This window comes from Thauera aminoaromatica (assembly GCF_000021765.1).
Classification (GTDB): Bacteria; Pseudomonadota; Gammaproteobacteria; order Burkholderiales; family Rhodocyclaceae; genus Thauera; species Thauera aminoaromatica.
In genome coordinates, this window is the sequence record NC_011662.2 from 2,421,276 (window position 1) to 2,478,113 (window position 56,838).

General features: G+C 68.0%; 51 protein-coding genes (2 of these 51 running past the window's edge). 22 read left to right on the forward strand and 29 right to left on the reverse strand.

Annotation, left to right across the window (positions count from 1 at the left end):
• A protein-coding gene (locus TMZ1T_RS10605; protein ID WP_012585399.1) for an ABC transporter permease crosses the window boundary here: on the reverse strand, window positions 1-34 show its start. Its footprint begins 1,193 nt before the window's first position; 34 of the gene's 1,227 nt are visible here — the first part of the coding sequence; the start codon lies at window positions 32-34; the stop codon falls past the left edge of the window.
• Window positions 35-87: 53 nt separating this feature from the next.
• Entirely contained in the window at window positions 88-3,054 is a 2,967-nt protein-coding gene (locus TMZ1T_RS10610) for a Tn3-like element ISPa38 family transposase (protein ID WP_003100881.1), read from the reverse strand.
• 59 nt (window positions 3,055-3,113) lie between these two features.
• Between TMZ1T_RS10610 and TMZ1T_RS10615 the strand changes: the two genes are divergently transcribed.
• From TMZ1T_RS10615 to TMZ1T_RS10650, 9 genes are all read left to right on the forward strand, one after another.
• Window positions 3,114-3,413, forward strand: coding sequence for a type II toxin-antitoxin system YafQ family toxin (locus TMZ1T_RS10615; protein ID WP_196240184.1), 300 nt, complete (start codon window positions 3,114-3,116; stop codon window positions 3,411-3,413).
• A 126-nt stretch (window positions 3,414-3,539) separates the two neighbouring features.
• Window positions 3,540-4,115: a recombinase family protein gene (locus TMZ1T_RS10620; protein ID WP_001173919.1), complete on the forward strand. Its 576-nt coding sequence runs from the start codon at window positions 3,540-3,542 to the stop codon at window positions 4,113-4,115.
• Window positions 4,116-4,292: 177 nt separating this feature from the next.
• Complete coding sequence (locus TMZ1T_RS10625) at window positions 4,293-4,559, forward strand: nucleotidyltransferase family protein (RefSeq protein WP_016487057.1); 267 nt, start codon at window positions 4,293-4,295, stop codon at window positions 4,557-4,559.
• Window positions 4,556-4,942: a HepT-like ribonuclease domain-containing protein gene (locus TMZ1T_RS10630; RefSeq protein ID WP_003100872.1), complete on the forward strand. Its 387-nt coding sequence runs from the start codon at window positions 4,556-4,558 to the stop codon at window positions 4,940-4,942. Before TMZ1T_RS10625 ends, TMZ1T_RS10630 begins: the two co-directional genes overlap by 4 nt.
• A 15-nt stretch (window positions 4,943-4,957) precedes the next feature.
• On the forward strand, window positions 4,958-5,536 hold the full coding sequence (locus TMZ1T_RS21835) for a cupin domain-containing protein (RefSeq protein ID WP_455431904.1): 579 nt from the start codon (window positions 4,958-4,960) through the stop codon (window positions 5,534-5,536).
• Between the two features lie 254 nt (window positions 5,537-5,790).
• Window positions 5,791-6,117: a hypothetical protein gene (locus TMZ1T_RS10635; RefSeq protein ID WP_003100858.1), complete on the forward strand. Its 327-nt coding sequence runs from the start codon at window positions 5,791-5,793 to the stop codon at window positions 6,115-6,117.
• Window positions 6,114-6,614, forward strand: coding sequence for a hypothetical protein (locus TMZ1T_RS10640; protein WP_003100856.1), 501 nt, complete (start codon window positions 6,114-6,116; stop codon window positions 6,612-6,614). Before TMZ1T_RS10635 ends, TMZ1T_RS10640 begins: the two co-directional genes overlap by 4 nt.
• On the forward strand, window positions 6,611-6,982 hold the full coding sequence (locus tag TMZ1T_RS10645) for a hypothetical protein (RefSeq protein ID WP_003100853.1): 372 nt from the start codon (window positions 6,611-6,613) through the stop codon (window positions 6,980-6,982). The genes TMZ1T_RS10640 and TMZ1T_RS10645 overlap by 4 nt, the downstream gene beginning before the upstream one ends.
• On the forward strand, window positions 6,976-7,533 hold the full coding sequence (locus TMZ1T_RS10650; protein ID WP_003100847.1) for a recombinase family protein: 558 nt from the start codon (window positions 6,976-6,978) through the stop codon (window positions 7,531-7,533). The genes TMZ1T_RS10645 and TMZ1T_RS10650 overlap by 7 nt, the downstream gene beginning before the upstream one ends.
• Before the next feature lie 6 nt (window positions 7,534-7,539).
• Here the strand turns inward: TMZ1T_RS10650 and TMZ1T_RS10655 are convergent, their stop codons facing one another.
• Window positions 7,540-8,877, reverse strand: a complete 1,338-nt coding sequence (locus tag TMZ1T_RS10655; RefSeq protein ID WP_012585401.1) for an ABC transporter permease — start codon at window positions 8,875-8,877, stop codon at window positions 7,540-7,542.
• Window positions 8,874-9,551: an ABC transporter ATP-binding protein gene (locus TMZ1T_RS10660; RefSeq protein ID WP_012585402.1), complete on the reverse strand. Its 678-nt coding sequence runs from the start codon at window positions 9,549-9,551 to the stop codon at window positions 8,874-8,876. Before TMZ1T_RS10660 ends, TMZ1T_RS10655 begins: the two co-directional genes overlap by 4 nt.
• 267 nt (window positions 9,552-9,818) lie before the next feature.
• Here TMZ1T_RS10660 and hpnC point away from each other — a divergent pair, with 267 nt between their 5' ends.
• The 3 genes from hpnC (at window position 9,819) to hpnE (ending at window position 12,890) form a co-directional block, all read left to right on the forward strand.
• Window positions 9,819-10,667, forward strand: a complete 849-nt coding sequence (gene hpnC / locus TMZ1T_RS10665) for a squalene synthase HpnC (protein WP_012585403.1) — start codon at window positions 9,819-9,821, stop codon at window positions 10,665-10,667.
• Complete coding sequence (gene hpnD / locus TMZ1T_RS10670) at window positions 10,664-11,497, forward strand: presqualene diphosphate synthase HpnD (RefSeq protein ID WP_004301450.1); 834 nt, start codon at window positions 10,664-10,666, stop codon at window positions 11,495-11,497. Before hpnC ends, hpnD begins: the two co-directional genes overlap by 4 nt.
• A 67-nt stretch (window positions 11,498-11,564) precedes the next feature.
• On the forward strand, window positions 11,565-12,890 hold the full coding sequence (gene hpnE, locus TMZ1T_RS10675) for a hydroxysqualene dehydroxylase HpnE (RefSeq protein ID WP_012585404.1): 1,326 nt from the start codon (window positions 11,565-11,567) through the stop codon (window positions 12,888-12,890).
• Window positions 12,891-12,986: 96 nt separating this feature from the next.
• Here the strand turns inward: hpnE and TMZ1T_RS10680 are convergent, their stop codons facing one another.
• From TMZ1T_RS10680 to rpsB, 19 genes are all read right to left on the reverse strand, one after another.
• Window positions 12,987-14,123 (reverse strand): M14 family metallopeptidase, encoded by a 1,137-nt coding sequence (locus TMZ1T_RS10680; protein WP_041589848.1) that lies wholly within the window; start codon window positions 14,121-14,123, stop codon window positions 12,987-12,989.
• Window positions 14,124-14,128: 5 nt separating this feature from the next.
• A complete protein-coding gene (gene yaaA, locus TMZ1T_RS10685; protein WP_012585406.1) occupies window positions 14,129-14,914 on the reverse strand; it encodes a peroxide stress protein YaaA in 786 nt (261 codons plus the stop codon).
• A 72-nt stretch (window positions 14,915-14,986) separates the two neighbouring features.
• Window positions 14,987-15,499 carry a hypothetical protein gene (locus tag TMZ1T_RS10690; RefSeq protein ID WP_012585407.1) on the reverse strand — a complete coding sequence of 171 codons (513 nt, stop codon included), beginning with the start codon at window positions 15,497-15,499 and terminating at the stop codon, window positions 14,987-14,989.
• A gap of 111 nt (window positions 15,500-15,610) precedes the next feature.
• Window positions 15,611-16,444 (reverse strand): TrmH family RNA methyltransferase, encoded by an 834-nt coding sequence (locus tag TMZ1T_RS10695; RefSeq protein ID WP_012585408.1) that lies wholly within the window; start codon window positions 16,442-16,444, stop codon window positions 15,611-15,613.
• A complete protein-coding gene (rnhB, locus tag TMZ1T_RS10700) occupies window positions 16,437-17,048 on the reverse strand; it encodes a ribonuclease HII (RefSeq protein ID WP_004301438.1) in 612 nt (203 codons plus the stop codon). Before rnhB ends, TMZ1T_RS10695 begins: the two co-directional genes overlap by 8 nt.
• Window positions 17,045-18,202, reverse strand: coding sequence for a lipid-A-disaccharide synthase (gene lpxB / locus TMZ1T_RS10705; RefSeq protein WP_004301437.1), 1,158 nt, complete (start codon window positions 18,200-18,202; stop codon window positions 17,045-17,047). Before lpxB ends, rnhB begins: the two co-directional genes overlap by 4 nt.
• Window positions 18,203-18,242: 40 nt before the next feature.
• The gene (lpxA, locus tag TMZ1T_RS10710) at window positions 18,243-19,013 is read right to left on the reverse strand and encodes an acyl-ACP--UDP-N-acetylglucosamine O-acyltransferase (RefSeq protein WP_004301435.1); all 771 of its coding nucleotides are present in this window, start codon (window positions 19,011-19,013) and stop codon (window positions 18,243-18,245) included.
• Window positions 19,010-19,444, reverse strand: a complete 435-nt coding sequence (fabZ, locus tag TMZ1T_RS10715) for a 3-hydroxyacyl-ACP dehydratase FabZ (RefSeq protein ID WP_004301433.1) — start codon at window positions 19,442-19,444, stop codon at window positions 19,010-19,012. The genes lpxA and fabZ overlap by 4 nt, the downstream gene beginning before the upstream one ends.
• A gap of 6 nt (window positions 19,445-19,450) precedes the next feature.
• Complete coding sequence (gene lpxD / locus TMZ1T_RS10720) at window positions 19,451-20,485, reverse strand: UDP-3-O-(3-hydroxymyristoyl)glucosamine N-acyltransferase (RefSeq protein WP_004301431.1); 1,035 nt, start codon at window positions 20,483-20,485, stop codon at window positions 19,451-19,453.
• 13 nt (window positions 20,486-20,498) lie between these two features.
• Window positions 20,499-20,999: an OmpH family outer membrane protein gene (locus TMZ1T_RS10725; protein ID WP_004301429.1), complete on the reverse strand. Its 501-nt coding sequence runs from the start codon at window positions 20,997-20,999 to the stop codon at window positions 20,499-20,501.
• 34 nt (window positions 21,000-21,033) lie between these two features.
• Window positions 21,034-23,388: an outer membrane protein assembly factor BamA gene (gene bamA, locus TMZ1T_RS10730; protein ID WP_004301427.1), complete on the reverse strand. Its 2,355-nt coding sequence runs from the start codon at window positions 23,386-23,388 to the stop codon at window positions 21,034-21,036.
• A gap of 8 nt (window positions 23,389-23,396) precedes the next feature.
• The gene (gene rseP / locus TMZ1T_RS10735) at window positions 23,397-24,761 is read right to left on the reverse strand and encodes an RIP metalloprotease RseP (RefSeq protein WP_004301425.1); all 1,365 of its coding nucleotides are present in this window, start codon (window positions 24,759-24,761) and stop codon (window positions 23,397-23,399) included.
• Window positions 24,758-25,960 carry a 1-deoxy-D-xylulose-5-phosphate reductoisomerase gene (ispC, locus tag TMZ1T_RS10740; protein WP_004301423.1) on the reverse strand — a complete coding sequence of 401 codons (1,203 nt, stop codon included), beginning with the start codon at window positions 25,958-25,960 and terminating at the stop codon, window positions 24,758-24,760. Before ispC ends, rseP begins: the two co-directional genes overlap by 4 nt.
• A gap of 45 nt (window positions 25,961-26,005) precedes the next feature.
• Window positions 26,006-26,827 carry a phosphatidate cytidylyltransferase gene (locus TMZ1T_RS10745; protein ID WP_004301420.1) on the reverse strand — a complete coding sequence of 274 codons (822 nt, stop codon included), beginning with the start codon at window positions 26,825-26,827 and terminating at the stop codon, window positions 26,006-26,008.
• Window positions 26,828-26,834: 7 nt separating this feature from the next.
• Complete coding sequence (gene uppS / locus TMZ1T_RS10750; protein WP_004301418.1) at window positions 26,835-27,602, reverse strand: polyprenyl diphosphate synthase; 768 nt, start codon at window positions 27,600-27,602, stop codon at window positions 26,835-26,837.
• 52 nt (window positions 27,603-27,654) lie between these two features.
• Window positions 27,655-28,212, reverse strand: coding sequence for a ribosome recycling factor (frr, locus tag TMZ1T_RS10755; protein ID WP_004301417.1), 558 nt, complete (start codon window positions 28,210-28,212; stop codon window positions 27,655-27,657).
• Between the two features lie 18 nt (window positions 28,213-28,230).
• A complete protein-coding gene (pyrH, locus tag TMZ1T_RS10760; RefSeq protein WP_004301415.1) occupies window positions 28,231-28,944 on the reverse strand; it encodes a UMP kinase in 714 nt (237 codons plus the stop codon).
• 10 nt (window positions 28,945-28,954) lie between these two features.
• The gene (gene tsf / locus TMZ1T_RS10765; protein ID WP_012585409.1) at window positions 28,955-29,851 is read right to left on the reverse strand and encodes a translation elongation factor Ts; all 897 of its coding nucleotides are present in this window, start codon (window positions 29,849-29,851) and stop codon (window positions 28,955-28,957) included.
• A gap of 165 nt (window positions 29,852-30,016) precedes the next feature.
• A complete protein-coding gene (gene rpsB, locus TMZ1T_RS10770; RefSeq protein ID WP_004301412.1) occupies window positions 30,017-30,772 on the reverse strand; it encodes a 30S ribosomal protein S2 in 756 nt (251 codons plus the stop codon).
• A 394-nt stretch (window positions 30,773-31,166) separates the two neighbouring features.
• Between rpsB and map the strand changes: the two genes are divergently transcribed.
• Both map and TMZ1T_RS10780 read left to right on the forward strand, forming a co-directional pair.
• Window positions 31,167-31,997 (forward strand): type I methionyl aminopeptidase, encoded by an 831-nt coding sequence (gene map / locus TMZ1T_RS10775; protein ID WP_004301410.1) that lies wholly within the window; start codon window positions 31,167-31,169, stop codon window positions 31,995-31,997.
• 22 nt (window positions 31,998-32,019) lie between these two features.
• Window positions 32,020-34,596, forward strand: a complete 2,577-nt coding sequence (locus tag TMZ1T_RS10780; RefSeq protein ID WP_012585410.1) for a [protein-PII] uridylyltransferase — start codon at window positions 32,020-32,022, stop codon at window positions 34,594-34,596.
• A gap of 17 nt (window positions 34,597-34,613) precedes the next feature.
• Here the strand turns inward: TMZ1T_RS10780 and TMZ1T_RS10785 are convergent, their stop codons facing one another.
• Window positions 34,614-35,120 carry a TIGR00645 family protein gene (locus tag TMZ1T_RS10785; RefSeq protein WP_004301404.1) on the reverse strand — a complete coding sequence of 169 codons (507 nt, stop codon included), beginning with the start codon at window positions 35,118-35,120 and terminating at the stop codon, window positions 34,614-34,616.
• 25 nt (window positions 35,121-35,145) lie between these two features.
• On the reverse strand, window positions 35,146-35,883 hold the full coding sequence (locus TMZ1T_RS10790) for an S-methyl-5'-thioinosine phosphorylase (RefSeq protein ID WP_004301402.1): 738 nt from the start codon (window positions 35,881-35,883) through the stop codon (window positions 35,146-35,148).
• Window positions 35,884-36,004: 121 nt separating this feature from the next.
• On the opposite strand from TMZ1T_RS10790, the gene typA reads away from it, so the two are divergent.
• From typA to TMZ1T_RS10820, 6 genes are all read left to right on the forward strand, one after another.
• A complete protein-coding gene (gene typA, locus TMZ1T_RS10795; protein ID WP_004301400.1) occupies window positions 36,005-37,822 on the forward strand; it encodes a translational GTPase TypA in 1,818 nt (605 codons plus the stop codon).
• A gap of 485 nt (window positions 37,823-38,307) precedes the next feature.
• A complete protein-coding gene (locus TMZ1T_RS10800) occupies window positions 38,308-40,698 on the forward strand; it encodes a cytochrome c (protein WP_144312159.1) in 2,391 nt (796 codons plus the stop codon).
• A gap of 17 nt (window positions 40,699-40,715) precedes the next feature.
• Window positions 40,716-41,639: a hypothetical protein gene (locus TMZ1T_RS10805; protein WP_012585412.1), complete on the forward strand. Its 924-nt coding sequence runs from the start codon at window positions 40,716-40,718 to the stop codon at window positions 41,637-41,639.
• A gap of 71 nt (window positions 41,640-41,710) precedes the next feature.
• Window positions 41,711-43,852: a hypothetical protein gene (locus TMZ1T_RS10810; protein WP_012585413.1), complete on the forward strand. Its 2,142-nt coding sequence runs from the start codon at window positions 41,711-41,713 to the stop codon at window positions 43,850-43,852.
• 48 nt (window positions 43,853-43,900) lie between these two features.
• Window positions 43,901-45,448 carry a c-type cytochrome gene (locus TMZ1T_RS10815; RefSeq protein WP_012585414.1) on the forward strand — a complete coding sequence of 516 codons (1,548 nt, stop codon included), beginning with the start codon at window positions 43,901-43,903 and terminating at the stop codon, window positions 45,446-45,448.
• A 16-nt stretch (window positions 45,449-45,464) separates the two neighbouring features.
• On the forward strand, window positions 45,465-46,976 hold the full coding sequence (locus tag TMZ1T_RS10820; protein ID WP_004301389.1) for a c-type cytochrome: 1,512 nt from the start codon (window positions 45,465-45,467) through the stop codon (window positions 46,974-46,976).
• Window positions 46,977-47,032: 56 nt separating this feature from the next.
• Here the strand turns inward: TMZ1T_RS10820 and galU are convergent, their stop codons facing one another.
• From galU to TMZ1T_RS10840, 4 genes are all read right to left on the reverse strand, one after another.
• Window positions 47,033-47,938, reverse strand: a complete 906-nt coding sequence (galU, locus tag TMZ1T_RS10825) for a UTP--glucose-1-phosphate uridylyltransferase GalU (protein WP_004301387.1) — start codon at window positions 47,936-47,938, stop codon at window positions 47,033-47,035.
• A gap of 79 nt (window positions 47,939-48,017) precedes the next feature.
• Window positions 48,018-50,099: an NAD-dependent DNA ligase LigA gene (gene ligA, locus TMZ1T_RS10830; protein WP_012585415.1), complete on the reverse strand. Its 2,082-nt coding sequence runs from the start codon at window positions 50,097-50,099 to the stop codon at window positions 48,018-48,020.
• Complete coding sequence (locus TMZ1T_RS10835) at window positions 50,099-51,181, reverse strand: cell division protein ZipA (protein WP_004301383.1); 1,083 nt, start codon at window positions 51,179-51,181, stop codon at window positions 50,099-50,101. Before TMZ1T_RS10835 ends, ligA begins: the two co-directional genes overlap by 1 nt.
• A 37-nt stretch (window positions 51,182-51,218) precedes the next feature.
• Window positions 51,219-54,845 (reverse strand): chromosome segregation protein SMC, encoded by a 3,627-nt coding sequence (locus tag TMZ1T_RS10840; protein ID WP_187283001.1) that lies wholly within the window; start codon window positions 54,843-54,845, stop codon window positions 51,219-51,221.
• Between the two features lie 266 nt (window positions 54,846-55,111).
• On the opposite strand from TMZ1T_RS10840, the gene dapC reads away from it, so the two are divergent.
• Window positions 55,112-56,305 (forward strand): succinyldiaminopimelate transaminase, encoded by a 1,194-nt coding sequence (gene dapC / locus TMZ1T_RS10845; protein ID WP_004315097.1) that lies wholly within the window; start codon window positions 55,112-55,114, stop codon window positions 56,303-56,305.
• 14 nt (window positions 56,306-56,319) lie between these two features.
• Window positions 56,320-56,838 carry the 5' portion of a 2,3,4,5-tetrahydropyridine-2,6-dicarboxylate N-succinyltransferase gene (dapD, locus tag TMZ1T_RS10850; protein ID WP_012585417.1) on the forward strand. Its footprint extends 303 nt past the window's final position, so only the first 519 of its 822 coding nucleotides appear in the window; it begins with the start codon at window positions 56,320-56,322; the stop codon falls past the right edge of the window.

The following is a 56,838-nucleotide window of genomic DNA, read 5'->3' on the forward strand; positions in this document are numbered from 1 at the left end:
GCGCCAGGATGGCCGCCGCGAGCACGAACACCACCGCCGCATAGCCGCCTAGCGGGGGTCGTCTCAGAAAACGGAAAATAAAGCACGCTAAGCCGGTTGCAGCGGCCGTAGCGGCCTGAACTTGCCCGCGCCGATCTTGGCGCTGCTGCGCCAGAGGTAATCGCCGGTCAGGTTGATGTGCTCCCAGCCGAGCGGCGACAGGTACTGCAACAGGCCGTCATCGACGGCTTGACCGTGGCCACGCAAGGCGTTCGCGGCCCGCTCCAGATAGACCGTGTTCCATAGCACGATGGCCGCCGTCACCAGGTTGAGGCCGCTGGCCCGGTAGCGCTGCTGCTCGAAGCTGCGGTCGCGGATTTCCCCCAGGCGGTTGAAGAACACGGCGCGGGCCAGCGCGTTGCGCGCCTCGCCTTTGTTCAGCCCGGCATGCACGCGGCGGCGCAGCTCGACGCTTTGCAGCCAGTCCAGGATGAACAGTGTGCGCTCGATGCGTCCCAGCTCACGCAGGGCGACGGCCAGGCCGTTCTGGCGCGGGTAGCTGCCAAGCTTCCTGAGCATCAGCGAGGCCGTCGCCGTGCCCTGCTTGATCGAGGTGGCCATCCGCAGGATTTCATCCCAATGGGCGCGGACGTGCTTGATGTTGAGCGTGCCGCCGATCATCGGTTTCAACGCCTCGTAGGTGGCATCGCCCTTCGGGATGTAGAGCTTGGTGTCGCCCAGGTCACGAATGCGCGGGGCGAAGCGGAAGCCCAGCAGGTGCATCAACGCGAAGACGTGGTCCGTGAACCCTGCCGTGTCGGTGTAGTGCTCCTCGATCCGCAGGTCGGATTCGTGATACAGCAGGCCGTCGAGCACGTAGGTCGAGTCGCGCACGCCGACGTTCACGACCTTGGTGTGGAACGGCGCGTACTGGTCGGAGATATGGGTGTAGAACGTCCGCCCTGGGCTGCTGCCGTATTTCGGATTGATGTGGCCGGTGCTCTCGGCCTTGCTGCCGGTGCGGAAGTTCTGGCCGTCCGACGATGACGTGGTGCCGTCGCCCCAATGCTCGGCGAAGGGATGTCGGAACTGCGCGTTGACCAGCTCGGCCAGTGCCGCCCCGTAGGTTTCGTCGCGGATGTGCCAGGCTTGCAGCCAGGCCAGCTTGGCGTAGGTCGTGCCGGGGCACGATTCCGCCATCTTGGTCAGGCCCAGGTTGATCGCGTCGGCGAGGATCGTGGTCAGCAACAGGTTTTTGTCCTTGGCCAGGTCGCCTGACTTCAGGTGGGCGAAGTGCCGGGTGAAGCCCGTCCATTCGTCTACCTCCAGCAGCAATTCGGTGATCTTGACGTGCGGTAGGATCATCGCCGTCTGGTCGATCAGGGCCTGTGCGGTATCGGGCACCGCCGCATCGAGCGGCGTGATCTTCAGGCCCGACTCCGTGATGATGGCGTCCGGCAGCTCGTTGGCCAGCGCCATGCGGTTGACGGTGGCGAGCTGCGTTTCCAGCAGCGTCAGCCGGTCATGCAGGTACTGGTCGCAATCGGTGGCCACGGCCAGCGGCAATTCGCTGGCCTGCTTGAGGCTGGCGAATTTCGCGGGCGGCACCAGGTAGTCCTCGAAGTCCTTGAACTGGCGCGAGCCTTGCACCCAGATGTCGCCGGAGCGCAGCGCGTTCTTCAGCTCCGACAGCGCGCACAGTTCGTAGTAGCGCCGGTCGATGCCGGTGTCGGTCATCACCAGCTTCTGCCAGCGCGGCTTGATGAACTCGGTCGGCGCGTCGGTGGGCACCTTGCGGGCGTTGTCGCTGTTCATGCTGCGCAGCACCTCGATGGCGTCGAGTACGTCCTTGGCGGCGGGCGCGGCCCGCAACTTGAGCACGTCGAGAAATTCCGGCGCGTAGCGGCGCAGCGTGGCGTAGCTCTCGCCGATGCGGTGCAGGAAATCGAAGTCCTCGGGTTGCGCGAGCCGCTGCGCTTCGGTGACGCTCTCGGCGAAAGCATCCCAGGACATGACGGCCTCGATGGCGGCGAACGGATCGCGGCCCGCTTGCTTGGCCTCGATCAGCGCCTGGCCGATGCGCCCGAACAGCCGCACCTTGGCATTGATCGCCTTGCCGGATGCCTGGAACTGCTGCTGATGCTTGTTCTTGGCGGCATTGAACAGCTTGCCCAGGATGCGGTCATGCAGGTCGATGATTTCGTCGGTGACGGTGGCCATGCCCTCGATGGCGAGCGCCACCAGGGTCGCGTAACGCCGCTGCGGCTCGAACTTCGCCAGGTCGGCGGGCGTCATCTGGCCGCCCTCGCGGGCGATCTTGAGCAGCCGGTTCTGGTGAACCAGCCGCTCGATGCCGGAGGGCAGGTCGAGCGCCTGCCACGCCTTGAGGCGTTCGATGTGTTCCAGCATGTGCCGCGAGTTCGGTTTGACCGGGGATTGCCGCAGCCAGGCCAGCCACGTCGTCTTGCCGTTGTCGCGGCGCTTGAGCAGATCGTCGAGGCGACGGCGATGCACGTCCGTCAGCGGCTCAGCCAAGGCGTCGTAGAGACGCCGGTTGGCGCGGGTAATCGCTTCGGCGCTCGCCCGCTCGACGGCGTTGAGGGCGGGCACAATGACCGACTGCCGCCGCAGGTGCTCGATCAAGGCTCTGGCCAGCACGATGCCCTTGTCGGTTTGCATGGCCAGCTCGGTCAGCAACTGGACAGCCTGCCGGTAGTGGCCAATCGTGAACGGCTGGAAGCCGAACACCGTTTGCAGCTCGACCAGGTGCTCGCGTCGGGTCTGCTCACGCTGCCCGTACTCGTCCCAGCTTTCGATGCCGACCTTGAGCTGGTTGGCGACCAGTCTCAGCAATGGCGGGAACGGTGGCTCATCAGCGCCAAGGATGACGCCGGGAAAGCGCAGGTAGCAGAGCTGCACCGCGAAGCCCAGCCGATTGGCCGGGCCGCGCCGCTGCCGGATGATGGAGAGGTCGCTTTCGCTGAACGTGTAGTGACGGATCAACTCATCCTTGGTGTCCGGCAACGCCAGCAGGCTTTCGCGCTCGGCGGCGGAGAGGATCGAACGGCGGGGCATGCGGTTTCCTTCTTCTTGAAAACGTAGGTTTGTGACAAGCCCGCCAAGGCAACCGGCGCGTGTCATTTTCAGAAGACGACTGCACCAGACAACGCGGTTTGAAGGCTGTTGTGCAGTCGTCTATTGAACGAACAGTATCAGGAGTCCGCTGCACGAATGATGACCTCAAGCCGGTTCTGGTCGCGCTGGCGACCGATCAGCCCCTGGATGTGCGATACCGCGACCACGATCTTTCCGGCGATTGGGCGGGCTACCGCGAATGCCACATCAAGCCCGACCTGCTGCTGATCTACCGCAAGTCCGACGCCGACACCCTGCGACTGGCGCGGCTTGGCTCCCATAGCGAGCTGTTCGGCTGATGCCAGTCGCCTTGTCCGCCAAACGATCATTAGGCGGCCAAACCGGACGCCTGTCCGAAAACATCTTGCGCAACGGGATGACGGACAATAAGATAGGCGGACGGTATAACGGACAAATTGGCGGAAATGGCACTCATCGGCTATGCGCGGGTATCGACGGCGGAACAGGACACCGCCTTGCAGACGGATGCGCTGCGCAATGCAGGCTGCGAACGGGTTTTCGAGGACACGGCATCCGGGGCCAAGGCAGACCGGCCCGGCTTGGCCGATGCGCTGGCTTATCTGCGCGATGGCGATGTGCTGGTCGTCTGGCGGCTGGATCGGCTTGGCCGCTCCCTGCCGCACCTGATTGAGACGGTCGGCAAGCTGGAAGCACGGGGCGTCGGCTTCCGCTCGTTGACTGAAAACATCGACACCACCACGCCGGGCGGACGGCTCATCTTCCATGTGTTCGGTGCGCTGGGCCAGTTCGAGCGCGACCTGATCCGCGAGCGCACCAAGGCCGGGTTGACCGCTGCCGCCGCACGCGGGCGCAAAGGCGGACGCAAGCCGGTTGTCACTGCCGACAAGTTGCAACGAGCGCGGGAGCTTGTCGCCAACGGCTTGAATGTCCGCGAGGCCGCCGCACGCCTCAAGGTAGGAAAAACCGCTCTCTACGCTGCCTTGCAGGCGGCCAGTTCTGGCAGTGCAGCCGACTCCTGATATTTCGTGCAGTCGCCTTCTGAAAACGACATGACTACATCAAGACAACAGCGCGGCACGGGAATCAAGGCATTGCGATTCTCGAAAATAGTTCTTGAAATTCTATTCTTGATTGCATATCATCTCAACGAGTTTCGATAAGAAAGGATGCGCATGCGACCGTCTGTTGTGCTTGACATGAAGCGAAGCGCAGTGCGTGAAGCGGTAGGCCGCTTTCGCGCCGCGAACCCGCGCGTCTTCGGCTCGGTGCTGCATGGCACCGACCGGGATGGCAGCGACCTCGACCTGTTGGTCGATGCGCTGCCCGGTGCCACGTTGTTGGACTTGGGCGATTTGGAAGAAGAACTGAAATCGCTGCTCGGCGTTGACGTCGATCTGCTGACTCCCGGCGACCTGCCGCCGAAGTTCCGGGCCAAGGTGCTCGCGGAGGCGCAACCGATATGAGCGAGAACCGCCTGCCCGATTACCTCGACCACATTCAGCAGGCCGCAACCGATGCGCGCAGCTTCGTGGAAGGGATGGCCAAGGACGACTTCTTGGCCGACAAGCGCACCCAGCAGGCCGTCATCATGAGCCTGATCGTCATCGGCGAGGCGGCCACAAAGGTGATGGATGGCTACGTCGAGTTCACCCAGGCGCATGCCGACGTGCCGTGGCGCAGCATGCGCAATATGCGTAATCGCATGGCTCACGGCTATTTCGACATCAACCTCGATGTGGTGTGGGAGACGGTACAGGAATGGCTGCCGGCGTTGCTCCAGCAATTGCCCGCCGTGCGTCAGGATGCCGACGATGAAGACCGTAACGACAAAGGCATGGAGCCATGACCAATCAAGCCGCCGATGTTCGGCCCCTCTGGCGTGTTCGATCCCGCGACCTATGAGCCGCGCTCGGGCAAGACCTTCTGGATGGCCGCAACGGACGTGAGTTCGCTGGTGGGGCAAGGAGGCAGCAGCCGACACGCTCATCGGCAACTGCACGACCGCACGACCAGCCTCCCGTTCAAATTCGAGTTAGAACTCATATCCAGCCTGTCTGGGGGCACTGTGAAAGAGGGATCTCCGATGACTGTTGAATCGAGAATATTTTCTGTAGCCGAGTATGTTCAGCCGTCCGAAGGCGAGCCTATTCGTTCCGTTGTGCTTGAAACCCGAGACTCAATTATCGTGGTTTGGCATGTCCATCCCGGGCAGGAAATTGCGGCTCACATTCATCCTCACGGCCAAGACACGTGGACTGTTTTGTCGGGAATGGCTGATTACTTTCAGGGCAATGGGATTGTTCGTGCCCTCAGGGAAGGTGAGATAGCCGTGGCAAGACCGGGCCAAGTGCACGGGGCGCGAAATACAGGTACCGAGCCATTTGTGTTCGTCTCGGTTGTGGCATCAGCCAATGCCGGTTTCGTATTGGCTGAGCGATAGAGCCCAATCTCTGGAGTTGGTCCAATGAGCGGTCGGGGAGATAGGTAACAGACATGCAGCGGACACGGCTGCTAAACCAGGTCGCAAACCTCCTTGCGTCGCAGCGTGCCGCAAGCGACGCGATCAATCGAATGGGGTCGGCATGAGACTGAACACCATCCAGTTCCCGACCGCGTAGCCGCCTGTCCTGCCGATCAGGTCTTGACCATCGACGCCTGGGATCAGTCCTGAATGTTCTTGGAGACCACTACGTTATGAGCCGCAGCCGCCGCAAAACACCCATCGTCGGGCACACGACCTGCGGCAGCGAGCGCGAGGACAAGAAGCTCTGGCATCAGCGCTGGCGCACCCGTGAGCGCACGGCGCTGACCAGCGCGTCGCCCGAAGCCCTGAGCGCCCATCTGCCCCTGCTGGAAAACCAGGCCAGCAGCGTCTGGTCGATGGGCAAGGATGGCCGCTCCTACTGGCCCGTCAAGCGCCAGGCCGCCACGGCGGATCGCATCGCCAATCACAAGGGACGCAACCCGCAAGAACGCGCCTCCCTGAAAAAGCGCCTGCTGCGCAAGTGGATGAGCAAATGAAGCTCTCCTTCCATCAGCACATTGCGCTGTTCTGGATGATCGGTGCTCCGGGCGTCTTCGCGCCCGTGATCGAGAACGCCAAGCGGCCCGATGCCGGCGCCGTCATGGCGTGGGGTGTCGCGATCGTGGCGGTGATGATCCTCTTCACCCCTTTGCTGCTGCGCTGTCCACCATTCCGGCGCTGGTATGGCCGGACGGATGCGCTGTCGGAGCGGCAGCGCCAGGCGCTTGCCGAGCGCGGCCTGCGCCGCTACTACCAGACCGCTTTCGATGACGGCTACGTGCCCCGCGTGATGCCCTACGTGTGGCGCATCATCTGGACGGTCGGCGGGTTGATGGCTGTGACCGCCGTACTGCCTACCAACACCGGACGGCCAGCCTTCGATGCCTTGGTGGTCTTCTCGACCTGGTATCCGATAGGCGTGATGCTGCTGGTTTTCGCGTCGAGGCCCCTTGGCCGGTTGATTCGCCAAAGAGCACAGGAGCGGCGGAAATGAGCACGTCAACCATCGAGGCGCTGGCCAGCGCCTGGGCAAGGATTGCCGAGGAAGCGGAATTCCCCGCTGACTACGAGGGGACTGCCACACCACAAGCGCATCGGGCTAGCGAAGCTATTCAGGAGCAGATTCGGGAGCGCATCGTCGCCACCAACGACATGCGGCTGTTCAGCCTGCTGCACCTGCTGGGTCAGGCGTCGCTGCGCATGGAGCAAGCGCTGTGGCCGGAGGATTACGAGCGGATGACGCGCGAGGTTGAGGAAGCCCTGCGGCAAGCCACCGACGCCAACGCCAGATCGTACACCCACGAAGAAGTGATGCAGGCGATGCAGGAACGCATCGACCGGGCGCGAGACAAGCCATGTTGATTGGCTATGCGCGCGTCTCGACGCAGGATCAGAACCTGGAGCTGCAACGCGAAGCCTTGAGCAAGGCCGGATGTAAAAAGGTCTTCGAGGACAAGGTGAGTGGCACGCGGGCAGACCGGCCTGGCTTGGCCAAGACGCTCGAAATGCTGCGCGAAGGCGATACTTTGGTCGTCTGGAAGCTCGACCGGCTGGGCCGGTCGGTCAAGCAACTGGTCGATCTGGTCGGCGATCTGCACAAGCACGGTGTCCAGTTCAGGAGCCTCACCGACTCCATCGACACCGGCACACCATCCGGGCGGTTCTTCTTCCACGTCATGGCGAGCCTTGCCGAAATGGAGCGCGAGCTGACCGTCGAGCGCACCCGCGCCGGGCTGGAAGTCGCCAAGCAGCTCGGCCGCAAAGGCGGCCGCAAGCCGAAGATGACCGACAGCAAGATCGAGTCGGCCAAGAAGCTGCTGGCCAGCGGGGTGCCGCCCAAGGACGTGGCCAAGAACCTCGGCGTGTCCATTCCGACGCTGTACCGCTGGGTGCCAGCCTCCACGCACGCTTAGCGTGCTTTATTTTCCGTTTTCTGAGACGACCCCTAGCGGGATGCCGCCGAACGGCGGCAGCAGGCAGGCCAGCGCAGCGAGCACCAGCATCGCCGCCCCCAGTCGCCCGCGACCGTCGCCTCGCGGCAGGCCGGCGCGCTCGCCCTCCCCCGCGCGCAAGGCACGCGCTGGCGCCACCGCGGCTGCTGCACGCGCCGGCAGCCAGGTGCCGGCGACACCGGCGGCCACGCCCAGCAGCAGGTAAGCCAGGCCCGCCGCGGGGTCGAACGCGAGCTGTGGCGCCACGCCGCGGAAGAAGCCCGCGCCGAGGTCGCCCCCCACCAGGCGGAAGGCGCCCGCCGCGAGGGCGTGGCCGAGCACGACCCCGAGCAGCCCGCCGACCACGCCCACCGTTGCGCCCTCGGCAAGCAGACCGCGCATCAGCTCGGCGCGCACCAGACCGAGCGCGCGCAGCAGCGCGAACTCGCGCCGCCGCCGCGCCACCGACAGCAGCTGCGTGGAGAACACGAGGAAGCCGCCGGTCAGCAGCGCGATCGCCGCCAGCATGGTCAGGTTCACCCGGTATGCGCGCGACAGCGAGCCGAGCTCGCCCGCTGCCGCCTCGGGTGTGCGCAAGGCGATCCCCGGTGGCAGCAGGGCGGACAAGGCCGCCTGCGCCGCCGCCGGGGAAACGCTCTCGGCCAGGCGCAGGTCGATCCGGCTCAACACGCCGATGCGTGCGAAGGCCTGCTGCGCTGCGCCGAGGTCCATGACGCCGAGCACGCCGCCTGCGCCAGGCACCCGCCCACCCGCCTCGAGCACCAGGCTGCGCACGCCCGACTGCACCGCGATGCGGGCGTCGACGAGCGCCGGCGGCAGCACCTCGCCTTCCATGGAGCGCCCCGGCGCGGAAAGGCGCTGCCGGGCGTCGTCGCTCAGGAACACCACGCCGGGACGCAGTGCCGCGAAGCGCAGGTCCCCGCCGCCCTCTGCCAGCGGCATCAGCCCGGGCTGCACGCGCAGCACCCGGAAGAGGTCCACGCCGAGAATGCGCAGGCTCTCCTCGCGCCCGGGCAGGCGCGCCTCGATCTCCAGCACCGGACTCGCCGCCGCCACTTCGGGCCGGCGCGCCAGGGTGGCGAACAAGGCCTCGTCGAACCCGTCGCGCGGCCCCACCACCTGCAGGTCGGCCTTGCCCGCCACCGCGCGCATGCCGCGGCCGAACTCGTCGAGCGCGGCACCGTGGATCAGATGCACCGCCAGCCCCAGCGCCACGCCGAGCGCGATCGCCAGCAGCGACAGGGCGCTCGCCAGGCGGCGGCGCAGCAGGCTGGCCAGGAAGATGCGTCGAAGAGGCACGCTCACGGATGCCCCGTGACGTCATGCAGCCCGTCGGCTCGAAGTTCCAGCACGCGGTCGGCGCGCGCCGCCGCGCTGCGCGAGTGCGTGACCATGACGCCGGCGGCGCGGCTGTCGCGGATCTGGCCGAGCAGCAGGTCGAGTACCTCGCTCGCTCGCCCCGGGTCGAGGTTGCCGGTGGGCTCGTCCGCCAGCACCAGGTGAGGCCGATGTACCAGCGCGCGCGCGATCGCCACGCGCTGCAGCTCACCCCCGGACAGTTGCTGCGGCGGATCCGGCGCGCGCGCGCCCAGCCCGACGCGGCCGAGCATCTCTTGTGCGCGGCGCGCGGCCTCGGCCTCCGCGATGCCGAGCAGCCACAAGGGGAGCGCCACGTTCTGCAGCAGGTTCAGGTGGGGCAGGATGTGGAAAGCCTGGAACACGAAACCGAAGTGACTACGGCGCAGGCGCGCCATGGCGTCGTCGTCGAGGCGCTCGATGGGTGTTTCGCCGACCCGGATCGTGCCGCCGTCGATCGGTTCCAGGCCGGCGATGCAGTTGAGCAGGGTCGACTTGCCCGAGCCCGACTCGCCGACGATCGCCACGCACTCCCCTGCCTTGACCCGCAGCGCAAGGCGCTCGAACAGCACGCGCGCGGGGGCGCCGGGCAGGATGCGGGTGACGTCGTCGAGCTGCAGCATCGGAAGGCCTCGTGGCACGGGGCTGGAGAGCGGAATGATGGACGCCATTGTGTCATTGCCCTGCGCAAAAGGTTCGCGGCTTGCGCCGCTCCTGCATGCGCTTCCCGGTGCGATGCCTCCGGTAGGAGCGCCGCAAGGCGCGAATGCGGCGGTGGAGATTGCGAAGCCCCCATTGGCGAACCGCCGTGTTCGCGGCTTGCGCCGCTTCTCCACGGGGCGTGCGGATATACTGCGGCACCCTGCGGATCCCGCCGCTCCTTTGCCCCGATGCCGGTCGAGCACTACGAGAACTTCCCTGTCGCCTCACTGCTGTTGCCGGCCCGCCTGCGCGAGCCGGTGGAGGCGATCTACGCCTTCGCGCGCGGGGCCGACGACGTCGCCGACGAGGGCGACGCGCCCGCGGTGGCGCGGTTGGCGCGCCTGCACGACTACCAGCTCGGGCTCCAGGCCTGCGCGCAGGGCCGGCCGGTGGCCGACGCGACGCTGGCGCCGATGTTCGCCCGCCTCGGCCGTGCGATACATACCCATGCGCTGCCGCTGCAGCCTTTCCGCGACCTGCTCGACGCCTTCATGCAGGACGTCGGCAAGACGCGCTACGCCGACTTCGCAGAGCTGCGCGACTACTGCCGGCGCTCGGCCGACCCGGTGGGGCGCCTGATGCTGCATCTGTATGGCGCGGCGGACGCGGAGAACCTGCGCCGCTCGGACGCGATCTGCACCGCCCTGCAGCTGATCAACTTCTGGCAGGACGTCGCGGTCGACTGGGAAAAGCGGCGCATCTACCTGCCGCTCGACGATCTCGCCCGCTTTGGCCTCGACGAGCCCGCGCTCGACGCGCTCGCCCGCGGCGAACGCAGCCCGGGCGAGGACTGGCGCGCGCTGATGGCCTTCGAGGTGCGGCGTGCTCGCACGATGATGCTCGACGGCGCCCCGCTCGCCCGTACCCTGCGCGGGCGCGTCGGCTGGGAGTTGCGACTGGTCGTGCTGGGCGGGCTGCGCATTCTCGAAGGGATCGAGGCGGTCGGCTACGATGTCTTCCACCACCGCCCCGCGCTTGGTCGCGGCGACTGGGCGCGCCTGGGCTGGCGCGCGCTGAATTACGGAAAACTCGGATGAATCCACACGACTACTGCCAGGACAAGGCCGCCAAGAGCGGCTCGAGCTTCTACTACAGCTTCATGTTCCTGCCCGCCGAGCGCCGCCAGGCGATCACCGCCCTGTACGCTTTCTGCCGCGAGGTGGACGACGTGGTCGACGAATGCCACGACCTCTCGCTCGCGCAGACCAAGCTCGAGTGGTGGCGCCAGGAGGTCGGGCGCATCTACGGCGGCCTGCCCACCCACCCTGTCGGACATGCGCTCAAGGACGTGCTGAAGGGCTTCCGCCTGCCGCAGGAGCAGCTGCTCGAGATCATCGACGGCATGGCGATGGACCTGTCGCAGACGCGCTACCTCGACTTCAAGGGCCTGCAGCTCTACTGCTACCGCGTCGCCAGCGTCGTCGGCCTGCTCGCTGCCGAGATCTTCGGCTACCAGGACCGCCAGACGCTCAAGTATGCGCACGACCTCGGGCTGGCCTTCCAGCTCACCAACATCATCCGCGACGTCGGCGAGGACGCCCGCCGCGGGCGCATCTACCTGCCGATCGAGGACCTGCAGCGCTTCAACGTGCCCGCCAAGGATCTCCTCGAGGCGCGCTACTCCGACGCCTTCCGCGAGCTCATGGCCTTCCAGGCCGAGCGCGCGGAGAAGTTCTACGACCAGGCCTTCGCCCAGTTGCCCGCGATCGACCGCAAGGCGCAGCGCCCCGGCCTGGTGATGGCGGCGATCTACCGCACCCTGCTGCGCGAAATCGCGCGCGACGGTTTCCTGGTGCTCGACCGCCGCACCTCCCTGACCCCGCTGCGCAAGGTGTGGCTCGCGGGCACGACCTGGTTCCGCGCATGAGCACGCCCGCAGGGAAGCGCACCCAGCGCGCGGGACCGAGCTGGCACGGCAGCCGGAACCTCCGGCCATGAGCGTGCCGGTCGTCGCCATCATCGGCGCGGGCTACGCCGGGCTCGCCTGCGGGGTCGAGCTGGCCCGCGCCGGGGTGCATGTCACCGTGTTCGAACGCTCGCACACCATGGGCGGACGCGCCCGCGTGGTGCACAAGGACCACCACTGGCGGGTGGACAACGGCCAGCACATCCTGATCGGCGCCTACAGCGAGCTTACCCGCCTGCTGCGCCTCACCGGCGTGTCGCCCAAGCAGCTCGCCCACCTGCCGCTGACCCTGCACGTCCCCGGCCGCCTGCACCTGAAGGCCGCGTCCCTGCCGGCGCCTTTCCACCTCGCCGTGGGGTTGCTGCGTGCGCAGGGGCTGCACTGGGCCGACCGCCTGGCGATGCTGCGCCTCATGCGCTGGTTGAAGCGACGCGGCTTCCGCCTGGCCGATCCGGGGATGACGGTCGACGCCCTGCTCGCCGAGACCCGCCAGACTCCGACCCTGTGCCAGCTGATCTGGGAGCCGCTGTGCGTGGCGGCGCTCAACACCCCGGCCGCCGCGGCCTCGGCCCAGGTCTTCGCGAACGTGCTGCGCGACAGCCTCGGTGCGGGTGCCGCCGCCAGCGAGCTGCTGCTGCCGCGCACCGACCTGTCCGAGCTCTTCCCGGTGCCGGCGGCGCGCTACATCGGTGTGCGCCGCGGCAGGCTGCGCACCGGCAACGCGATCGAGGCCGTCGAACGGGTGGCCGGCGGCTACCGCCTCGACGGCGACCCCGGCAGCCACCCCTGGCCTCACGTGGTGGTGGCCACCGCGCCCTACCATGCCGGAGCGCTGCTCGCCTCCGTCGGCGGTTGCGAGCGCCTGGTGGCGCAGATCGACGCGCTCGAGCACGAGCCGATCGTGTCCGTCTATCTCGCCCTCGGACGCGGCCAGCAGCTCCCCGAGCCGATGATCGGCCTGGCCTCGGGCAGCACCGCCGGGCCGGCGCAGTGGGTCTTCGACCGCGGCCAGCTCGGCGGGCCGGAGGGCCTCTTCTCGTGCGTGATCAGCGCCCACGGCCCGCACGAGGCGCTCGCGCGCGACGAGCTCGTCCTCGCGGTGCACGCCCAGCTCGAACGCCAGCTCGGTCGCCGTCTGCCAGCCCCGGAGTGGTCGCAGGTCATCGTCGAAAAGCGCGCCACTTTCGCGTGTCGGCCAGGCGTCTTCCGCCCCGGCATCCGCACCCCGCTGCCCGGACTGTGGCTGGCCGGCGATTACCTGGATTCGGACTACCCCGCGACGCTGGAATCCGCGGTGCGCTCGGGTGTGGCCTGCGCGACCGCGATCCTCGCCGAGATCGGGCACAAGGCCTGATCCGCTCGGTGAATCCGGCCGCGGCCTCGCGGCCGTGAAGCGGGGACGCAGCTGCACGTCGCCGCCACGTCCACTCGCCACCGCCTCCCCTCCCGATCAGCCTTCGCCGCCCTCACGCAGGTGGCGCAGGATCGGATCGAGCATGGCCGCGCCCAGGCGCTTGCTGCGCGCACCGTTCCAACCGACGTGGCCGTCGGGCAGGATGATGTTGTCCTTGAACGGCATCTCCAGGGTCAGCGACACGCAGCCGAACTGGTTGGCGACCCACTTGCTCGCCAGCGTCAGCAGTTCCTCGCCGAAGCGGCCGGGCTTGTAGCCCTCCTGCGTCTGGAAGTCGGGGCTGACCATGAGGAGGGTCTCGACGAAGCGCGCCTGCGCGGCCGCCGCCGCGGCGGTGAAGCCAGGCACCTCCTCGGCGGTGGAGAAGAACACGTAGGGCAGCGACTCGTCGCCGTGGATGTCGAGGAAGAGCGCGCAGCCGGTGCGCTCCATTTCCGCGCGCACCAGGAAGACCTCGGGGCTGGCGACGGGGTCGGGCGCGCGCCATTCGCGGTTGAGGTTGCGCCCGGCGGCGTTGGTGCGCAGGTTGCCGCGCACCGCGCCGTCCGGGTTCATGTTCGGCACGATGTGCAGCACGGCGTGCTCGCGCACCTTGCGCGCGACCGGGTCGGCATTGTCGAGCAGGCGCTCGAGGAGGCCCTCGACGAACCATTCCGCCATGGTCTCGCCGGGATGCTGGCGCGCGATGATCCACACCGGCACCCGTCCCGGCGCGTCGCGCCCGACCGTCACCACGTCGAGGTCCCGCCCATCCACCGTACTGCCGAGGTTGCGCACGCGGGCGTAGGGCGAGAGCTCGACGCGCGCGAGCAGGTCGAGGTGACGCTCGTGCGAATAGGGCTCGAAGTAGGCGTAGTAGAGGCTGTCGCGCTCGGGCGTGTGCTCGACGATCAGCTGCCCGTCCTCGTAGCGCGTGCCGGCGATGCGGAACCAGTTCTGGCGGTCGTAGGAGGCGACGCAGCGGTAGTCCCGCCATCCGTCCGGATAGGCCGCGCCCGCGGCGTTCTCGAACACCATGCGCACCGGCTTGCCGGCCGCGCCCATCAGGCGGAAGTGGAACCACTGGTGGAAGTCGGCGGCGTTGTCCTTGCGCAGGCGCAGGCGGATGTCGGCCGGATCGTCGAGGCGCACGACCTCGATCGCGCCGGAGTCGAAGCTGGAGCTGATCTTCAGCACGTTCACTCCTCGCGACGGCGGAAGACCAGGGTATCGGCATCGGACGCGTCGGCGGCGAAGGCGTAGCCCTCGGCGTCGAAGCCCTGCAGCGCGTCGACCTCGTCGATGCGGTTCGTGATGACGTAACGGCTCATCAGCCCGCGCGCGCGCTTGGCGTAGAAGCTGATGATCTTGTAGCGCCCGCCCTTCCAGTCCTCGAACACCGGGGTGACGATGCGCCCCTTCAGCTTCTTGGGCTTGACCGACTTGAAGTACTCGTCGGAGGCGAGGTTCAGCAGCACACGCTCGCGCCCGGCGTCTTCCTCGCGCGCGAGCAGGCCGTTGAGCGCGTCGGTGATGCGCTCGCCCCAGAACTCGTAGAGGTTCTTGCCGCGCGGGTTGGCCAGCCGGGTGCCCATCTCCAGGCGGTAGGCCTGCATCAGGTCGAGCGGGCGCAGCACGCCGTAGAGGCCGGAGAGGATGCGCAGGTGGTCCTGCGCCCAGCCAAGTTCGTCCGCGGTCAGGCTCCTCGCATCGAGTCCCTCGTAGACGTCGCCGTTGAAGGCCAGCAGCGCCTGCCGTGCGTTGTCGGGGCTGAATGGGCGCGACCAGCTCGCGTAGCGCGCCACGTTGAGCGTGGAGAGTGGATCCGAGAGCGACATCAGCTCGGCGATCTCGGCGGGCGATTTCTCGCGCAGTACCTCGATCAGCGCTGCGGAATCGTCGAGGAAGTCGGGCCGGGTGTAGTTGGAGACGGTGATCGGCGTCTCGTAGTCGAGCGCCTTGGCAGGGGAGATGACGAGGATCATGCCTTCTGTTCGCTGTGTCGGCGCGGAGCCGGATGGCCGGATGTTAACGCGAATCGCCCCGCAACACCGCCTTCAGCCCGGCAGCACCTCCTCCAGCAGCGCGAGCAGCTCGTCCGCCCGCTTGCGGCCAAGGCGTGACTCGTCGATCGACTCCTTCCATTCGGCGATCAGCGCGCGCAGTTCGCTGCTGCTCCGGGTCGCATGGACACGCTTGACCAGGCCGAGCTTGCCGTAGGGGCCGTGGAAGGTGCGCAGGGTGTTGATCATGAAGTCGCGCGCGAGCGGCAGGCTGGCCGTGTGGCCGGTGTGCGCCCGCGCGACCGGCGCCGCGCCTGCCGCCGGCTGTCCTTCGCGTATGCTGGCTTCGGGCGGGTCGGCCATCCCGGCGCTGGACGCGATGAACCCTGCCTCGGCGAGTTCTCCGAGCGCAGCCGCAATCTTCGCGTCGCCGGTAAGGGCACACAGATCCTCGACGCTGCGCTGTCCATCGACCAGGATCAGCAGGCGGCGGGCGCGCAGCCCGAGGCCGTGCGTGCGATGCGCGATCTCGTCCTGTCCCTTGAGTGTCTTGGCGTACTTTTCCATCATCCTCCTCGCGGGGCGCTACCACCCCTGGTCTCGTCCTCGGGGTCTGTCGCGGCGTCCGCCGTGCCCCGCTTGGAATGCGGAAAGCATGGAAGCAAGCCTGCGCCCGAGTCAAGAAGGAAAATTCACGCCTCGGATCGTCCCCGTGGCGCGGAGCTGACGCGCCTGCTCGAACAGACAGACCGCCGCGGCCGCGGCGACGTTGAGGGATTCGATGCCGGCCGTCATCGGGATGATCACGCAGCCGTCGGCGCGCGCCAGCAGGGCCGGGGAAAGTCCCTGCCCTTCCGCCCCGAAAAGCCAGGCCACCGGGCCGCGCAGGTCGAGCTCGTAGAGCGGGTGGGCGTCCTCGCGCAGGGCAGTTGCCAGGCACAGACCCGGGTAGCTCTCCAGTCGGGCGAGCAGTTCGCAGCCCTCCTCGATCCGGACAACGAACTGCGCGCCCATGCCGGCACGCAGCGCGCGCGGCGACCAGGCCTGCGCGCAGCCCTCACCGAGCAGCGCGTGGCGGATGCCGGCCGCGGCCGCGGTGCGCAGCAGGCTGCCGAGGTTGCCGGGGTCCTGCACGCCGTCGACCACGATCAGGCTGGCGTCGCCCGGGGCGCTCGGCGTGCTCGCCGGCATGGCGATGGTGGCCAGCAAGCCGGCGGGGCTGTCGACCGGGCTGACATGCGCGAACAAGGCATCGCCCAGGCGGTAGCGCGGCACCTCTGCCGGCGCCGCCGCGAGCAGGCGACGATGCTCCTCGCGCAGCAGGCCGGACTCCGACACCACCAGCGCGCGCAAGGCCACGCCCGCCGCGAGCGCGGATTCGACCAGGTGGGCACCGTCGAGCACGGTCTCGTCGAGCTTGCGGCGGTCGCGTGCCGAGTGCGCGAGCGCATGCAGGCGCTTGACGAAGGCGTTGTCACGCGAGGCCAGCGCCTTGAGCTGCGGCTCACTCATCCCGGCGCTCGAGCAGCTTCTTCACCGGCGCGAAGCTGCGCCGGTGGAAGGCCTGCACGCCGTGCGCCGCGAGCGCCGCAAGGTGGGCGGCGGTCGGGTAGCCCTTGTGAGCGGCCAGCCCGTACTGCGGCCACTGCGCGTCGAGCTCGCGCATGGCCGCATCGCGTGCGGTCTTGGCGAGGATGGAGGCCGCCGAGATCGATGGCTCGGTGGCGTCGCCCTTGACGATCGCCCGCGCCGGATAGGGCAGCTTGGGGCAGCGGTTGCCGTCGATGCGCACCTCGGCCGGCGCGATCCCGAGCGCCATCACCGCGCGCTGCATGGCCAGCATGGTGGCGTGCAGGATGTTGAGGCGGTCGATCTCCTCGACGCTCGCCTCGGCCACCGCCCAGGCCAGCGCGCGAGCGCGGATCAGCGGTGCGAGGCGCTCGCGCGCGGCTTCGCTCAGCTTCTTGGAGTCGGCCAGGCCTTCGATCGGGCGTGCGGGATCGAGGATCACCGCAGCGGCGACCACTGGCCCGCACAGCGGCCCGCGGCCAGCCTCGTCGACCCCGCAGATCAGGCTGGAGGACGGCAGTCCGGGATCGAACAGCTCGGCGTTCATGCCTTTGGTCCCGCCTTGTCGAGGTAGGGCAGGATCGCCTCCGCGGCGCGCCGCGCGGTGTCCTGCCGGAGGGTGCGATGCAGGTCGGAGAAGCGCGCCGCGACCGCCGCGCGCCGCGCATCGTCGGCGAACCAGTCGTCGATCGCGGCGGCAAGGTGTTCCGGGTCGGCCTCGTCCTGGAGAAGCTCCGGCACCACGGTCTCGCCGCACAGGATGTTGGGCAGGCCCACCCAGGGCAGGTAGGCCATTCGTTTCATGAGGCGGTACTGCCACTTGCCGATGCGGTAGGTGATCACCATCGGGCGCTTGAGCAGCGCCGCCTCCAGGCTTGCCGTTCCACTCGCCACCAGCACCACGTCGGCTGCGGTCATCGCCTCGACGGCGTGACCGAACAGCATGCGGATCGGCAGCCCGCCCGCATCGTTGCGGTGCAGCGCCTCCTCGAAGATCTGGCGCGTCTCGCGGGTGGCCAGCGGGACCAGGAAGAGGCGCTCCGGATCGCGTTCGTGCAAAGTCTTCGCGGTGCCGATGAAGATGTCGGCCAGGTTGCGCACTTCGGACTGCCGGCTCCCCGGCAGCATCGCCACCACGCCGCGCTCGAGAGGAATGCCGAGGCGTTCGCGCGCAGCGGCGCGGTCGGGCTCGAGCGGAAATTCGTCGGCGAGCGGGTGGCCGACATAGCTCACCGGCACGCCGGCACGCTCGTAGAGCTCGGGCTCGAAGGGGAAGAGGCACAGCATGTGCGACACCGAGCGCGCGATGCGCTTGATCCGCCCGCCCCGCCAGGCCCAGATCGACGGGCCGACGAAATGGATCGCCGGGATGCCGGCGTCGCGCACCTTGCCTTCGAGCCACAGGTTGAAATCGGGCGCATCCACGCCGATGAAGGCATCGGGGCGCTCGGCGCGGATCTGCGCGAGCAGCGCGCGGCGGATGCCGGAGAGCTCGCGGTAGCGCTTGAGCGCGTCGACGTAGCCATGCACCGCGAGCAGCTCGCAGGGCCAGCGCACGTCGAAGCCTTCGGCCTGCATCTTCGGCCCGCCGATGCCGAAGAACTCCGCGTCGGGCAGATGGCGGCGGAGCGCTCGGATCAGGTGGCTCGCGAGCAGGTCGCCGGAGGTCTCCCCGGCGACCATGGCGATGCGGATCTTCATGCCGTTCGAGACGCGGCCCGCGCCGTGCAGCGGATCATGCTCAGCGCACGATGCCGCGACCGGAGTCCGCGATGAAGGCGGCGAAGGGCGCGGCCTCGGCCTGCCCGGCGGCGATCTCGGCGACGCGCTGGCGCGCCTCGTCGAGCGTGAGGCCGCTGCGGTAGAGCGCGCGGTAGGCGCGTTTGATCGCGGCGATGCCCTCGGCACTGTAGCCGCGGCGCTTGAGGCCTTCGCTGTTGATGCCGTGCGGTTTGGCCGGGTTGCCCGCCACGGTCACGAAGGGCGGCAGATCCTGCAGCAGCACGGTACCGACACCGCAGAAGCTGTGCGCGCCGACGCGGCAGAACTGATGCACCCCGGTGAAGCCGCCGAGGATCGCCCAGTCGCCCACATGGACATGGCCGGCGAGCGTGGCGTTGTTGGCGAAGATGGTGTGGTCGCCGACCTGGCAGTCGTGCGCGATGTGCACGTAGGCCATGATCCAGTTGTCGTTGCCGACGCGGGTGACGTGCGCGTCCTGGCTGGTGCCGACGTTGAACGAGCAAAATTCGCGGATCGTGTTGCGGTCGCCGATCTCGAGCCGGGTGGGCTCGGCGTCGTACTTCTTGTCTTGCGGGCTGGCGCCGATCGAACAGAACTGGAAGATCTCGTTGTCGCGGCCGATGCGGGTGTGGCCCTCGACCACGACGTGCGGGCCGATGCGCGTGCCGTCGCCGATCTCGACGTTCTCGCCGATCAGCGAATAGGCCCCGACGCTGACGTTGGCGCCGAGCTTCGCACCCGGATGGACGATGGCGGTCGGGTGAATCATAGCGTCTTGATCGCGCACATCAGCTCGGCTTCGGCGGCGAGCTCGCCGTCGACGCTGGCACGTGCCTTGTACTTGTAGATGTTGCGCTTGGCGTGGGTGATCTCGACGTCGAAGATCAGTTGGTCGCCCGGCACCACCGGACGCTTGAAGCGCGCGTTGTCGATGCCCGCGAAGTACACCACCGAGTTGTCGTCGGGCTTCACGCCGGTGCTCTTGAACGACAGCAGCGCCGCAGCCTGGGCCATGGCCTCGATGATCAGCACGCCCGGCATCACCGGGTGGTGCGGGAAGTGCCCCGGAAAGAAGGGCTCGTTCATGGTCACGTTCTTCAGCCCGCGCGCACGCACGCCCGGTTCGATCTCCAGCATGCGATCGACGAGCAGGAAGGGATAGCGGTGCGGCAGGTACTGCAGGATTTCCTTGATGTCCATGATGGCTCAGCCCTGCGAGCGGTCGTCGGGACCGTCGCTGTTTTGTTCGAGTTGGCGGACGCGCCTGGCGAGCGCGTCGAGGTGGCGCAGGTGGGAGAAGTTCTTCACCCAGTCGCCATGCGTCTGCAGCGGCAGGTTGCCGGTGTAGACGCCCGGTTTGGCGATCGACTTGGCGACCAGGGTCCACGCCGACACCACGACGTCGTCGGCGATGCTCAGGTGTCCGGAGATGCCGGCCTGGCCGCCGATCATGCAGCGCGCGCCGATCCGGGCGCTGCCCGCGACCCCGGCGCAGCCGGCCATGATCGTGTGCTCGCCCACGCGCACGTTGTGCGCGATCTGGATGAGGTTGTCGAGCTTGACGCCATCGCCGATCACGGTGTCGTCGAGCGCACCGCGGTCCACCGTCGTGTTGGCGCCGATCTCGACGTCGTTGCCGAGGACCACACGGCCGGTCTGCGGGATCTTGACCCAGGCGCCGGACTTCTCGCGCGCGAAGCCGAAGCCGTCTGCGCCGATGACCACGCCCGAATGCAGGATGCAGTCCTCGCCGATCACGCAGTCGTGGTAGATGCTGACGTTGGCATAGAGCCGGGTGCCGCGCCCGATGCGAGTGCCGCGCCCCACGTGGCAGTTGGGCCCGATCACCACGTCCTCGCCGAGCACCACGTCTTCCTCGATCGAGGCGCCGGGTCCCACCTGCACGCTGGCCGGCAGGGTGCTGGCGACCGCGGCGAGCGCATGGATACCGGGACGCGCCGCGGGGGGCGGATTGAACAGCTGCGCGACGCGTGCGAAGTACAGGTAGGGGTCGGCGGTCAGGATCAGGTTGCGCCCGGCCAGCGCCTCGCGCAGGTCGGGCGTGACGATCAGCGCACTTGCCGCACACTCGCCGACCTGCGACAGGTACTTGCGGTTGGCAAGGAAGGCGAGATCGCCCTCCCCCGCCTTGTCCAGCGTGCCGACGCGCGAAACCGCGACATCGCCGTCTCCCGCGATCTCGCCGCCCAGGCGATCGACCAGCTCGTGCAGTCGGAACATCGGGCGACCAGTCTTACTTGGCGTCGGACAGGGTCTTGATGACCTTGTCGGTGATGTCGATGCGCGGGTTCGCGTACACCGCTTCCTGGAAGATGATGTCGTAGTTTTCCTGCTCGGCGATCTGCTTGACCGAGCGGTTGGCCTTGTCGAGCACCGAGGCGAGTTCCTCGTTACGGCGTTGGTTCAGGTCTTCGCGGAACTCGCGCTGCTTGCGCTGGAAGTCGCGGTTGAGCTCGTTGAACGCACGTTCCTTGTTGCGACGGTCGCTGTCGCCCATGGTCGGGCCGTTGCGCTCGAGGTCTTCCTGCATCGACTTGAGGTCGCGCGCGATGCGCTGCAGCTCCTGGTCGCGCTTTTCGAACTCCTTCTCCAGCCGCTGCTGCGCCCGCACGGCGGGCGCTGCTTCGCGCATGACGCGATCGGAATTGACGAAGCCGATCTTGGTTTCGGCGAACGCGGTCTGGGAAAGGCCGAGCACAGCGAGTGCGACCAGGGAGAGGGTACTGACTTTCAATTATGCCTCCGGATGAAACTGTTTCGCCCGCAGCTCAGAACACGCTGCCGAGCTGGAACTGGAACCGCTGGATCTCGTCGTTCTCTTCCTTCTTGAGCGGATGGCCGAAGCTGAACTTCAACGGGCCGATCGGCGAGCTCCACGAGAATGCCAAGCCGGTACTGTAGCGCAGATCGCTGAAACGGATGTTCTGATCCACGAAAGTGCCGCCGCCGAGCGGTTCTTCGTCCCTGCCCCAGACGTAGCCGGCATCGAGGAAGGCCGAGATGCGGAAGGAACGGTCCTTGCCCGCGCCCGGCATCGGGAAGAAGAACTCGGCGTTGGCGACGGCCTTGCGGGTGCCGCCGGTCGAGCTGATGTCGCCGTCGGTATCCTTGTACTTGGGGCCGACCGAGCCTTGGTCGAAGCCGCGTACCGAGCCGATGCCGCCGACGTAGTAGTTCTTGTAGAAGGGTACGTCCTTGCCGCCGAAGCCCTTGGCGTAGCCGACGTCCGCGTTGAGCATCAGGGCGTAGTCGGTTCCGATCGGGAACCAGTGCTGGTACTGGTAGCCGAGTTTGCCGTAACGCAGATCGCCAACCGGGACGGTGACCTCGCCATAGACACGCTGATACACGCCGCTGCGGGGATAGGTGAAGCTGTCGCGACCGTCGCGCGACCAGCCGACGGTCAACAGCAGGCTGTCAACCGTGCAGTCGCCGACGCCGCTGGGGTTGTCGAGGCCGTTTTCCTTGCAGAAATCCTTGTAGAGCAGCGGACTCGCGTTGTACGTGGTGATCTCGGTGCGGTCGGCGGTGAGCCCGAAGTTAACGTGGTCGTCTTCCGCGATCGGCCAGCCGAGCCGAATGCCGGCGCCGGTCGAGACGGTCTTGTACGGCGACACCGAGTCGAGTTCGTCGGCGTCGTAGGTGCGGTGGTACAGGTCCCAACCCAGGCTGATGCCGTCCACCGTGTAGTAGGGGTTGGTGAAGGACAGCGCGAGCGTGCGGCTGGACTGACTGGTGTTGAGGCCGAGCGTCAGGGCGTTGCCGCTGCCGAACAGGTTCTGCTGCGAGATCGACGCCGACAGCACGATGTTCTCGGAGCTGGAGAAACCGGCGCCGAGCATCAGGTTTCCGGTCGGGCGTTCCTTGACGGTGAAGTTCACGTCGACCTGGTCGGTCGTGCCCGGTATCGCCGGCGTCTCGACGGTCACCTCGTCGAAGAAGCCGAGGCGGTCGATGCGCGTACGCGAGCGGTTGATCGCCGCCGCGTCGTACCAGCCCCCTTCCATCTGGCGCATCTCGCGGCGCACCACCTCATCGCGCGTCTTGGTGTTGCCGCCGACGTTGATGCGGCGCACATAAACCCGCCGACCCGGATCGACGAATACGGTGAAGGCCACCTCGCGCTTGACCTTGTCGACTTCCGGCGCGGCATTGACGTTGGCGAAGGCATAACCCTCGTTGCCAAGGCGGTCGGTGATCGCCTTGGTGGTCTCCGTCAGGCGTTCGCGCGAGAAGGTTTCGCCCGGTCGGATCTTCGTCAGCGCCTGGTATTCGGCCTCGGGAAGGATCAGGTCGCCGGTGAAGCGCACGCCGGTGACGGTGTACTTCTCGCCCTCGGTGATGTTCACCGTGATGTAGATGTCCTGCTTGTCCGGTGTGATCGAGACCTGGGTGGAGTCGATGTTGAAGTCGAGGTAGCCCTGGTTCAGGTACCAGGAGCGCAAGGTCTCCAGGTCGGCCGAGAGCTTCTGGCGGGAGTACTGGTCGTTCTTGGTGTACCAGGTCAACCAGCCGGGCGTGGTGAGCTGCATCTCGTCGAGGAGATCTTCTTCTTCGAAAGCCCTCGCGCCGACGATGCGGATCTGGCGGATCTTGGCCACGCCCCCCTCGTCCACCTTGAAGTTGATGCCGACACGGTTGCGTTCGAGCGGCGTGACGGTCGTCGTGACCGTGGCCGCGTACTTGCCGCGCGAGAGGTACTGGCGCTTGAGTTCCTGCTCCGCGCGCTCGAGCAACGAGCGATCGAAGATGCGCGATTCGGCGAGGCCGACCTCGCGCAAGCCCTTCTTGAGCGCGTCCTTGTCGAACTCCTTGACCCCGTCGAAGGTGATGTCGGCGATCGCTGCGCGCTCGTCCACCACCACCACGATGACGTTGCCTTCGGTCTCGATGCGAACGTCGCTGAAGAAACCCGTGGCGAACAGCGCGCGGATCGCATCGGCGGCCTGCGCCTCGGTGAAGGTCTCGCCGACGCGGACCGGCAGGTAGTTGAACACGGTGCCCGCCTCGGTGCGCTGGATGCCCTCGACGCGGATGTCCTTGACCACGAAGGGATCGAAGGCGAGGGCCGGCGCTGCGGCAAAAAGGGCCACCAGGAGCCCGGGCAGGAGCTTGCGATTCATGCGGGAGTTCAGCCGGAAATAAGACGATTGAGATCGTTGTAGAAGGCGAATGCCATCAACATCACCAGGAGGGCGAGGCCGATCTGCTGACCGACCTCCATGATGCGCTCCGGGATCGGACCGCCCTTGATGATTTCGACCGTATAGTACAACAAGTGCCCCCCATCCAGAACCGGGATGGGCAGCAGGTTCAGGACCCCCAGGCTGATGCTGATCAAGGCCACGAACTTGAGGTAGTGCGCCAAGCCCAGCTGGGCGGTCTGACCTGCATAGTCGGCGATCGTGACCGGTCCGGAGAGGTTCTTCCAGGACACTTCGCCGGTGAGCATGCGGCCGATCATCTTCAGGCTCAGCACGCTGGTCTCCCAGGTCTGCCGAACCGCGCGCGCGAGGCCTTCGAGCACACCGTAGCGGATCTCGCCGAACATCTCGATGCCGCCCGTCGCGGCTTCGCCCACCCCCACGCCGATGCGGCCGATCCGCGCCCCGCCCTCCTCGGCCGCGTCCGGGGTCACCACAAGCCCTACCACCCCGCCCGCACGGTCGATCTCGAAGTCGAGCGCGCGTCCGGGCGCCTCGCGCACCAGGCGCACGAGGTCGGCCCAGGCCGCGACCGCCGTGCCCGAGATCGCCAGCACGCGATCCCCGACCTGCAGTCCCGCACGTTCGGCAGCGCTGCCATCCGCGATCCTGCCGATCACCGCCGGAAGCGCCGGACGCCAGGGGCGCAGGCCGAGGCGCGCGATCAGGTCGGTGTTGCCCTCGTCGATCGCCACGCCCGAGAGATCCATGCGGCGGAAGGCATCGACGTCCTCCAGGGTGCGTACGCGCAGCACCACCTCGCGGTTGTCGAGCGCGTGGCGCAGCAGCACCCAGCGCAGGTCCTGCCAGCTGCGCACGGGCTCCTCGTCCACCGCGATCACGAGGTCGCCCTCGCGCACCCCCGCCGCCTGCGCGATCGCCGGCGTGTCGGACAACGCCACGCGAGGCTTGAGTTCCTCGGTGCCGCCGACAAAGAGGCCCCAGTAGAGGGCGATCGCGAGCAGGAAGTTGGCGAGCGGCCCGGCGGCGACGATCGCGAAACGCCGATACACGCTCTGGCGGTTGAAGGCGCGGTGCAGCTCGGGTGCCGCTACGGGCGCCTCGCGCTCGTCGAGCATCTTGACGTAGCCGCCGAGCGGGAACGCGGCGAGCACCCATTCGGTGCCGTCGCTGCCGGCGGTATGGCGCAGCAGCGGCTTGCCGAAGCCGATCGAGAAGCGCAGCACCTTGACCCCGCACCAACGTGCCACGAGGTAGTGGCCGAGTTCGTGGACGAGGATGAGCAGGCCGAGGGCAAGCGCGAAGGGAACCAGGTAATCGAAGAGAGTCATCGGTCGCGGCGAAGTCGGGAGATCTCGTCCCGCGCGAGTTCGCGGGCGTGCGCGTCGGCGGCCAAAACCGCCTCCAGCGAATCGACCGCGCCCGGCCGGCTGCGTTCCAGGCTCGCTGCGATCACGGCGGCGATGTCGAGGAAGCCGATGCGATGGTCGAGGAAGGCGGCGACCGCCTCCTCGTTGGCGGCGTTGAGCACGGCGGGCGCCGTGCCGCCGGCGCGCAGCGCGTCGAAGGCCAGCTTCAGGCAGGGGAAGCGGGCGAAGTCCGGACGTTCGAAATCGAGGCGGGCGATCTCGAACAGGTCGAGCGGGCGCACACCCGCGTCGATGCGCTCGGGCCAGGCCATGGCGTTGGCGATCGGGGTGCGCATGTCGGGGTTGCCGAGCTGTGCGATCACCGAGCCGTCGGCGTAGTCGACCATCGAGTGGATCACGCTCTGCGGATGCACGACCACCTCGATCATGTCCGCCGGGGCGCCGAACAGCCAATGCGCCTCGATGACCTCCAGGCCCTTGTTCATCATGGTCGCGGAGTCGACCGAGATCTTGCGTCCCATGACCCAGTTGGGATGGGCGCAGGCCTGCTCGGGGGTGACATTCGCGAGCGAATCGATCGGCGCCGTGCGGAAGGGGCCGCCGGAGGCCGTCAGCAACACCCTGCGCACGCCGGCGCGCGCGGGTTCGCGCGCGTAGCCGGCGGGCAGGGCCTGGAAGATCGCGTTGTGCTCGCTGTCGATCGGCAGCAGGACCGCCCCGCTTGCGGCCACTGCATCGATCAGCAAGCGGCCCGACAGCACCAGGGCCTCCTTGTTGGCCAGCAGCACCTTCTTGCCCGCGCGCGCGGCGGCCAGGGTCGGGCGCAGGCCGGCCGCGCCTACGATCGCGGCCATCACCATGGCCACCTCGTCGGCGGCGGCGACACGCTCGAGCGCCTCTTCACCGCATAGCACCTCGGTGTCGCGACCCGCTGCGCGCAATCCCGCGCGCAGGCGTTCGGCAGCGGTCGCATCGCCCATCACCGCGAAGCGCGGCGAAAAACGCAGGCACTGCTCGAGCAGCTTGTCATCCTGGCGCTGCGCACTGAGCGCGAAGACCTCGAAACGGTCGGGGTGACGGGCGACGACATCGAGCGTGCTTTGGCCGATCGAGCCGGTTGCGCCCAGGACGGTCAGGCGCTGCGGTGCGGGGTCAGGCATGGGGAGAATCCGTTGCGGAAGGAGCACGGCGGAAGCCGTGGAGGATCAGCGCGCGAGCCACACCGCGCCGAGCGCCACGAGCGGGAGCGTCGACGTCAGGCTGTCGATGCGGTCGAGGATGCCGCCGTGGCCGGGCAGGATGTTGCCACTGTCCTTGAGGCCGGCCTGACGCTTGAGCAGCGACTCGAAGAGGTCGCCGACGATGCTCACCGCGGTCCACGCCAGCAGGACGCCGGCGATCACCGGCGCGCCGCCCTCGAATTCCGCGCCGCGCATCGCGAGCACGCCGAAGCCGAAGGCCAGCACCGCCAGCACGCCACCTGCGGCGCCCTCCCAAGTCTTGCCCGGGCTGATCGCCGGGGCCAGCTTGTGACGGCCGAAGGCGCGGCCGCTGAAATAGGCGGCGATGTCGGCCACCCAGACGACGGCCATGGTTCCGAGCAGCACCCCGGGGCCCATCGTGCGCAGCTGCATCATTGCCAGCGCGGTCGGCACGAGCACGACGAAGCCGACCAGCGAAGCCAGCATCGGGTTGGACAAGGCCCACTTGCCGCGCAGCCACATCGGCACGACGAAGATCCAGAATAACGCGCTGAAGACATAGAGCGGCACCACGGCCGCAGCACCGCCGAGCTCGCCGCTGCCCAGCCCCGCGCTCCAACCCAGGAACGCGGATGCGGCGGCAAAGGCGACCGCCGTGGACACGCGCAACCCGCGCTCGAAGCGGGCGAGCGCGCCCCACTCCCACGCCGCCGCACCGCACAAGACTGCGCAGAGCACGAGCCAGACCGATGCCGGCAGCAGGAACACCGCCGCCAGCAGGCCGACCAGCAAGGCGATTGCGGTGAGGACGCGATCCTTGAGCATGGAGGCCCTATTCCCCGGCGTCGGCCTTGAGCTGCTCGCTGGTGCGGCCGAAGCGCCGCTCCCGCCCCTGATAGGAGCCGATGGCCTGCCCGAGCGCACCGTCGTCGAAGTCGGGCCAGAGCACGTCGGTGAAGTAGAGCTCGGTATAGGCGAGCTGCCAGAGCAGGAAGTTGCTGATGCGCTTCTCGCCACCCGTGCGGATGAAGAGATCGGGCTCCGGCGCGAAGCTCATCGACAGCTCGGAGGCGATCTCATCTTCGGTGAAGCGTTCCAGGCGCCCCGGTTCGCGCGCCATCAGGCGCGACATCGCATCGAGAATGTCCCAGCGACCGCCGTAGTTGGCCGCGACGGTGAAGTTGAGTCCGCCATTGCCGGCGGTGAGCGTCTCGGCCTCGCGGATCATGTCCACCAGCCGCGGATCGAACTTCGAGAGGTCCCCGATCACGCGGAAGCGCATGTCGTTGTCGTGCATGCGGCGGATCTCCTTCTGCAGCGACTTCAGAAAGAGCTGCATCAGGAAAGAAACCTCGTCCTGCGGGCGGCGCCAGTTCTCGGAGCTGAACGCGAACACGGTGAGGTACTCCACCCCGCGATCGACGCAGCCGCGCACGGTGGCGCGCAGCGCCTCGACACCGCGCGCATGCCCCGCGACGCGAGGCAGCATGCGCTTGCGCGCCCAGCGCCCATTGCCGTCCATGATGACGGCAATGTGCTTCGGCACCTGCGAGACGTCGGGAATGTCGCGGGTGGAACTCCTGAACAGCCCTCCGATCATGCTCCGCCTCCTGTCGTGCCCGTTGACGATACAGCCGATCCGCGCACGCGGATCAGATCTGCATGAGTTCCTGCTCTTTCTGGGCGAGCAGCTTGTCGATCTCGGCTACATAGCGGTCGGTGAGCTTCTGGATCTCGTCCTCGCCGCGACGCTCGTCGTCCTCGGAGATCGCCTTGTCCTTGACCGCATCCTTGAGCTGCTGGTTGCCGTCGCGGCGCAGGTTGCGGATCGCCACCTTGGCGGTCTCGCCCTCGTGGCGCACCACCTTGGTGAGGTCGCGACGGCGCTCCTCGGTGAGCGCAGGCATCGGCACGCGCAGCAGTTCGCCCATGTTCGCGGGGTTGAGGCCGAGGTCGCTGTCGCGGATCGCGCGCTCGACCTTGCCGAGCATCGGCTTTTCCCAGGTCTGCACGCCGATCGTGCGGGCGTCGATCAGGGTGATGTTGGCGACCTGGTTCACCGGCACCATAGAACCGTAGTACTCGACCATCACGTGATCGAGCAGGCCGGTGTGGGCGCGGCCGGTGCGCACCTTGGCGAGGTCGGTCTTGAGCGCCTCGACCGACTTCAGCATCTTCTGCTCGATGTTCTTCTTGAGTTCGGAAATCATGCAAGCCCTCTCCGGAGGTCAGGAATGGACCAGCGTGCCTTCGTCCTCGCCCATCACCACACGCTTGAGCGCGCCGGGCTTGAAGATCGAGAACACGTTGATCGGAAGCTTCTGGTCGCGGCACAACGCGAACGCGGTCGAGTCGAGCACCTGCAGGTTGCGCCCGATCGCCTCGTCGAAGCTGATGCGATGGTAGCGCTGCGCCTGCGGGTCCTTCTTCGGATCCGCAGTATAGACGCCGTCCACCTTGGTCGCCTTGAGAACGATCTGCGCACCGATCTCGGCGCCGCGCAGCGCCGCGGCGGTGTCGGTGGTGAAGAAGGGGTTGCCGGTACCGGCCGCGAAGATGACCACGCGGCCTTCCTCGAGATGACGGATCGCGCGCCCGCGGATGTACGGCTCGACCACCTGGTCGATGCGCAGCGCGGACTGCACGCGCGCTTCGAGCCCCATGCGTCGCATCGCGTCGGCGAGCGCCATCGCGTTCATCACCGTGGCCAGCATGCCCATGTAGTCGGCGGTGGCGCGGTCCATGCCGGAGGCCGCGCCCTTCATGCCGCGGAAGATGTTGCCGCCGCCGATCACCACACCGACCTGGACACCGAGACGGCTGATCTCGGCGACCTCGGACACGATGCGGCTGACGACCTCCTCGTTGATGCCGTAGGCGTCGTCGCCCATCAGGGCTTCGCCGGAGAGCTTGAGCAGGATGCGCTTGTAGGCGGCGGACACGTTCTTCTCCTTACTTCTTGGCGGCAGCGGCGGCCTGTTCGGCCACTTCGGCGGCGAAGTCGGTGACCTTCTTCTCGATGCCTTCGCCGACGATGAACAGCGTGAAGCCGGCGACCGAGGCGCCCTTGGCCTTGAGCAGCTGCTCGATGGTCTGCTTGCCGTCCTCGGCCTTCACGAAGACCTGGGCCAGCAGGGTCACTTCCTTGAGGAACTTCTGCACGGTGCCGTCGGCGATCTTTTCCAGCATCGCTTCGGGCTTGTTGTCGGCGCGGGCCTTCTCGATCGCGATGCGACGCTCGGCATCGATCAGGTCCTGCGACACGCCCGAGGCGTCGAGCGCCTTCGGCTTGGACGCGGCGATGTGCATCGCGATGTCCTTGCCGAGCTGCTCGTCGCCGCCGACCACGTCCAGCAGCACGCCGATCTTGGCGCCGCCGTGGATGTAGGAGAACAGCTTGCCCTTGGCCTCGATGCGGGCGAAACGGCGGATCGACATGTTCTCGCCGATCTTGCCGACCAGCGCGGTGCGGGTCGACTCGACGGTGCCCTCGCCCAGCGGCAGCGCCGACAGGGCAGCGACGTCGGCCGGGCTCTTGGCGGCGACGAGGCCGGCGCAGTTCTGCACCAAGGCCAGGAAGTCGTCGTTCTTGGCGACGAAGTCGGTCTCGCAGTTGACCTCGATGATCGAGCCGAGCTTGCCGTCGGCCGAGATGTCGATGCCGACCACGCCTTCGGCGGCGATGCGGGCGGCAGCCTTGGAGGCCTTGTTGCCGAGCTTGACGCGCAGGATCTCTTCGGCCTTGCCCATGTCGCCGGCGGCTTCGGCCAGCGCCTTCTTGCATTCCATCATCGGCGCGTCGGTCTTCTCGCGCAGTTCCTTGACCATGCTTGCGGTAATTTCCGCCATGCTAGCTCCTGAATAGGTTCGGTTTGACATTCGAAACGCGGATGCCGCGCAGCGCACCGGAGGGCCATCGGCGCGACATCGGGAATTGTGCGGGGCGCACGTTGCGGGATTCGCAAGCGCCACCCGGATTGCAAAAGGGGCCCCGCGGGCCCCCTTCGCTGAGGATCAGGCCTGTTCCTGCGAGCCTTCTTCCTCGACCTCGACGAACTCGTCGCCGCCGGCATCGACGATTTCCTGCAGCACCTGGCTGCGGCCTTGCAGCACGGCATCGGCCACGCCACGGGCGTAGAGGCGGATGGCGCGCGAGGAGTCGTCGTTACCCGGGATCAGGTAGTCCACGCCTTCGGGCGAGTGGTTGGTGTCGACCACGGCCACGACCGGGATGCCGAGCTTCTGGGCTTCGGTGATGGCGATCTTGTGGTAGCCGACGTCGATGACGAACAGCGCGTCGGGCAGGCCGCCCATGTCCTTGATGCCGCCGATCGACTTCTGCAGCTTCTCGAGTTCGCGGCGCACGGTCAGCGCCTCGCGCTTGGACAGGCGCTCGATCGAGCCGTCTTCCATCATCGCCTCGACTTCCTTGAGGCGCTTGATCGACTGCTTGACGGTCTTGAAGTTGGTCAGCATGCCGCCGAGCCAGCGCTCGTCGACGTAGGGCATGCCGGCGCGCTGGGCTTCCTCGGCGATGATCTCGCGCGCCTGGCGCTTGGTGCTGACGAACATGATGTTGCCGCGGTTCGCGGCGAGCTTGCGCACGAACTCCATGGCTTCGTTGTACTTCGCCATCGTCTTTTCGAGGTTGACGATGTGGATCTTGTTGCGCTGGCCGAAGATGTAGGGGGCCATGCGCGGGTTCCAGAAGCGGGTCTGGTGACCGAAGTGGACGCCGGCTTCCAGCATCTGACGCATCGTGACGGACATGTGTTGCTCCAAACTGTACAAGGGTTGAACCTCCGCCTCGCGGATGGGCGACCGGGAAACCGGTTCACCACGCTGCCCCCCGGGATTTGCGCGTCCCCGTCCCGGCCGGAGCCGGAACGCAGGATGTCGAGCAGGCCCCGGAAGGACCCTGTGCCGCAAGGCGTGCGGATTTTGCCTGCACATGCAGACAAGCCCACGATGTTATCACGCCGGCCGCATCGTGCTCAAGGCTGAAGCGGATTGAAACCCAGGCCGACACAAGCCTCGCGGGTACCCGCCGCGGAAATGGCGAAGGCATCGGTTGGCATGCGGTTTGCGCGGATACCGGGTTTGCTGCGGCGCGGCGCTTGCGATAGCCTTCCCGCTTTCCCGCCCCGACACAGAACACACAACAATGAGCATTGTCATCAAGACCCCCGAAGAGATCGAGAAGATGCGCGTGGCCTGCCGGCTCGCCGCCGAGGTGCTCGACTACATCGAGCCGTTCGTTGTCCCCGGCGTGACCACCGGGGAGCTCGACCGCCTCTGCCACGACTACATGGTGAACGTGCAGGGCACCATCCCGGCCCCGCTCGACTACGCACCGCCCGGCTACAAGCCCTACCCCAAGTCGATCTGCACTTCGGTCAATCACCAGGTCTGCCATGGCGTACCGGGCGAGAAGGCGCTCAAGAAGGGCGACATCGTCAACCTCGACATTACGGTGATCAAGGAGGGCTTCCACGGCGACACCAGCCGCATGTTCCTGCTCGGCGGCGACTCGGCGTGCAGCATCGTCGCCCGCCGCCTGACGCGGATCACCTACGAGTGCATGTGGCTGGGCATCGCCACCGTCAAGCCCGGCGGCCGCCTTGGCGACATCGGCGCCGCGATCCAGAAGCACGCCGAAGGCAACGGCTTCTCGGTGGTGCGCGAGTTCTGCGGCCACGGCATCGGGCGCAAGTTCCACGAGGAACCGCAGGTGCTGCACTACGGCAAGGCCGGCACCGGCCCCACGCTCGAGCCCGGCATGATCTTCACCATCGAGCCGATGATCAACGCCGGCAAGGCGGCGATCTCCGAGCTGCCCGACGGGTGGACCATCGTCACCAAGGACCGCAGCCTGTCGGCGCAGTGGGAGCACACGGTGGTGGTCACCGAGACCGGTGTCGAGGTGCTCACCCTTTCCGCCGGGTGCCCGCCCCCGCCCGAGCTCGTCGCTGCCCGTTTCGCAACGGCTGGCTGAAGAATCCGTCGCAGGCCCGCACATGAACGACGCCCTCACCGACGAGCTGCACACCCTTGCCACCACGGCACGCCAACGTCTCGTCGAGGGCACGGCGCAGCTGCGCGACGCCTATCAGGGGCGGCCGCAGACCTCCATCCTGCTCAAGGGCCGCGCTCGACTGGTGGATCACGAGCTCGTCCGCCTGTGGACGGCGTGCGCGATGCCCGCCTCCGCCGCGCTCGTGGCGGTGGGCGGCTATGGGCGCGGCGAGCTTTTCCCCGCCTCGGACGTCGACCTGCTCGTGCTGCTATCCACACCGCCCGACGAGGCGCTGAAGGCGCGCCTGTCGGCGCTGGTCGGCGCGTTGTGGGACTGCGGGCTCGAGGTCGGTCATGCGGTGCGCACGGTCGACGAATGCATGATCGCCGCCGCCGACGACATCACCGTGCAGACCAACCTGCTCGAGGCGCGTCTGCTCGCCGGCGACCCGGCGCTGTTTGCCGAGCTGAGCGCGCGCTACCGCGAAGCGCTCGACGTGCGCGCCTTCTACAAGGCCAAGCTGCTCGAGCAGGAACAACGCTACGCCCGCTTCAACGACACGCCCTACGCCCTCGAGCCCAACTGCAAGGAGAGCCCCGGCGGGCTGCGCGACCTGCAGATGCTGGGCTGGATCGCACGCGCGGCCGGGCTTGGCCACAGCTGGCGCGACCTCGCCCGCCACCGCCTCATCACCGGCAGCGAAGCCGGCGAACTGCGCGCGATCGAGCGCTTCCTGCAGCACATCCGCATCCGCCTGCATCATCTCACCGGGCGCGCGGAGGACCGCCTGCTCTTCGACCACCAGGAAAAGCTCGCCCGCATCCTCGGCATCGAGGCCACGCCCACCCGGCGCGCCTCCGAGGTGCTGATGCAGCGCTACTACGTCACCGCCAAGATGGTGATGCAGCTCAACACCGTGCTGCTGCAGAACTACGGCAGCGTGATCTTCCCCGACCGCGGCGCCGCGATCGTGGTCAACGCGCGCTTCCAGGTCGTGCGCGAGCTGCTCGACATCCGCGACGAGGACGTCTTCGAGCGCCACCCTTCCGCGCTGCTCGAATGCTTCCTGCTGCTGCAGCAGCGCTCCGAGCTCAAGGGCATGACGGCGCGCACCCTGCGCGCGCTGTGGATCCACCGCAATCAGGTTAATGCCGCGTTTCGCGCCGACCCCGCGCACCGTGTCCTCTTCCTGCAGATCCTGCAGCAGCGCCGCGGTATCGTGCGGGTGTTCCGCAAGATGAACGAGTACGGCATCCTGTCGCGCTACATCCCGGCGTGGCGGCGCATCGTCGGCCAGATGCAGCACGACCTCTTCCACGTCTATACGGTCGACCAGCACATCCTGATGGTGCTGCGCAACGTGCGCCGGTTCACGATGGGAGAGCACGCGCACGAATACCCGCTGATGACACGGCTGATCATGGCCTTCGAGCGCCACTGGCTGCTCTACGTCGCCGCGCTCTTCCACGACATCGCCAAGGGCCGCGGCGGCGACCACTCCACGCTCGGCATGGCCGACGCGCGCGAATTCTGCACCCAGCACGGCATGGACGTGAACGACACCGCACTGGTCGTGTGGCTGGTCGAGCAACACCTCACGATGTCGCGGGTCGCACAGAAGGAAGACACCTCCGACCCCGAGGTCATCCAGCGCTTCGCCGACGTCGTGCGCGACGAGCGTCGCCTGGTCGCGCTCTACCTGCTCACCCACGCCGACATCCGCGGCACCAGCCCCAAGGTGTGGAACGGCTGGAAGGGCAAGCTGCTCGAGGATCTGTTCTTCGCCACCCAGCGCCTGCTGCGCGGCGCCACCGCCAAGGAGGCGCTCGGCCTCGACGGCCGCCTCGAGGACGCCCGCCGCCAGTTGCGCTTCCACGGCCTGCGCCCCGGCGTCGAGGACGCGCTGTGGGCCCGGCTCGACCCGGTGTACTTCATGCGCCACTCCGCCGAGGAGATCGCCTGGCACACCCGCTTGTTGTACTACCGCACCGAATCCGACGAGCCGGTGGTGAAGGCGCGCGTGGCCGAGGACGAGGACGGCGTGCAGGTCATGGTGTTCACCCGCGACCAGAAGGACCTCTTCGTGCGCCTGACCGGCTTCTTCGGGCGCATGGGCTTCACCATCGTCGACGCCAAGGTGCACACCACCCGCCACGGCTACGCGCTCGACAGCTTCATGCTGCAGGACCCGGGCGAACAGGCCGCCTACCGCGACATCGTGATCCTGATCGAGCACGAGCTCACCGCCCGCCTGCAGAAACCGGGGCTGCCCGAGCGCCCGAGTCGCGGGAGAATGTCGAGGCAGGTCAAGCACTTCCCGATCAGCCCGGAGGTCAGCATCCGTCCCGACGAGGCCGGCCGCCATCACGTGCTCTCGCTCACCGCCGCCGATCGCCCCGGCCTGCTCTACGACGTCGCCGCGGTGCTCGCCGAGCACGGCATCCGCCTGCACACCGCCAAGATCGCCACCCTGGGCGAGCGCGTCGAGGACACCTTCCTGCTCACCGGCAACGTGCTCAACCAGGACGCGCAGGTGCTGAGGATCGAGCGCGAGCTGCTGGAGCGGCTGCAGGTCTAGCCGCGCTCGCGGCGCGCTCAGTGCCCCTTCCCCGCCAGGCGGTCCATGGCGGCGTAGAGCAGGCCCGAGAACAGGAAGGTCACGTGGATGCCCACCATCCAGCCGAGCTGGCGGTCGGTGAGGTTGTGGGCGTTCATGAAGGCCTTGAGCAGTTCGATCCCGGAGATCGCCACGATCGAGCCGATCAGCTTGAGCTTGAGGTCGGAGAAGCCGATGTGTCCCATCCACTCCGGGCGGTCGCGGTGGGTGTGCAGGTCCTCCATCTTGGACACGAAGTTCTCGTAGCCGCTGAACATGATGATGATCAGCAGGTTCATGATCAGCGCCACGTCCACCAGCGACAGCACGCCGATGATCAGCTCGCTGCCCGAGGCGCTCCAGATCTGCGCGAACAGCCCGAACAGCTCCTTGGAGAACTTCACCAGCAGCAATACCATCGCCAGCACGAGGCCGAAATACACCGGCGCCATCAGCCAGCGGCTGGTGAACAGCACGTGCTCGAACCCGCTCTCGATCCGCTTCATCGCATCGCGCTCCTCGACCGGTCGATCAGACATGGCACAGCCCCTCCAGCACGGCGCGCACGCGCACCATGGACTCCTGCAACACCAGCTCGATGTCGTCGAAGTGGATGCCGTGCGCGCTCGACGAGCGCCCCGCGGCGTAGTTCACCACCACCCCGATCGCCGCGTAGGGCAGCTCGAGCTCGCGCGCCAGCGCCGCCTCGGGCATGCCGGTCATGCCGACGATGTCGCAGCCGTCGCGCTCGAGGCGGTCGATCTCCGCCGCGGTCTCGAGGCGCGGGCCCTGCGTGCTCGCGTACACCCCGCCATCCATCGCGCTGTCGCCGGCCGCGGCGATCGCCGCGAGCAGACGGTGGCGCAGGGTCTCGTCGTAGGGCTCGGTGAAGTCGATGTGGCGCACCGGCGTGTCGCCGCCCTCGAAGAAGGTGCTCTTGCGCCCCCAGGTGTAGTCGATGATCTGGTTCGGGACGATCAGCGTGCCCGGCGCCAGGTCGGCGCGGATGCCGCCCACCGAGGCCACCGAGACGATGCCGGTGGCCTTGGCCTGCTTGAGCGCCCAGATGTTGGCGCGGTAATTGACCAGGTGCGGCGGGATGGTGTGGCCGTAGCCGTGGCGCGCGAGGAAGACGACCGGCTCGTCGCAGACGCGCCCGAAGGCGAGTGCGCCGGAGGGCTCGCCGTAGGGCGTGCGCACGACCTCGCGGCGCTCGATCTCCATGTTCGACAGTTGGGTGAGTCCGCTGCCGCCGATGATCGCGAGCATGGTGAAGAGACCTCCTTTGGCTGAGGCGCGCGATTCTAGCACGCCCCTCAGAAATCCATGCTGCGCTGCCACAGCACGTGCTAGAATCCTCGCCCTTTCAAAGACTTCGCCGCCCTCCTCCATGTCCCGCGCCATTCGCAACATCGCCATCATCGCCCACGTCGACCACGGCAAGACCACCCTCGTCGATCAACTGCTGCGCCAGTCCGGCACTTTCCGCGAAAACCAGCAGGTCGCCGAACGCGTCATGGACTCGGGAGACATCGAGAAGGAACGCGGCATCACGATCCTGTCGAAGAACTGCGCCATCCAGTATGGCGATACCCACATCAACATCGTCGACACCCCGGGCCACGCCGACTTCGGCGGCGAGGTCGAGCGTGTCCTGTCGATGGTCGACAGCGTGCTGCTGCTGGTCGACGCCGTCGAGGGTCCGATGCCGCAGACCCGCTTCGTGACCCGCAAGGCGCTCGCGCTGGGACTCAAGCCGATCGTCGTCATCAACAAGATCGACCGCCCGGGCGCACGCCCGGACTGGGTCATCAACCACACCTTCGACCTCTTCGACAAGCTCGGCGCCACCGAGGAACAGCTCGACTTCCCGGTGATCTATGCCTCCGGCCTCAACGGCTTCGCAGTCATCAACGAGGGCGACGAGCGCAAGGACATGCGCCCGCTGTTCGAAGCCATCCTCGAGCACGTGCCCGCGCCGGAAGTCGATGCCAACGGCCCGCTGCAGATCCAGGTCTGCTCGCTCGACTACTCGACCTACATGGGCCAGCTCGGCATCGGTCGCATCAAGCGCGGCAGCGTGCGCCCGAACCAGGAAGTCGTCGTCATGTACGGCGAAGAGAACCGCGGCAAGGGCAAGGTCAGCCAGATCCTCACCTTCGAGGGCCTCGAGCGCAAACCCTCCGAGCTGGCCGAGGCCGGCGACATCGTGCTGATCGCGGGCATCCAGCAGGTCAACATCGGCGTCACCCTGTGCGACCCGGAGTGTCTGGAAGGCATGAAGCCGATCGCGGTGGACGAGCCCACGCTGACCATGAACTTCATGGTGAACACCTCGCCGCTGGCCGGTCGCGAGGGCAAGTACGTCACCAGCCGCCAGATCCGCGAGCGCCTGGAAAAGGAACTGCTCAAGAACGTCGCCCTGCGCGTCAATTACACCGGCGACTCGGACGTGTTCGAGGTCTCCGGTCGTGGCGAACTCCACCTCACCATCCTGCTCGAGAACATGCGCCGCGAGGGCTACGAGCTGGCGGTGGGACGCCCGCGCGTGGTGTACAAGGAAATCGACGGCGTGAAGTGCGAGCCGTACGAGATGCTCACCGTCGACGTCGAGGAAGACCACCAGGGCAGCGTCATGGAAGAGCTCGGCCGTCGCCGTGGCGAACTCCAGGACATGCAGCCGGACGGCAGGGGCCGCGTGCGCCTCGAATACCGCATCCCGGCTCGCGGCCTGATCGGCTTCCAGGGCGAGTTCCTCACCATGACGCGCGGCACCGGCCTCGCCAGCCACGTCTTCGACGACTACGGCCCGATGGCCGGCGCCATGGCCGAGCGCCGCAACGGCGTGCTGATCTCGCAGAACGACGGCGACGCGGTGGCCTACGCGCTGTGGAACCTGCAGGACCGTGGCCGCATGTTCGTCAGCCCGGGCGAGGCGCTGTACGAAGGCATGATCATCGGCATCCACACCCGCGACAACGACCTCGTGGTCAACCCGATCAAGGGCAAGCAGCTCACCAACGTGCGCGCCTCGGGTACCGACGAAGCCGTGCGCCTGATCACGCCGATCCAGCTCACCCTGGAATCTGCGATCGAGTTCATCGCCGACGACGAGCTGGTCGAAATCACGCCCAAGAACATCCGTCTGCGCAAGCGTCACCTGAAGGAAACCGACCGCAAGCGCGCTGCCAAGGCCGACGCGTCCTGATCTCAGGCCGCTCGAACGAAAGACGCCCCGCCGGTTCTGCCCGCGGGGCGTCTTGCCATCCGGGCGCTTGCCACAAACGCAGCGCACGGTTTGCAAATGCCCGCTTTCCTGCTATCACGGAAGTACCACAAATGAATGGAGCGCGCGCCGCGGACACGCGGTAATGCGCGCCCAGAACCGACAGAGAGCTTCGCTGCGCAAAGCGCAGAGCGCGGGTGCAGTTGTGCCCGACGATCTGCACAGCGCGTCCCTGCGGGTGTCCGCTTCGGATGCCTTCGTCCCTGCCGATCCGACAGAGCAGGAGAACGAACATGATGCGTCCATCATCGCAGGTGGTGTTGGCGGCCGTTGTCTTCATTGCCGCCATGCTCGCCCCGCCCCTTCCCCTGGCAATCGCTGATGCGCCCGCCGCCTCGCCCGCGTCGACGCCGGCAAGAATTCATGCCCAGGACCTCCCATATTACGAGGCTTGCGCGCGGGAAGGCTTGAACGAGTCCGAATGCGCCGGACGGCTGATCTGGTTCAAGGCCACTGCCGGCAACGAGCGCTTCCACACCTACGTGTTCCAGCAGCGGGTGGGCGTGCTGATCGACTGGTTCCGCGTGCTGCGCAGCGACGAGCGCGGCGACCGCTTCCGCGCCTGGGGCATCATCAACGATCCGGCCTGCTGCGTGCCCGGCAGCCCCGACTGCCCGGCGAAGAGCCTGGACGAGACCTACGGTCTCGACTGGTGTCCGGGCGACGAGGAACTCCTCCCCCATGTCGGGCGCAGCGGCTACCGCGATCCGGCCTGCGACTTCCGCGATGCAGCGCTGAAGCCCGGCGATGTGCATGGCCCAGCCGACCAGCGCCACGACGCCTGCGACCTGCGTTTCGGCACCTCGACCGGCGCACTGGGCATCCGCAAGTTTCCGAACCCGCGCTTCGACCGCGCAGCTTGGTTGAAGCTCAACGGCAGCCCGGGCACCTGGGAAGGCTATAACCGGCCGATCGCCGCCGCCGGCGGCCGGGGCGAGGCGGCCCGCTCCCACCTCCAGGACGGTGCCATCGAGCCCCCCTTCCTGATCGGCACCTCCTGCGGTTCCTGCCACATCGCCTTCGATCCGCTCAACCCCCCGGCTGACCCGGCGCGCCCGGCATGGGAGAACATCAAGGGGCTGATCGGCAACCAATACACGCGCGTCTCCGAGATCATGGTCTCGGGCATGGCATCGAACACCCTCGAATGGCAGATGTTCGCCCATGCCAGGCCGGGAACCAGCGACACCTCGGCGATCCCGACCGACCAGGTCAACAATCCCGGCACGATCAACGCACTGATCAATCTCGCCAAGCGTCCGACCTTCGCCAACGAGTCCGTGATCAAGTGGCGCAAGACCGCCTCCTGCGCCAAGGGCGTCGACGAGACCCGGTGCTGGTGCGAGCCGGGCCGCAACGGCAAATGCTGGGAGAAGTCCCTGCACAAGGAAGCCGTACACCACATCCTCAAGGGCGGTGAGGACTCGATCGGCGCGCTCGAAGCCATCCAGCGCGTGTACTTCAACATCGGCTCGTGCTCGGAGCAGTGCTGGGTCAATCACCTTGCAGACCTGCGCCAGCTCGATCCGCAACAACGCGGCTTTGGCCAGACGCCCTTCGACATCGGCCAGTGTAGGCGGGACTGCCCGAACTTCCGCGCCGTCGAGGACCGCTTGGGAAACATTCTCGACTTCTTCATGTCGGCCGAAGGCCATGCCACCGACCTGCGCGAGGCACGCGAGAACACGCTGCGGGTTGCCAACCCCGGCGCGCGTTACACCGATCAGGACCTGATCGCCGATCTCGAACGCACGTTCGGAGCGGGTGCGGTCGCGCGTGGCCGTGAAGTGTTCGCCAATGGCTGCGCACGCTGCCACTCGAGTCAGCCCGCGGCCGCGACTGGCCAGCTTGCCGGCCTCGATTTCCACAAGCTCGACCTCAAGACGGGGCTGCGCGAGGACTGGCTGGGCAACGATGGCCCCACCGCAGTGTCCGAGGTCGGCACCTTCCGCTGCCGCGCCCTGCACTCGAACCACATGGCCGGCCACGTCTGGCAGGAATACGGCTCCGAAACCCTGCGCGCACAGCCGCCCGACCCCAACGTCAAGGAACCCGGCGACGGTGGCCGCGGCCACTACCGCAACATCTCGCTGCTCAACCTGTGGGCGCACGCCCCCTTCCTGCACAACAACGCGCTCGGCCCCGAGCTTTGCGGCAAACCGCACAACGCCGCCAACGACTTCTATGCCCAGCGTCCGCGCTACGTCGATGCGAGCAATGTCAAGCTGTTGCCCGCCGAGCGCCAGCCCGCCTGCTTCGAGTACGACCCGAGCGTCGAAGGCCGATTCAAGCTGTACACCCTGTCGATGCAGGCGCTGCTCAATCCCGCCCAGCGCATCCCCAAGGTGACGCTGCTGAACGAGGACGTGACCCTGCGCCTCGGCCCGCGGCTATGGGACGGCACCGACAAGGAACGCCTGCTCGGTTTTGAACTGACGATCCCGAGCGAGATCGACGGCCGCGGCGTGACCGCCGGCACGCTGGGCAACTTCCAGCACAAGGCCTTCATCGTCGATCTCGTGCGCGCGAAGACCGCGCCCGACGAGCTCGAGCGCAGCCTCGCCAAGCGCCTGGGCAAGGAGAGCGCGAGGAAGGTGCTTGCCGACCTCCAGGCCGTCGCGCGGGAAGTGACCGGTAAGCCGAACGGCGTGGTCGAGGCGCTGCGCGCGCGCCCCTACCTGATCAAGCAGGTGTACAGCAGTTGCACCGCCGAGGTCGAGAACGCGGGCCACCGCTTTGGCGAGGACTTGTCCGAGGCCGACAAGAACGCCCTGATCGCCTTCCTCGCAACGCTTTGAGCATGGGGGACTTCATCATGACAAGGATCTCGCACTGGCCGTTTGGGGCGCTCGCCGTCTGCATGCTGGCCGCCATGGCGGTTACGGGATGCGGCCTGTTCGACGACGACGGGGAGCGGGCGCCGGAGATCGCCTTCGCCCCGCATGCCGAAGGCTATGCCGGCAAGCCCGATTTCGCCTGGCTGGAACATCGCCATCCGCTGTCGACGGCCGACCTGTACAAGATCACGCCGCAGAACATCGCGCAGCTCGACCAGGAGCAGGTCGACCAGATCTATGCGCGCCTGAGCGCCGGGCCGATCCCCGACGGCGCGTTCGACGGCGACCTGTTCTTCCCGCGCGGTGGCAGCGGCAAGCTGCGCCTGTCCGAGATCGCCGGCGGCGGCCTGAAGGGCTTGCTGGTCAATGTGGCGGGCGGCAAGCTCGACCTCGTTGGCGAGATGTTGTGGAAGGGCAAGGTGTTCTACCGCGACGAGCGCCTGCTGCGTAACCGCATCGAGGATCTCACCACCTTGCGCAAGCTCGGCCTCGTCGAGGAAAGCGCGGACACCCCGCTGCAGAAGCTCAATGTCGGCGGCAAGGACCAGTGGCTGCTGTTCCCGGCGAAGCTCTACTGCGGCCAGAGCCTGCTCGACGGCCGGCGCGAATCCATCATCATCGACTACGCCTTCACCGATGAACTGCCGGGCTACCGGCGCATGCCCGACCTGCTCGCGGGCCGCAACGGCTTCGCGATCCGCGACGAGATCCGCATGGTCTACCCGGGCTTCTACCTTGGTCGGGCCTACATGGACCGCGCCTTCGTGGTGAACTTCGTCCTCCACAACGCGCAGATGATCGCGGCGAGTCGCGAAGCGTTCCTGAAGACCGGCCAGGTCGATCAGGATTGCTGGAGCGGCACCCAGCAGCGCTTGATCGCCGCCGCGGCAGGGGGTGGCTGAGAACGGTCCGCGCGTGGTTTTGCGGGCGGCGGCTGCGTCCGCGGCCCGCAAGATCGCGCAGGGGAACGAGCATGAGACTGTCTCGTCCTGTCTCCCGCCATGTGCTCCCGGTGCTGCTGGGCGCGCTGTTCGGCAGCGTGTTCATGGCTCCGGCCAATGCCGCCGAGGTCGACCGCGCACCGTCGCCGCACGGGCGGTCGCTGTTCGATCGCCTGCTCGAGCGCGGGGCGAACGGCGCGCAGCAGGTGCCCTTCCCGTTCCCCGCACTGCTCCAACGCGTGCGTGCGCAGCTCGATGGCGAGGACCCGAACGGCGGACTGGCGATCGTGCTGATCCCGCTCGGGCGCTCGCTGCAGCGCCACGCCGCAGGAGACGTCGATGCCTTCCGTTTTCCGCGTGTGGTGGCCGCGGTCACCGGTGAGCCGGCAAGCGACGCACCCGCGGGACACCTCTACCTGAAGGACCGCTTGTACGTCGCGCACCACGAACGTGCCGAGGCGCTCGAGGTGATCAGCTACAACGAGGATGCGGGTCGCTTCGAGTTCCAGCTCGTGCTCGACTACCGCGCCGGGGCAACGCCGCGGGTGGTCGCCGCGAACCGTACGCTCTGCCTCGCTTGCCACCAGAACGAGGCGCCGATCTTCTCGCGCCCGTCGTGGGACGAGACCAGCGCCAGCCCGCCGGTCGCCGCACGCCTGGCTGCGACCGGCCTCGACTATCAGGGTCTGCCCTGGCGTCACGGCGTCGATGTGCCTGAAGCGATCGACGCCGCGAGCGCACGAGCGAATCGCCTCGGCGTGGCCCAGCGCCTGTGGCGGGACGGCTGCGCCCTCGCCACCCCGCAGGCCGGCATCGACTGCCGTGCCCAGGCGCTGCTGCACGCGCTGCGCCAGCGGCTGATCGGCACCGGGGCGCCGGTCGCGCGCGCGGATGCCACGAACCGCCTGGTGGATCCGCTGCTCGCCAACTGGCAGGCGCGTTGGCCGGACGGCCTCGTCATTCCCGATCCGCAAATCCCCAACCGCCAGCCCTTCGCCGGCATCGAGGGCGGGATTGCGCCCCCGAGCGATGCCGAGCTCGTGCGCTATGCGGACATTCCGGCGGTCTTCGATCCGCTCGCGCTGCGGGCGCCGATCGAGCACTGGCGCGGACGCGACCCGGGCGACGTGATGCGCTTCATCCACCTGCTCGGGACGCTGTTCTCGCGCGCCGACCTTGCTCGCATCGAGCGCGCCCTCGCGCGCATGCCACAGCCTGCAGCGCGGGAGATCGACCTGAGCTGCACCCTGCGCCGGGCCACCGACGCAACGCGGCTCGACCTCGACTGCGCGCGCGGATCCGAGGTCCGGCTGCAGGCGCGCATCAGGCTCGACGGCGGGCGCAGCGCCGACGGCATCCTCGACCGTCTCCAGTTGTCCGGGTCGAGCGCGCACACCGGTGTGACGCTGGCCATCGCGAAGGACCACGACCCGGCATCCGGCTGGCCGATCCGCTTCGCGCTCACTGCCAGGGCGGGGGGTCCGATCCGCGCCAGCACCGGGGAAGCCATCACCACCTTGCGGCTCGGTGGCGACGGCGGCAGCGCCCACCTGCCGGGGTCGCCGGGCGCGGCCGAAGCGGTCGTGGCAGCCCTCGAACTCGTCGATGACCTCGAGCCGCTCGGGCACGCCGTCGAGGCCCTCGCGCAGGCAAATGTCGCCGGTCAGGACGATGCGCTGACGGGCGGCCCGGCACGCCGGATGGCCCTGCTCGCGCCGCTGCTACGCGGGCTCGGCGAGGACGTTCCTGCCCCGCCCGCCGCGGCAGCGCCTCCAGCCGCGTTGATGGCCGATGTCACCCGGTCCCGCACGACGCACTGGCCCGCCGACCTGCAGCCCTTCCTGCGCCAGTGCAGCCAGTGTCATGCCGAGAACACCGCCTTCCCGCCCGGCTTCCTGCACGGCGACGAAGCGCAGGTACGCGCCAATCTCGCGACCTGTGCGCAACGCATGCTCCATCGGCTGGACATGAACCGGCTGCCGCCCGCCGCCCGCTCGAAAACCCCGATGCCGCCGCCCGCTGCAGCGCATGCCGGCGCCTTCCTGCAGTCACCCGACCTGGCGGCGATGCGCGATCTGCTCGAGCACGTGCTGCAGGCAAGTGGCGTACGCAGCGCCGACGTGCTTGCCCATCCGTACGCCACCCTCGCGCCCTGCCGAGTCCCGACAGGGTGATCGGCGCTCCGACATCGCACCGCACCGTCCTGCAGATCCGAGGTCACCGTGAACACGCCCGAGTCCGTCCCCACAACGCATCGCCTGCGCCTCGCGCGCACGCTGCTCCGCATCCTCGTGCTGCTGCCCTGGCTGCTGCTCCTGCTCGCGGGCGGCTATGCCCTCGTGCGGTTCGTGCCGGACGAGCCGGTCGTCCATGCAGACCCGGTGGAGCACTTCAAGTACGGCTCGACCGGCGGCGAGCGCGCATCGGGCTTCCCGTACTGGATCTGGCAGGCCTTGCCGACCGTGTGCGCAGAACATCTGCCCGGTCCCGGCTACGCGTCGCTCGGCCTGATTTTCGAGGAAGGTCGCGACCTGCCGGTGGGCGTTTCGAAGCGGCGCCACCTCGGCATCGATCGCGTCTTCCTCAACTGCGCCGCTTGCCACGCCGGCCTCGTTCGCGACACGCCCGCTGCGCCCGCACGCCTGGTCGTCGGCATGCCCGCCCATCGCTTCGACATTCTCGCCTTCCAGCGCTTCTTCTTCGAATGCGCGGCCGGCCCGACCTTCTCGCGTGAGTTCATCGTGCCGGAGATCGAGCGCCTGAGCGGCGGACTCGGGCTCGTCGATCGCTACCTCGTCTATCCGGTGGCGATCGCGTTGATGCGCGAGCGCCTGCTGATGCTGCGCGCGCGCTTTGGCTTCGTGTCCGCGCAAGCGCCCTGGGGGCCGGGTCGGGTCGACACCTTCAACGCCGCAAAGGTCCTGTTCAATTTTCCGGTGCAACGACTTCCTGCCCGCGAGCGCCTCGGCGCCGCCGATTTTCCGTCGATCTGGAACCAGCGCAAGCGCATGCAACGTGACGATGGCGAGCGCATGGAACTGCACTGGGACGGGAACAACACCCACACCGAGGAGCGCAACAAGAGTGCAGCCTTCGGTACCGGCACCACGCCCCCCACCATCGACCTGGCGGCAATCTCCCGGGTCGAGGCCTGGCTGCTCGACCTCGCCCCGCCGGCGTGGCCGCTGCCGGTGGATAAGACACTCGCCGCGCGCGGCGCGGCGCTGTATGCGCACTATTGCGCCGATTGCCACGGCGCGAGCGGCAGCGACTTCGCAGGGCCGAAGGTCGGCCATGTCACCCCGATCGCGGACATCGCCACCGACCCCGCCCGGCTCGATTCCTACACCCGGGATCTGGCGGTCAATCAGGCGACCCTCTATGCGGGCTATCCGCATCGTTTCCGCCATTTCCGCAAGACCTGGGGCTACGCCAACATGCCGCTCGACGGCATCTGGCTGCGCGCGCCCTACCTGCACAACGGCTCCGTGCCCACCCTGCGCGATCTGCTCGAGTCCGCCTTCGCTCGGCCGACATGCTTTGTGCGCGGCGGCACGCTGATCGATGCGGTGCGGGTCGGCTTCGCCAGCGCTGCCGATCCTGCGCAATGCGCCGCGCCGACGGGCAGGGCCCAGACCGCAACCGATCACTTCCTGTTCGACACCACGCTGCCGGGCAACGGCAACAGCGGTCACGAAGGCCCGGCCTATGGCACCGATCTGCCCGCCGCGGACAAGGATGCGCTGGTCGAGCACCTGAAGACCTTCTGATGCGAGGAGTGCCGCCATGAAATTCGCCCCCTGCACGAATCCGGGGCCGCGCCCCACCCGGCTCGTCTGCCGGCGCCGCAACACCGGCCGCAGCCTGCTCGTTGCGCTGCTCCTGCTGCTCGCGCTCGGCGCCGCCGGCGGCGCCTTCGCCTGGTACAAGTTCTTTCGCGAGGAAGCGCAGCCGGAATGGATCACCCGCGATCCCGACATGCGCTTCAAGTACGGCTCGATCGGTGCCGAACGCGATGCCGGCATCCCCTACTGGATCTTCTACGTGCTGCCGCGGATGTTTCCCGACAAGCTGCCGGGCCCGGGCGGCTACGCCGCCTTCGGCGTGGTGTGGGAAGAAGGCCAGGAGCTGCCGGTCGGCTTCTCGAAGAAGGTGGTGGGCTTTCCGCGCGTGGCCAACAACTGCGCGTCCTGCCACACCACGAGCTACCGCACCCAGGCCGATGCGGCGCCGACTTTCGTGCCGACCGGCCCCAATCACACGCTGAACCTGTGGGCCTTCTTCCGCTTTCTGGTCGACTGCGCGAAAGACCCACGCTTCAACGCCGACAACCTGATGGCCGAGATCAATCTGGTCACCGACCTGTCCTTCATCGACCGCCTGCTCTATCGCTTCGTGATCATCCCGATCACGCGCAAGCGCCTGCTCGAGCGCGAACAGCAGTTCGCCTGGCTGTACCGCGACGATTTCCCGCCCTGGGGCCGCGGCCGCGACGATGCGATGAACCTGACCAAGTACTTCATGATCCGCTGGCCGATGGACGACAGTTTCGGCCCGACCGACATGCCTTCGCTGTGGAACCTCGGCAAGTACCGCGCCGATCAGGGTATGCGCATGAACTTCGCCGGCGACAGCCACGACGCGTATTCGGTGGTGATCGACTCCGCGCTCGGCCTGCTCGGCGCGCCACCCAAGGACAACGCCGAGTTTCTCGGCGAGGTGCGCTGGCTCATCGAATACGTTTCGGCGAAACGTGCGCCGCCGTATCCGTTCGCAGTCGATACCGCCGCTGTAGCGCGCGGCAAGCAGGTGTTCGACACGACCTGCGCCGGCTGCCACGCATCGGCGCGCACCGGAACGGTGATCCCGCTTGCCGAGGTCGGCACCAGCGCGGAGCGCATCGCGACATGGAACGAACGCGCGGCGCGCGAAGCGAATCAGGTGGTGGCCGGGATGGGCATCGAGCGTCCGGGCCTGGTCGAAGCCCCGCTGACCGGCTACGTCGCCGCCTTCCTCGACGGCATCTGGCTGCGCGCGCCATACCTGCATAACGGCTCGGTGCCCTCGCTGCGCGACCTGCTCGAACCGCCCGCGCAGCGCCCGACCCGCTTCTGGCGCGGTTACGACGTCTATGATCCGGACCGGGTCGGCTTCGTCACCCACGGCCCCGAGGCCGAACGCATCGGCACCGTGCACGACGTCGGGGCCCGTGGTGGCAGCAACCGTGGTCACGCGTTCGGAACCACTCTCCCCGCCGCGGACAAGGCGGACCTGCTCGAATACCTCAAGACGATGTGAAACGGGCGACCCGCGGGCCGCCCGTTTCCGACCCGCCTCGACGCGCGAGACGGGACTTACTTGGCTGCCTTCGCCGCCTTGCCTTCGGCGCCGAAGCGCCCGCTCAGGTAGGCCGCGAAGTCGCCACCAGTTTCCGGATGGCGCAACCCGAACTCGATCGTCGCCTTCAGGTAGCCGAGCTTCGAACCGCAGTCGTAGCGCACGCCGTCGAACTGGAAGGCCAGCACGGCCTCCTCCTTGAGCAGCGATGCGATCGCGTCGGTGAGCTGGTACTCGCCACCGGCGCCGGGCTTCAACGCACGGATGTGATCGAAGATGCGCGGGGTCAGGATGTAGCGACCGACCACGGCCTGGGTCGTCGGTGCTTCCTCGGGCTTGGGCTTCTCGACGATGCCGGTCATGCGCTGCACCTGGCCCTTGTCGGATTCGGTGCTGACGATGCCGTAGCTGCGGGTTTCCTCGCGCGGCACATTCATCGTGCCGAGCACCGAGCAGCGGTGATAGTTGTACACATCCACCATCTGCTTCAACACCGGCGTGCCATCCTTGTTGTCGAGCAGGTCGTCGGCGAGGATCACCGCGAAGGCCTCGTCGCTCACCACGTGGCTGGCGCAACGCACGGCATGGCCGAGGCCGAGCGCCTCGGACTGGCGGATGTAGATACAGTTGACGCCCTTCGGCACCGTCTGGCGCACGATCTCGAGCAGCTGCTTCTTGCCGCGCGCCTCGAGCTCGGTCTCGAGCTCGTAGGCCTTGTCGAAGTGGTCCTCGATCGAGCGCTTGGTACGACCGGTGATGAAGATCATGTCGGTGATGCCGGCGGCGACCGCCTCTTCAACGGCGTACTGGATCAAGGGCTTGTCGACGATCGGCAGCATCTCCTTCGGGCTCGCCTTGGTGGCGGGCAGGAAGCGCGTGCCCATGCCGGCCACAGGAAAAATCGCCTTGGTGACTTTCTTCATTTTTCTTGCTCTCCCATGAATAGAGGGGGTTGCGACGCAGCAGCGGGCGCGATCATGCGCCAAGCAGACCTGGCCTGCATCAAGCGTTTGTATCCGTTTCGTTCAGCAGCACGCGCAGCCCGTCCTCGTCGAGGATGGCGAGCCCGAGCGCCTGCGCCTTGTCGAGCTTGGAGCCCGCCTCGGCGCCGGCGACCACGTAGTGCGTCTTCTTCGACACCGAGCCGGCGACCTTGCCGCCGCGGGCCTCGATCCGCGCCTTGGCCTCGTCGCGGCTCAGGGTCGGCAGCGTGCCGGTGAGCACGAAGGTCTTGCCCGCGAGTGCGCCGGCCACCGAGCCCTGCGGCTCGCCCTCGGCCCAATGCACGCCGGCGGCACGCAACTGCTCGATCACCTCGCGATTGTGCGGCTCGGCGAAGAACTCGGCGATGCATTTCGCCACGATGGGCCCCACGTCGGGCACCTGCTGCAGGGCATCGACGTCGGCCGCGATCAGCGCGTCGAGCTTGCCGAAGTGGCGTGCGAGGTCGCGCGCGGTGGCCTCGCCGACGTTGCGGATGCCGAGCGCGAAGATGAAGCGCGCCAGCGTGGTGCCACGGCTCTTCTCGATCGCCATCAGCAGATTCTGCGCCGACTTCTCGCCCATGCGCTCGAGGTTGGCGAGCGCGAGCACGCCGAGGCGGTAGAGATCGACCGGCGTCTTCACGATCGCCGCGTCCACAAGCTGATCGACCAGCTTGTCGCCCAATCCTTCGATGTCCATCGCACGCCGGCCGGCGAAGTGAAGCAGCGCCTGCTTGCGCTGGGCCGGGCAGAACAACCCGCCGGTGCAGCGCGCGACCGCTTCGTCTTCGCCGCGCACCACATGCGAACCGCACACCGGACAGGTGGGGAACCGGTCGAGCAGCACGAAGCGCGGCAGTTCGCCGCCGCGGCGCTCCAGGATCGGCGCCACCACCTCGGGGATCACGTCGCCTGCACGACGCACGATCACCCAGTCGCCGATGCGCACGTCCTTGCGGTCGATCTCGTCCTGGTTGTGCAGCGTGGCGTTGGTGACCGTGACGCCGCCGACGAAGACCGGCTCGAGGCGCGCCACCGGGGTCAGCGCGCCGGTGCGGCCGACCTGCACCTCGATGTCGCGCAGCAGCGTCACCGCCTCCTGAGCAGGGTACTTGTGCGCCACCGCCCAGCGCGGCTCGCGGGTGACGAAGCCGAGCTGCTGCTGCAGCGCGAGCGCGTCGACCTTGTAGACGACGCCGTCGATGTCGAAGGGCAGCGTGTCGCGCAGTGCGCCGATGCGTGCGTGGAAGGCCGCCAGCCCCTCTGCGCCGCGCACCTGCGCGCGGTGGCCGCACACCGGCAGGCCGAAGGCGGCGAGCGCGTCCAGCACCTCGGTCTGGGTCGCGGGCAGCGTCCAACCGGCGACCTCGCCCAGCCCGTAGGCGTAGAAGGACAAGGGCCGGCGCGCGGCGATGCCGGGGTCGAGCTGGCGGATGCTGCCGGCGGCGGCGTTGCGCGGATTGACGAAGATCTTCTCGCCGGCCTCCGCCTGGCGCGCGTTGAGGCGCTCGAAGTCATCGCGGCGCAGGTAGATCTCGCCGCGCACCTCCAGCACCGGCGGCGCCTCGCCGAGCAGGCGCAGCGGGATCGCCTTCACCGTGCGCACGTTGCTCGTGACGTCCTCCCCGGTCTCGCCGTCGCCGCGGGTAGCGGCCTGCACGAGCACGCCGTCCTCGTAGCGCAGGCTGATCGCGAGGCCGTCGAACTTGAGCTCGGCGGCGTAGGCCACCGCCGCATCGTCCTCGTCGAGGCCGAGCGCGCGGCGCACGCGCGCATCGAACGCGAATGCCCCGCTCGCCTCGGTGTCGGTCTCGGTGGAGATCGACAGCATGGGCACGCGGTGGCGCACCGTGGCGAACTGCGCGAGCGCCTTGCCGCCCACCCGCTGTGTCGGCGAGTCGGCACTGCGCAGCGCCGGGTACGCCCGCTCGATGGCCTGCAGCTCGCGGAACAGGCGATCGTACTCGGCGTCGGGAATCGTCGGCGCGTCGAGCACGTAATAGGCATGGTCGTGACGCGCGATCTCGGCGCGCAGGGCCGCTGCGCGTGCGGCGGCGTCGGCCGCGGTCTCGCCGCGGCCGTCTTCGGCGAACAGGTCCATCACAAGGAGAACAGGCGCAGGGCGAGCGGGCTGCCGGCGGGGATGTCGTGGTCGGCCATGCGGCTCTGGAACTGGCCGATCTGGTTGCGGATGATCGTCGCCGCCTCGGCGCCGAAGGGCGCACGGTTGTCGTCGACCACGTCGCCACCGAGTTCGCCGGCGAGCGTGGTCGCCATCTTCATCATGCGGTCGAAGGCGGCACCGCCGTTGCTCACTCGCGGCACGTCGATCACCAGCGTCAGCCCGCGCGTCACCAGGCCCTTGAGGCTCTCGGGCGAGAAGCGACCGGACTCGAGGTTGGCCACCGTGAACACGCTGTGCTCGCCATCGACCATGTGGTAAGCGCCGTCGGCCCCGAGGCGCAGGCCGTGCTTCTCGGCCACGGCGTGGATCGCGCGGCCTTCGAACTGGCCTTCGCGGGAGACGACGTTGATGCCGATCTGCACGTCGACATCGGCGCAGAAGCGGTCGAGCTCTGTGGCGTTGCGCAGGGTCTCGCCGCGCGGCGGCAGCGCCGGGGGCAGGCTCATCAGCGCATCGGCCACGCGTTGCACGCCGCCCGAGAAGCGCATGAAGTCGGTCTCGCCGATCGAGCCCTGGCGGTTGACCAGCTGCAGCGCGGCGCAGAACCAGTGGCAGGCGCCGCTGCTGTCGGGACCGAGCGGCTGCCAGACGTTCTCCGCATCGTTGAAGCCGAACCAGTACACCGGCTTGCCCAGCCCGGCGAGTTGCTCGGCCTGGATCGCCCACACACGGCCGACCTCGAGCGCCTCGATGGTCTCGAGGCGGATCACGCAGTCGGCGCGCGCATCGAGCAGGCGTGGCAACTCGGGCGTGCTGCGCTTCATCGGCGCCTCGCTGAAGCGGCGCGGCTCGTCTTCGGCGGCACCGATGCCGGGTTCGCGACGCTCGCCCTCGGCGGGCTCCTCGCGCGGTTCGAGCAGCACGTCACGGTGCTCGGACTTGAAGGCCCGCTCGGCCTCGCGTCGGTGGCGGCGCTCCTGCCATTTGTTGTAGCCCACCACCAGCACCACCGCGGCGATGCCGGCGCCGATCAGCGCGATCTGAAGTTCGCTGTCCATTTGGATCCCAGAATTGCTCCGTGTAGCTTGTCCTGCGTCACGCTGCGGCCGGGTCGGCCAGGCGCAGCGCCTCTTCGATATCGACTTCCACCACCCGCGAGACGCCCTGCTCCTGCATCGTCACCCCCACCAGCTGCTGCGCGAATTCCATCGTGATCTTGCTGTGGCTGATGAAGATGAACTGCGTCTGTGCGGACATGCGCTTGACCATGTTCGCATAGCGCTCGGTGTTCGTGTCGTCCAGCGGCGCATCCACCTCGTCGAGCATGCAGAATGGGGCCGGATTGAGCTGGAACATCGAGAACACCAGCGCGATCGCGGTGAGTGCCTTCTCCCCGCCCGAGAGCAGATGGATCGACGCGTTCTTCTTGCCCGGCGGCTGGGCGACGATCTGGATGCCGGCGTCGAGGATCTCCTCGCCGGTCAGCACCAGCTCCGCCCGTCCGCCGCCGAACAACTGCGGGAACAGGGCGCCGAACTGCCGATTGACCGTATTGTAAGTGTCCTGAAGCTGCTCGCGCGTCTCGCGATCGATGCGCCGGATGGCATCTTCCAGGGTGTCGATGGCCTGCAGCAGGTCCTCGGTCTGCGCGTCGAGGTAGCCCTTGCGCTCGGAGGCGGTCGTGAGCTCGTCGAGCGCGGCCATGTTGACCGCGCCAAGCTCGGCGATTTCGCGCGCCAGGCGGGCGACTTCGCGCTGCAGGGTGGATTCCTTGGGCTCGGCGGCGAGCAGCGGCGCGAGCGCCGCCTCGTCGGCGCGGGCCTCGACGAGGCGCTCCTCGAACTGGGCAACCGCGAGTTCGGCGGCCTGCAGCGCGAGGCGCAGCTCGGCCACGCGGGCGCGGATCGGCGCGGCCTCGTGCTCGGTGCGCAGGCGCAGCTCCTCGACCTGCTTGAGCGCCGCAGCGGCCTCGGCGAGCGCATCGCGGCGGGCGGCGAGCGCGGCCTCGCGGCGCCCCCGCAGCGCGAGCGCCTCTTGCAGTGCTTCGGCGCTGCGGTGGTCGTCGGTGGCGTCGAGCTCGGCGGCACGCGCGGCGAGCTCGGCGACGACGCGTTCGAGCTGCTCGCCGGCGAGCTGCTGGTTGCGTGCGATGTCCTCGAGCTTGCCCGCGCACTCGCGCTCGGAAAACCTCGCTTCCTGCAACTCGCGCGCGGCCGATTGTTCGAGCGCGCGGGCCTCCCGCACGGCGTGTTCGCGCTCGCGCAGCACCTCGGTGGCGGCGTCGAGGCGTTCGCGCTGCAACTCCGCGAGCTCGGCCGCGCGCGCCTGTTCGAGCTCGGCGCGGGTGAGGTGCTCGCGCTCTGCGCTCTCGAGATGGACGATATCTTCGAGGTCGCGGGCGAGCTGCTCGCGACGCTCCTGCGCGCGGGCGCGTGCCTGCGCGAGCTTGAGCACCTCGACCTGCTCGGCATGCACCTGTGCCTGGATGGTCTGCAACTCGCGGCGCAGGCCGTTGATGCGTTCCTGCAGCGCGCTCGCAGCCGACTCGGCCACGACGAGCGCGTCATGCGCGAGGTGGGCCTCGTCCTCGTGCGCCTGCAATTCGGCGGAGAGCCCCTCGATCTCGCGCTGGCGCTCGATCACGCCGTGGGTGCGTGCGTCGGGGGCGTGGTGCACCAGCGCGTCGCGGGTCAGCACCTGGCCGCGCGGGCCGACGAGGCAGGTGCTCGGCGCCAGCTGCGCGCGCAGTGGCAGCCAGTCCTCCAGCCGCTCCACCGCCCACGCCCCGGCCAGAAAGTCGTCCACCAGCGCGCGCAAGGCCGGATCCCGCACCTCCACCAGCCCCGCCAGCGCCAACACCGCAGGAGCGACATCCGTCGCGATTGCCGTCGACGATTCCGTCGCCGTCGTGGCGACGGTCACGCGGCCCTGCGGCGAAAGCGGTCCTTGTGCGCAATTCGCGCGCTCGGCGGGTGCGCCGGACCTTGCCGGAAGCGCGATGGCGAGCGATTCGGGGGGCGTCTCGTCGAGCACGGTGCGTGCGGCCGCGAGCGCGAGCGCGGGATCGGGCGAGGTGAGCGCGGCGAGGCGCTCGCGCAGCACGGCCTGCACCGCCTCGTCCCAGCCCGCCGCCACCTGCAGCTGCTTCCACAGCGGCGGCAGCTGGTCGAGGCCGTGGCGCTCGAGCCAGTCGCCGAGCTTGCCCTGCGACTGCACGCGCGCCTGCAGCTGCATCAGGGCGTCGCGACGCGCGCGCAGCTCGGTGAGCCGGCGCTGCACCGCACGCTCATGCTCCAGCGCCGCCTTCAGCGCGGCCTGCGCGTCGGGCAGGCGCGGCTGCGCCGCGGCGAGTTCCTGCTGGTGCACCTCCAGCTCGTCCTGCAGCGCTTCGAGCCGCGCCTCGCGCTCGGCGAGCACACGCTCGTCCGGGCCGACGATCCCGCCGCGCTCGCCCTCCAGGCGGCCGCGACGCTGTTGCAGGGCTTCGAGCGCACGCAAGGCACTCGCGCGCTTGGTTTCCTCGACGCGCAATTGCTGCTCGGTCTGGGCGAGCTCGCGGCGCGCCGCCGCCATGGTCGCGTCGGCGCCCTGGCGCGAAGAGTCCAGCTCAGGCAGGCGGTCGGCGATCTCCAGGTGGCGGGCCTCGGCGTGCTCGGCGCGCAGCGCTGCGTTCTCGGCGAGTTCCTGCCAGCGCGCGCGGTCGGCGGCGAGCGTCTCGCGGCGCGAGGACCAGTGCCCGCGGTCGAGTTCGAGCTGCGCCAGGCGCGCCTCCAGCCGCCTGCGCGCCTCGCCGAGATGCTGCAGCTCGGTCTCCAGGCGTGCGACCTCGGCGCTCGCCGCGAACAGGTCGTTCTGCGCCACGTGCACCGCTTCGGATGCCTCGAAGTGCGCGTCGCGCCGCGACTCCACGCTGGTCTCGAGCTCCTGCAGGCGGGCGCTGTCGGCCTCGATGCGGCTGCTCGCCTCGTTCAAGGAGGCCGCCACGCGCGCCTGCTCGGCGCGCGCCTCGTTGCGCTTGACCAGCCACAAGAGCTGCTGCTTCTCGACGTGCGCCGCGTCGAGCTCGCGGTAGCGCGCCGCCACCGCGGCCTGCGCCTCGAGGTGCACGATGCGCTCGCCGAGCTCCATGCGGATGTCGTCGAGGCGGGCGAGGTTGTCGCGCGCGTCGCGCAGCCGACCCTCGGTCTCCTTGCGCCGCTCGCGGTACTTGGTGACGCCCGCGGCCTCCTCCAGGAAGCCACGGATCTCTTCCGGACGCGCCTCGATGATGCGCGAGATCATGCCCTGCTCGATGATCGCGTAAGCGCGCGGACCCAGACCGGTGCCCAGGAAGAGGTCGATCACGTCCTTGCGGCGGACATGGACGTTGTTGATGTAATAGGTCGACTCGCCCGAGCGGTCGAGCACACGCTTCACCGAGATCTCGGCATAGCGCGACCACTGCCCGGCGGCCCTGCCCTCGGCGTTGTCGAAGACCAGCTCGACACTCGCGCGCGACACCGGCTTGCGCGTGGTCGAGCCGTTGAAGATCACGTCCTGCATCGACTCGCCGCGCAACGCGGACGCGCGCGTCTCGCCCAGCACCCAGCGCACGGCGTCGATGATGTTCGACTTGCCGCAGCCATTGGGCCCGACCACTCCGACGAGGTTGCCGGGGGTGAGCACGGTGGTGGGATCGACGAAGGTCTTGAAACCGGCGAGTTTGAGCTTGGAGAGACGCACAGCGGGCAGTGGGAAGACAGCGGGACGTGCAGGCCGGCGATCCACCCCGCCGCACTCCGCTTTTGCGGCCGGCATCATACCACCCTGCCGAAGTCATCCCGTGCGTCCGCCTCGCATCGAAACGTTACGCAGCGGATTCAGGCATCGTCGCCGCGCAGCGCGGTCCTGTGCCCGGATTCGCGCCGTCGCCTTCCGACGGGCGCCGCCGCCATACGCAGGTATACTCGGCGCCCGCGTCCATTGCCGGCCAAGGAGCCCGCGTACCCGTGAATCCTAACCTCGCCCGCCTGCAGAGCTATCCCTTCGAAAAGCTGCGCGCCCTCTTCGCCGGTGTCGAGCCGCCTGCGCACCTCAAGCCGATCCGCCTGTCGATCGGCGAGCCGCAGCACCCCACCCCCGGTTTCATCCGCCAGACCCTGGCCGACAACCTCGGCGGCCTGTCGAGCTATCCCGCCACGCTCGGCAGCGACGCGCTGCGCGGCGCGATCGCGCACTGGCTCGAGCGCCGCTACGGGCTGCCGAAGATCGACCCGGCCAGCCAGGTGATCCCGGTCGCGGGCACGCGCGAGGCGCTCTTCGCCTTCGCGCAGTGCGTGGTCGACGGAACGAAGCCGGGCGCCAAGGTGCTGTGCCCGAACCCCTTCTACCAGATCTACGAGGGCGCGGCCCTGCTCGCCAACGCCGAGCCGATCTTCATCAACAACCTGCCCGAGAGCGACTTCGGCTCGGACTTCGGCAGCATCGACGAGGCCACCTGGCGCGACATCCAACTCGTCTACGTGTGCTCGCCTGGCAATCCCACCGGCCGGCTGTTGACGTTAGACGAGTGGAAGACGCTGTTCGAGCTCTCGGACCGCTACGGCTTCGTCATCGCCGCCGACGAGTGCTATTCGGAGATCTATTTCGACGACGCCGACAAGCCGATCGGGGGCCTGGAGGCGGCCTGGCGCCTCGGGCGCACCGACTTCCGCAACGTGGTGATGTTCTCCAGCCTGTCCAAGCGCTCGAACGTGCCCGGCATGCGCTCGGGCTTCGTCGCGGGCGACGCGAAGATCCTCGGGGATTTCCTGCTCTATCGCACCTACCACGGCTGCGCCCTCAACCCCGCGGTGCAGGCGGCCTCGGTGGTGGCCTGGAACGACGAAGAGCACGTCGAGGAAAACCGCCGCCTCTACCGCGACAAGTTCGCCCGCATCACGCCCATGCTGCAGCCCTGGCTGCCAGTGCGCCTGCCCGATGCCGGCTTCTACTACTGGGTGCGTACGCCGCTGCCCGACACCGAGTTCGCCCGCCGTCTGCAGGCTGAATATAATGTGACGGTCCTGCCGGGCAGCTACCTGGCCCGCGAATCCAATGGCGTCAACCCGGGCGCCGGCTTCGTGCGCATCGCGCTGGTGGCCGACACCCACGAATGTGTCGAGGCCGCCGGGCGCATCATCGATTTCTGCAAAACCCTCTGAGAGAGAACCCCCCAATGCACGCTCTGCAATCGATCATCGACACCGCCTTCGAGAACCGCGCCAGCCTGTCGCCCACTTCCGCCCCGGCAGAGATCCGCAACGCGGTCGAAGAGGTCATCGCCGGCCTGGATGCCGGCACGCTGCGCGTGGCCGAGAAGAAGGACGGTCAGTGGGTGGTCAACCAGTGGATCAAGAAGGCCGTGCTGATCTCCTTCCGCCTGCGCGACAACGAGCTGGTGCAGGCCGGCGGCCTCAACTTCTTCGACAAGGTGGCGACCAAGTTCGGCGACTACACCCCCGAGCAGTTCCGCGAGGGTGGCTTCCGCGTGGTGCCGCCGGCGGTCGCCCGCAAAGGCAGCTTCATCGGCCGGAACGTCGTGCTGATGCCGTCCTACGTGAACATCGGCGCCTATGTGGACGAAGGCACGATGGTCGACACCTGGGCCACCGTCGGTTCGTGCGCGCAGATCGGCAAGAACGTGCACCTGTCGGGCGGCGTGGGCATCGGCGGCGTGCTCGAGCCGGTGCAGGCC

Excerpts from the sequence above, each read along its gene's own strand:
- TMZ1T_RS10610 (WP_003100881.1), bottom strand. The coding sequence starts at position 3,054 with ATGCCCCGCCGTTCGATCCTCTCCGCCGCCGAGCGCGAAAGCCTGCTG.
- TMZ1T_RS10620 (WP_001173919.1), top strand. The coding sequence starts at position 3,540 with ATGGCACTCATCGGCTATGCGCGGGTATCGACGGCGGAACAGGACACC.
- TMZ1T_RS10625 (WP_016487057.1), top strand. The coding sequence starts at position 4,293 with ATGAAGCGAAGCGCAGTGCGTGAAGCGGTAGGCCGCTTTCGCGCCGCG.
- TMZ1T_RS10630 (WP_003100872.1), top strand. The coding sequence starts at position 4,556 with ATGAGCGAGAACCGCCTGCCCGATTACCTCGACCACATTCAGCAGGCC.
- TMZ1T_RS21835 (WP_455431904.1), top strand. The coding sequence starts at position 4,958 with ATGTTCGGCCCCTCTGGCGTGTTCGATCCCGCGACCTATGAGCCGCGC.
- TMZ1T_RS10635 (WP_003100858.1), top strand. The coding sequence starts at position 5,791 with ATGAGCCGCAGCCGCCGCAAAACACCCATCGTCGGGCACACGACCTGC.
- TMZ1T_RS10640 (WP_003100856.1), top strand. The coding sequence starts at position 6,114 with ATGAAGCTCTCCTTCCATCAGCACATTGCGCTGTTCTGGATGATCGGT.
- TMZ1T_RS10645 (WP_003100853.1), top strand. The coding sequence starts at position 6,611 with ATGAGCACGTCAACCATCGAGGCGCTGGCCAGCGCCTGGGCAAGGATT.
- TMZ1T_RS10650 (WP_003100847.1), top strand. The coding sequence starts at position 6,976 with ATGTTGATTGGCTATGCGCGCGTCTCGACGCAGGATCAGAACCTGGAG.
- TMZ1T_RS10660 (WP_012585402.1), bottom strand. The coding sequence starts at position 9,551 with ATGCTGCAGCTCGACGACGTCACCCGCATCCTGCCCGGCGCCCCCGCG.
- hpnC (WP_012585403.1), top strand. The coding sequence starts at position 9,819 with ATGCCGGTCGAGCACTACGAGAACTTCCCTGTCGCCTCACTGCTGTTG.
- hpnD (WP_004301450.1), top strand. The coding sequence starts at position 10,664 with ATGAATCCACACGACTACTGCCAGGACAAGGCCGCCAAGAGCGGCTCG.
- hpnE (WP_012585404.1), top strand. The coding sequence starts at position 11,565 with ATGAGCGTGCCGGTCGTCGCCATCATCGGCGCGGGCTACGCCGGGCTC.
- yaaA (WP_012585406.1), bottom strand. The coding sequence starts at position 14,914 with ATGATCCTCGTCATCTCCCCTGCCAAGGCGCTCGACTACGAGACGCCG.
- TMZ1T_RS10690 (WP_012585407.1), bottom strand. The coding sequence starts at position 15,499 with ATGGAAAAGTACGCCAAGACACTCAAGGGACAGGACGAGATCGCGCAT.
- TMZ1T_RS10695 (WP_012585408.1), bottom strand. The coding sequence starts at position 16,444 with ATGAGTGAGCCGCAGCTCAAGGCGCTGGCCTCGCGTGACAACGCCTTC.
- rnhB (WP_004301438.1), bottom strand. The coding sequence starts at position 17,048 with ATGAACGCCGAGCTGTTCGATCCCGGACTGCCGTCCTCCAGCCTGATC.
- lpxB (WP_004301437.1), bottom strand. The coding sequence starts at position 18,202 with ATGAAGATCCGCATCGCCATGGTCGCCGGGGAGACCTCCGGCGACCTG.
- lpxA (WP_004301435.1), bottom strand. The coding sequence starts at position 19,013 with ATGATTCACCCGACCGCCATCGTCCATCCGGGTGCGAAGCTCGGCGCC.
- fabZ (WP_004301433.1), bottom strand. The coding sequence starts at position 19,444 with ATGGACATCAAGGAAATCCTGCAGTACCTGCCGCACCGCTATCCCTTC.
- lpxD (WP_004301431.1), bottom strand. The coding sequence starts at position 20,485 with ATGTTCCGACTGCACGAGCTGGTCGATCGCCTGGGCGGCGAGATCGCG.
- bamA (WP_004301427.1), bottom strand. The coding sequence starts at position 23,388 with ATGAATCGCAAGCTCCTGCCCGGGCTCCTGGTGGCCCTTTTTGCCGCA.
- rseP (WP_004301425.1), bottom strand. The coding sequence starts at position 24,761 with ATGACTCTCTTCGATTACCTGGTTCCCTTCGCGCTTGCCCTCGGCCTG.
- ispC (WP_004301423.1), bottom strand. The coding sequence starts at position 25,960 with ATGCCTGACCCCGCACCGCAGCGCCTGACCGTCCTGGGCGCAACCGGC.
- TMZ1T_RS10745 (WP_004301420.1), bottom strand. The coding sequence starts at position 26,827 with ATGCTCAAGGATCGCGTCCTCACCGCAATCGCCTTGCTGGTCGGCCTG.
- uppS (WP_004301418.1), bottom strand. The coding sequence starts at position 27,602 with ATGATCGGAGGGCTGTTCAGGAGTTCCACCCGCGACATTCCCGACGTC.
- frr (WP_004301417.1), bottom strand. The coding sequence starts at position 28,212 with ATGATTTCCGAACTCAAGAAGAACATCGAGCAGAAGATGCTGAAGTCG.
- tsf (WP_012585409.1), bottom strand. The coding sequence starts at position 29,851 with ATGGCGGAAATTACCGCAAGCATGGTCAAGGAACTGCGCGAGAAGACC.
- rpsB (WP_004301412.1), bottom strand. The coding sequence starts at position 30,772 with ATGTCCGTCACGATGCGTCAGATGCTGGAAGCCGGCGTCCACTTCGGT.
- map (WP_004301410.1), top strand. The coding sequence starts at position 31,167 with ATGAGCATTGTCATCAAGACCCCCGAAGAGATCGAGAAGATGCGCGTG.
- TMZ1T_RS10780 (WP_012585410.1), top strand. The coding sequence starts at position 32,020 with ATGAACGACGCCCTCACCGACGAGCTGCACACCCTTGCCACCACGGCA.
- TMZ1T_RS10785 (WP_004301404.1), bottom strand. The coding sequence starts at position 35,120 with ATGAAGCGGATCGAGAGCGGGTTCGAGCACGTGCTGTTCACCAGCCGC.
- TMZ1T_RS10790 (WP_004301402.1), bottom strand. The coding sequence starts at position 35,883 with ATGCTCGCGATCATCGGCGGCAGCGGACTCACCCAACTGTCGAACATG.
- typA (WP_004301400.1), top strand. The coding sequence starts at position 36,005 with ATGTCCCGCGCCATTCGCAACATCGCCATCATCGCCCACGTCGACCAC.
- TMZ1T_RS10805 (WP_012585412.1), top strand. The coding sequence starts at position 40,716 with ATGACAAGGATCTCGCACTGGCCGTTTGGGGCGCTCGCCGTCTGCATG.
- TMZ1T_RS10810 (WP_012585413.1), top strand. The coding sequence starts at position 41,711 with ATGAGACTGTCTCGTCCTGTCTCCCGCCATGTGCTCCCGGTGCTGCTG.
- TMZ1T_RS10820 (WP_004301389.1), top strand. The coding sequence starts at position 45,465 with ATGAAATTCGCCCCCTGCACGAATCCGGGGCCGCGCCCCACCCGGCTC.
- galU (WP_004301387.1), bottom strand. The coding sequence starts at position 47,938 with ATGAAGAAAGTCACCAAGGCGATTTTTCCTGTGGCCGGCATGGGCACG.
- ligA (WP_012585415.1), bottom strand. The coding sequence starts at position 50,099 with ATGGACCTGTTCGCCGAAGACGGCCGCGGCGAGACCGCGGCCGACGCC.
- TMZ1T_RS10835 (WP_004301383.1), bottom strand. The coding sequence starts at position 51,181 with ATGGACAGCGAACTTCAGATCGCGCTGATCGGCGCCGGCATCGCCGCG.